The 56,639-nt window shown below is 63.4% G+C and carries 59 protein-coding genes (2 of these 59 cut by a window edge); 27 read left to right on the top strand and 32 right to left on the bottom strand.

The features are described from left to right. The 4 genes in view from VGG89_10810 to VGG89_10795 are tightly spaced (each overlapping or abutting the next) and all read left to right on the top strand, a layout consistent with a single transcriptional unit that may run on beyond the window. Positions 1 to 234: the 3' portion of a hypothetical protein gene (locus VGG89_10810; protein ID HEY1977029.1), read on the top strand. 807 nt of this gene lie to the left of the window's left edge; 234 of the gene's 1,041 nt are visible here — the last part of the coding sequence; its start codon lies beyond the left edge, outside the window; it ends in the stop codon at positions 232 to 234. Next, positions 231 to 695, top strand: coding sequence for a GtrA family protein (locus tag VGG89_10805; GenBank protein HEY1977028.1), 465 nt, complete (start codon positions 231 to 233; stop codon positions 693 to 695). The genes VGG89_10810 and VGG89_10805 overlap by 4 nt, the downstream gene beginning before the upstream one ends. Then, positions 692 to 1,621 (top strand): NAD-dependent epimerase/dehydratase family protein, encoded by a 930-nt coding sequence (locus VGG89_10800; GenBank protein HEY1977027.1) that lies wholly within the window; start codon positions 692 to 694, stop codon positions 1,619 to 1,621. The genes VGG89_10805 and VGG89_10800 overlap by 4 nt, the downstream gene beginning before the upstream one ends. Continuing rightward, on the top strand, positions 1,618 to 2,490 hold the full coding sequence (locus tag VGG89_10795) for a class I SAM-dependent methyltransferase (protein ID HEY1977026.1): 873 nt from the start codon (positions 1,618 to 1,620) through the stop codon (positions 2,488 to 2,490). The genes VGG89_10800 and VGG89_10795 overlap by 4 nt, the downstream gene beginning before the upstream one ends. On the opposite strand, the gene VGG89_10790 is transcribed toward VGG89_10795, so the two are convergent. From VGG89_10790 to VGG89_10780, 3 genes are read right to left on the bottom strand one after another with little or no spacing between them, the layout of a single operon-like run. Further along, the gene (locus VGG89_10790) at positions 2,487 to 3,515 is read right to left on the bottom strand and encodes a Gfo/Idh/MocA family oxidoreductase (protein ID HEY1977025.1); all 1,029 of its coding nucleotides are present in this window, start codon (positions 3,513 to 3,515) and stop codon (positions 2,487 to 2,489) included. The two genes, VGG89_10795 and VGG89_10790, sit on opposite strands and share 4 nt — an antisense overlap. Next, a complete protein-coding gene (locus VGG89_10785; protein ID HEY1977024.1) occupies positions 3,506 to 4,336 on the bottom strand; it encodes an SDR family oxidoreductase in 831 nt (276 codons plus the stop codon). Before VGG89_10785 ends, VGG89_10790 begins: the two co-directional genes overlap by 10 nt. Beyond that, positions 4,333 to 5,046, bottom strand: a complete 714-nt coding sequence (locus tag VGG89_10780; protein HEY1977023.1) for a nucleotidyltransferase family protein — start codon at positions 5,044 to 5,046, stop codon at positions 4,333 to 4,335. The genes VGG89_10785 and VGG89_10780 overlap by 4 nt, the downstream gene beginning before the upstream one ends. 66 nt (positions 5,047 to 5,112) lie before the next feature. Here VGG89_10780 and VGG89_10775 point away from each other — a divergent pair, with 66 nt between their 5' ends. From VGG89_10775 to VGG89_10755, 5 genes are read left to right on the top strand one after another with little or no spacing between them, the layout of a single operon-like run. Next, positions 5,113 to 6,438 carry a hypothetical protein gene (locus tag VGG89_10775; GenBank protein ID HEY1977022.1) on the top strand — a complete coding sequence of 442 codons (1,326 nt, stop codon included), beginning with the start codon at positions 5,113 to 5,115 and terminating at the stop codon, positions 6,436 to 6,438. Continuing rightward, a complete protein-coding gene (locus VGG89_10770) occupies positions 6,435 to 7,769 on the top strand; it encodes a hypothetical protein (GenBank protein HEY1977021.1) in 1,335 nt (444 codons plus the stop codon). Before VGG89_10775 ends, VGG89_10770 begins: the two co-directional genes overlap by 4 nt. A 15-nt stretch (positions 7,770 to 7,784) precedes the next feature. Further along, positions 7,785 to 8,384 carry an SIS domain-containing protein gene (locus VGG89_10765; protein ID HEY1977020.1) on the top strand — a complete coding sequence of 200 codons (600 nt, stop codon included), beginning with the start codon at positions 7,785 to 7,787 and terminating at the stop codon, positions 8,382 to 8,384. Then, positions 8,366 to 8,920, top strand: a complete 555-nt coding sequence (locus tag VGG89_10760; protein HEY1977019.1) for an HAD-IIIA family hydrolase — start codon at positions 8,366 to 8,368, stop codon at positions 8,918 to 8,920. Before VGG89_10765 ends, VGG89_10760 begins: the two co-directional genes overlap by 19 nt. After that, on the top strand, positions 8,917 to 9,630 hold the full coding sequence (locus tag VGG89_10755; GenBank protein HEY1977018.1) for a transaldolase: 714 nt from the start codon (positions 8,917 to 8,919) through the stop codon (positions 9,628 to 9,630). Before VGG89_10760 ends, VGG89_10755 begins: the two co-directional genes overlap by 4 nt. Here VGG89_10755 and VGG89_10750 read toward each other — a convergent pair. The 11 genes from VGG89_10750 to ftsE all read right to left on the bottom strand — a co-directional run bounded on the left by VGG89_10750 (position 9,594) and on the right by ftsE (position 21,564). After that, entirely contained in the window at positions 9,594 to 10,973 is a 1,380-nt protein-coding gene (locus VGG89_10750) for a hypothetical protein (GenBank protein HEY1977017.1), read from the bottom strand. The genes VGG89_10755 and VGG89_10750 overlap by 37 nt on opposite strands. A 5-nt stretch (positions 10,974 to 10,978) precedes the next feature. Further along, complete coding sequence (locus VGG89_10745; GenBank protein HEY1977016.1) at positions 10,979 to 11,728, bottom strand: glycosyltransferase; 750 nt, start codon at positions 11,726 to 11,728, stop codon at positions 10,979 to 10,981. Continuing rightward, entirely contained in the window at positions 11,692 to 12,711 is a 1,020-nt protein-coding gene (locus tag VGG89_10740; protein ID HEY1977015.1) for an NAD(P)-dependent oxidoreductase, read from the bottom strand. Before VGG89_10740 ends, VGG89_10745 begins: the two co-directional genes overlap by 37 nt. Then, the gene (locus VGG89_10735) at positions 12,708 to 13,916 is read right to left on the bottom strand and encodes a nucleotide sugar dehydrogenase (GenBank protein HEY1977014.1); all 1,209 of its coding nucleotides are present in this window, start codon (positions 13,914 to 13,916) and stop codon (positions 12,708 to 12,710) included. Before VGG89_10735 ends, VGG89_10740 begins: the two co-directional genes overlap by 4 nt. A gap of 35 nt (positions 13,917 to 13,951) precedes the next feature. Then, positions 13,952 to 15,313, bottom strand: coding sequence for a S41 family peptidase (locus VGG89_10730; GenBank protein ID HEY1977013.1), 1,362 nt, complete (start codon positions 15,311 to 15,313; stop codon positions 13,952 to 13,954). A gap of 11 nt (positions 15,314 to 15,324) precedes the next feature. Beyond that, positions 15,325 to 16,743: a S41 family peptidase gene (locus tag VGG89_10725; protein ID HEY1977012.1), complete on the bottom strand. Its 1,419-nt coding sequence runs from the start codon at positions 16,741 to 16,743 to the stop codon at positions 15,325 to 15,327. 89 nt (positions 16,744 to 16,832) lie between these two features. Beyond that, on the bottom strand, positions 16,833 to 18,026 hold the full coding sequence (locus VGG89_10720; GenBank protein ID HEY1977011.1) for a peptidoglycan DD-metalloendopeptidase family protein: 1,194 nt from the start codon (positions 18,024 to 18,026) through the stop codon (positions 16,833 to 16,835). Then, entirely contained in the window at positions 18,023 to 18,979 is a 957-nt protein-coding gene (locus VGG89_10715) for a response regulator (protein HEY1977010.1), read from the bottom strand. Before VGG89_10715 ends, VGG89_10720 begins: the two co-directional genes overlap by 4 nt. Next, entirely contained in the window at positions 18,976 to 20,040 is a 1,065-nt protein-coding gene (locus VGG89_10710) for a HAMP domain-containing sensor histidine kinase (protein ID HEY1977009.1), read from the bottom strand. Before VGG89_10710 ends, VGG89_10715 begins: the two co-directional genes overlap by 4 nt. After that, a complete protein-coding gene (ftsX, locus tag VGG89_10705) occupies positions 20,007 to 20,888 on the bottom strand; it encodes a permease-like cell division protein FtsX (GenBank protein HEY1977008.1) in 882 nt (293 codons plus the stop codon). Before ftsX ends, VGG89_10710 begins: the two co-directional genes overlap by 34 nt. Further along, complete coding sequence (gene ftsE, locus VGG89_10700; GenBank protein HEY1977007.1) at positions 20,854 to 21,564, bottom strand: cell division ATP-binding protein FtsE; 711 nt, start codon at positions 21,562 to 21,564, stop codon at positions 20,854 to 20,856. Before ftsE ends, ftsX begins: the two co-directional genes overlap by 35 nt. A 47-nt stretch (positions 21,565 to 21,611) precedes the next feature. Between ftsE and VGG89_10695 the strand changes: the two genes are divergently transcribed. Beyond that, positions 21,612 to 22,760, top strand: a complete 1,149-nt coding sequence (locus VGG89_10695) for an acyl-CoA dehydrogenase family protein (GenBank protein ID HEY1977006.1) — start codon at positions 21,612 to 21,614, stop codon at positions 22,758 to 22,760. Between the two features lie 8 nt (positions 22,761 to 22,768). Then, positions 22,769 to 23,311, top strand: coding sequence for a DUF4760 domain-containing protein (locus VGG89_10690; GenBank protein HEY1977005.1), 543 nt, complete (start codon positions 22,769 to 22,771; stop codon positions 23,309 to 23,311). A gap of 8 nt (positions 23,312 to 23,319) precedes the next feature. Here VGG89_10690 and VGG89_10685 read toward each other — a convergent pair whose 3' ends face one another. Then, positions 23,320 to 24,195 carry a hypothetical protein gene (locus VGG89_10685; protein ID HEY1977004.1) on the bottom strand — a complete coding sequence of 292 codons (876 nt, stop codon included), beginning with the start codon at positions 24,193 to 24,195 and terminating at the stop codon, positions 23,320 to 23,322. A gap of 85 nt (positions 24,196 to 24,280) precedes the next feature. Between VGG89_10685 and VGG89_10680 the strand changes: the two genes are divergently transcribed. Genes VGG89_10680 through VGG89_10660 form a run of 5 tightly spaced genes read left to right on the top strand, consistent with a single transcriptional unit; the run spans position 24,281 to position 27,227 of the window. Beyond that, positions 24,281 to 24,832 (top strand): peroxiredoxin, encoded by a 552-nt coding sequence (locus VGG89_10680; protein ID HEY1977003.1) that lies wholly within the window; start codon positions 24,281 to 24,283, stop codon positions 24,830 to 24,832. Positions 24,833 to 24,868: 36 nt separating this feature from the next. Beyond that, positions 24,869 to 25,198, top strand: a complete 330-nt coding sequence (locus VGG89_10675; protein ID HEY1977002.1) for a cupredoxin family copper-binding protein — start codon at positions 24,869 to 24,871, stop codon at positions 25,196 to 25,198. After that, the gene (locus VGG89_10670; GenBank protein HEY1977001.1) at positions 25,195 to 26,067 is read left to right on the top strand and encodes a metallophosphoesterase; all 873 of its coding nucleotides are present in this window, start codon (positions 25,195 to 25,197) and stop codon (positions 26,065 to 26,067) included. The genes VGG89_10675 and VGG89_10670 overlap by 4 nt, the downstream gene beginning before the upstream one ends. Then, positions 26,051 to 26,596, top strand: a complete 546-nt coding sequence (locus VGG89_10665) for a sigma-70 family RNA polymerase sigma factor (GenBank protein HEY1977000.1) — start codon at positions 26,051 to 26,053, stop codon at positions 26,594 to 26,596. The genes VGG89_10670 and VGG89_10665 overlap by 17 nt, the downstream gene beginning before the upstream one ends. Next, positions 26,589 to 27,227, top strand: coding sequence for a zf-HC2 domain-containing protein (locus VGG89_10660; protein HEY1976999.1), 639 nt, complete (start codon positions 26,589 to 26,591; stop codon positions 27,225 to 27,227). The genes VGG89_10665 and VGG89_10660 overlap by 8 nt, the downstream gene beginning before the upstream one ends. On the opposite strand, the gene VGG89_10655 is transcribed toward VGG89_10660, so the two are convergent. The 3 genes from VGG89_10655 to VGG89_10645 are packed head-to-tail and all read right to left on the bottom strand — an operon-like array spanning position 27,199 to position 30,003. Next, positions 27,199 to 27,894 carry a PilZ domain-containing protein gene (locus VGG89_10655; protein HEY1976998.1) on the bottom strand — a complete coding sequence of 232 codons (696 nt, stop codon included), beginning with the start codon at positions 27,892 to 27,894 and terminating at the stop codon, positions 27,199 to 27,201. The genes VGG89_10660 and VGG89_10655 overlap by 29 nt on opposite strands. Then, positions 27,887 to 29,107 (bottom strand): DNA recombination protein RmuC, encoded by a 1,221-nt coding sequence (locus VGG89_10650; GenBank protein HEY1976997.1) that lies wholly within the window; start codon positions 29,105 to 29,107, stop codon positions 27,887 to 27,889. The genes VGG89_10655 and VGG89_10650 overlap by 8 nt, the downstream gene beginning before the upstream one ends. Continuing rightward, complete coding sequence (locus VGG89_10645) at positions 29,104 to 30,003, bottom strand: dienelactone hydrolase family protein (protein ID HEY1976996.1); 900 nt, start codon at positions 30,001 to 30,003, stop codon at positions 29,104 to 29,106. Before VGG89_10645 ends, VGG89_10650 begins: the two co-directional genes overlap by 4 nt. A 35-nt stretch (positions 30,004 to 30,038) precedes the next feature. On the opposite strand from VGG89_10645, the gene VGG89_10640 reads away from it, so the two are divergent. The 4 genes from VGG89_10640 to VGG89_10625 are packed head-to-tail and all read left to right on the top strand — an operon-like array spanning position 30,039 to position 33,429. Beyond that, a complete protein-coding gene (locus tag VGG89_10640) occupies positions 30,039 to 30,935 on the top strand; it encodes a substrate-binding domain-containing protein (protein HEY1976995.1) in 897 nt (298 codons plus the stop codon). 5 nt (positions 30,936 to 30,940) lie between these two features. Next, positions 30,941 to 31,651: a hypothetical protein gene (locus tag VGG89_10635; GenBank protein ID HEY1976994.1), complete on the top strand. Its 711-nt coding sequence runs from the start codon at positions 30,941 to 30,943 to the stop codon at positions 31,649 to 31,651. Then, positions 31,648 to 32,442, top strand: a complete 795-nt coding sequence (locus tag VGG89_10630) for a c-type cytochrome (protein HEY1976993.1) — start codon at positions 31,648 to 31,650, stop codon at positions 32,440 to 32,442. Before VGG89_10635 ends, VGG89_10630 begins: the two co-directional genes overlap by 4 nt. Positions 32,443 to 32,445: 3 nt before the next feature. Continuing rightward, positions 32,446 to 33,429 (top strand): putative sulfate exporter family transporter, encoded by a 984-nt coding sequence (locus VGG89_10625; protein HEY1976992.1) that lies wholly within the window; start codon positions 32,446 to 32,448, stop codon positions 33,427 to 33,429. On the opposite strand, the gene VGG89_10620 is transcribed toward VGG89_10625, so the two are convergent. After that, on the bottom strand, positions 33,408 to 33,584 hold the full coding sequence (locus VGG89_10620; protein ID HEY1976991.1) for a hypothetical protein: 177 nt from the start codon (positions 33,582 to 33,584) through the stop codon (positions 33,408 to 33,410). The genes VGG89_10625 and VGG89_10620 overlap by 22 nt on opposite strands. Before the next feature lie 82 nt (positions 33,585 to 33,666). Here VGG89_10620 and VGG89_10615 point away from each other — a divergent pair, with 82 nt between their 5' ends. After that, positions 33,667 to 37,920 (top strand): multifunctional oxoglutarate decarboxylase/oxoglutarate dehydrogenase thiamine pyrophosphate-binding subunit/dihydrolipoyllysine-residue succinyltransferase subunit, encoded by a 4,254-nt coding sequence (locus tag VGG89_10615; protein ID HEY1976990.1) that lies wholly within the window; start codon positions 33,667 to 33,669, stop codon positions 37,918 to 37,920. Beyond that, positions 37,917 to 38,297 (top strand): carboxymuconolactone decarboxylase family protein, encoded by a 381-nt coding sequence (locus VGG89_10610; GenBank protein ID HEY1976989.1) that lies wholly within the window; start codon positions 37,917 to 37,919, stop codon positions 38,295 to 38,297. The genes VGG89_10615 and VGG89_10610 overlap by 4 nt, the downstream gene beginning before the upstream one ends. 4 nt (positions 38,298 to 38,301) lie before the next feature. Here the strand turns inward: VGG89_10610 and VGG89_10605 are convergent, their stop codons facing one another. Together VGG89_10605 and VGG89_10600 are read right to left on the bottom strand one after the other, a co-directional pair. Then, the gene (locus tag VGG89_10605) at positions 38,302 to 38,790 is read right to left on the bottom strand and encodes a CGNR zinc finger domain-containing protein (protein ID HEY1976988.1); all 489 of its coding nucleotides are present in this window, start codon (positions 38,788 to 38,790) and stop codon (positions 38,302 to 38,304) included. A 67-nt stretch (positions 38,791 to 38,857) separates the two neighbouring features. Continuing rightward, positions 38,858 to 39,391: a TIGR00730 family Rossman fold protein gene (locus VGG89_10600; protein ID HEY1976987.1), complete on the bottom strand. Its 534-nt coding sequence runs from the start codon at positions 39,389 to 39,391 to the stop codon at positions 38,858 to 38,860. Positions 39,392 to 39,441: 50 nt separating this feature from the next. On the opposite strand from VGG89_10600, the gene VGG89_10595 reads away from it, so the two are divergent. Next, complete coding sequence (locus VGG89_10595; protein ID HEY1976986.1) at positions 39,442 to 39,696, top strand: hypothetical protein; 255 nt, start codon at positions 39,442 to 39,444, stop codon at positions 39,694 to 39,696. On the opposite strand, the gene VGG89_10590 is transcribed toward VGG89_10595, so the two are convergent. After that, positions 39,693 to 40,166, bottom strand: a complete 474-nt coding sequence (locus VGG89_10590) for a GNAT family N-acetyltransferase (protein HEY1976985.1) — start codon at positions 40,164 to 40,166, stop codon at positions 39,693 to 39,695. The two genes, VGG89_10595 and VGG89_10590, sit on opposite strands and share 4 nt — an antisense overlap. Positions 40,167 to 40,183: 17 nt before the next feature. Between VGG89_10590 and VGG89_10585 the strand changes: the two genes are divergently transcribed. Beyond that, complete coding sequence (locus VGG89_10585) at positions 40,184 to 41,503, top strand: cytochrome P450 (protein ID HEY1976984.1); 1,320 nt, start codon at positions 40,184 to 40,186, stop codon at positions 41,501 to 41,503. Here VGG89_10585 and VGG89_10580 read toward each other — a convergent pair. From VGG89_10580 to VGG89_10550, 7 genes are all read right to left on the bottom strand, one after another. Continuing rightward, positions 41,493 to 42,608, bottom strand: coding sequence for a serine hydrolase domain-containing protein (locus VGG89_10580; GenBank protein ID HEY1976983.1), 1,116 nt, complete (start codon positions 42,606 to 42,608; stop codon positions 41,493 to 41,495). The genes VGG89_10585 and VGG89_10580 overlap by 11 nt on opposite strands. A 55-nt stretch (positions 42,609 to 42,663) precedes the next feature. Then, positions 42,664 to 44,529 carry an aspartyl protease family protein gene (locus tag VGG89_10575; protein ID HEY1976982.1) on the bottom strand — a complete coding sequence of 622 codons (1,866 nt, stop codon included), beginning with the start codon at positions 44,527 to 44,529 and terminating at the stop codon, positions 42,664 to 42,666. Positions 44,530 to 44,572: 43 nt separating this feature from the next. Further along, entirely contained in the window at positions 44,573 to 45,232 is a 660-nt protein-coding gene (locus VGG89_10570; GenBank protein HEY1976981.1) for a helix-turn-helix transcriptional regulator, read from the bottom strand. Positions 45,233 to 45,267: 35 nt separating this feature from the next. After that, entirely contained in the window at positions 45,268 to 45,981 is a 714-nt protein-coding gene (locus VGG89_10565) for a hypothetical protein (GenBank protein HEY1976980.1), read from the bottom strand. An 86-nt stretch (positions 45,982 to 46,067) separates the two neighbouring features. Then, positions 46,068 to 47,450, bottom strand: a complete 1,383-nt coding sequence (locus VGG89_10560; GenBank protein HEY1976979.1) for a KamA family radical SAM protein — start codon at positions 47,448 to 47,450, stop codon at positions 46,068 to 46,070. A 10-nt stretch (positions 47,451 to 47,460) separates the two neighbouring features. Then, positions 47,461 to 48,525, bottom strand: a complete 1,065-nt coding sequence (locus VGG89_10555; protein ID HEY1976978.1) for an L-erythro-3,5-diaminohexanoate dehydrogenase — start codon at positions 48,523 to 48,525, stop codon at positions 47,461 to 47,463. Continuing rightward, on the bottom strand, positions 48,522 to 48,992 hold the full coding sequence (locus VGG89_10550; protein ID HEY1976977.1) for an Lrp/AsnC family transcriptional regulator: 471 nt from the start codon (positions 48,990 to 48,992) through the stop codon (positions 48,522 to 48,524). The genes VGG89_10555 and VGG89_10550 overlap by 4 nt, the downstream gene beginning before the upstream one ends. Positions 48,993 to 49,011: 19 nt before the next feature. On the opposite strand from VGG89_10550, the gene VGG89_10545 reads away from it, so the two are divergent. The 3 genes from VGG89_10545 (at position 49,012) to VGG89_10535 (ending at position 54,388) form a co-directional block, all read left to right on the top strand. Further along, positions 49,012 to 50,667: a peptide ABC transporter substrate-binding protein gene (locus tag VGG89_10545; GenBank protein ID HEY1976976.1), complete on the top strand. Its 1,656-nt coding sequence runs from the start codon at positions 49,012 to 49,014 to the stop codon at positions 50,665 to 50,667. A gap of 65 nt (positions 50,668 to 50,732) precedes the next feature. Next, complete coding sequence (locus VGG89_10540) at positions 50,733 to 53,960, top strand: efflux RND transporter permease subunit (GenBank protein HEY1976975.1); 3,228 nt, start codon at positions 50,733 to 50,735, stop codon at positions 53,958 to 53,960. Between the two features lie 80 nt (positions 53,961 to 54,040). Then, positions 54,041 to 54,388: a hypothetical protein gene (locus VGG89_10535; protein ID HEY1976974.1), complete on the top strand. Its 348-nt coding sequence runs from the start codon at positions 54,041 to 54,043 to the stop codon at positions 54,386 to 54,388. Positions 54,389 to 54,405: 17 nt separating this feature from the next. On the opposite strand, the gene VGG89_10530 is transcribed toward VGG89_10535, so the two are convergent. The 3 genes in view from VGG89_10530 to VGG89_10520 are tightly spaced (each overlapping or abutting the next) and all read right to left on the bottom strand, a layout consistent with a single transcriptional unit that may run on beyond the window. Then, positions 54,406 to 55,809 carry an NAD(P)(+) transhydrogenase (Re/Si-specific) subunit beta gene (locus VGG89_10530; GenBank protein ID HEY1976973.1) on the bottom strand — a complete coding sequence of 468 codons (1,404 nt, stop codon included), beginning with the start codon at positions 55,807 to 55,809 and terminating at the stop codon, positions 54,406 to 54,408. Then, on the bottom strand, positions 55,806 to 56,117 hold the full coding sequence (locus VGG89_10525) for an NAD(P) transhydrogenase subunit alpha (GenBank protein HEY1976972.1): 312 nt from the start codon (positions 56,115 to 56,117) through the stop codon (positions 55,806 to 55,808). Before VGG89_10525 ends, VGG89_10530 begins: the two co-directional genes overlap by 4 nt. Further along, a protein-coding gene (locus tag VGG89_10520; GenBank protein ID HEY1976971.1) for a Re/Si-specific NAD(P)(+) transhydrogenase subunit alpha crosses the window boundary here: on the bottom strand, positions 56,117 to 56,639 show its 3' portion. Its footprint extends 599 nt past the window's final position; 523 of the gene's 1,122 nt are visible here — the last part of the coding sequence; the start codon falls outside the window, past its right edge — the gene reads right to left on this strand; its stop codon occupies positions 56,117 to 56,119. The genes VGG89_10525 and VGG89_10520 overlap by 1 nt, the downstream gene beginning before the upstream one ends.

Genomic DNA, 56,639 nt, shown 5'->3' with positions numbered 1-56,639 from the left:
CTCTACGATCGCGTGCGCCGCGACTACGGCGTCACCGGCGGAAAGATCGCCGGCGCGGGCGGCGGCGGCTTCATGATGTTGTACTGCGCCGGCGACGGCAAGGCACTCACCGGTTTCATGGAGCGTGCGGGTTTCGAACGTCTGAGCTGGACGGTCGATTTTAGCGGCAGCCGCGTGGTCAGCAACCTTTTGGTCACGCGCAGTCAGAAGCGCCACGGCACCGTCAAAGCATGACGCGCCTCCACGATTTCGCGCAGAAGTTCTACGCCGACACGTCGTTGCCGTTCCAGCTCGGGCGGTACGCGACGATCGGCGGATTCGTTACGTGCATCGACGTCGGATCGTTCGCGCTCTTTCTGCACGCCGGCTGGCCGCTGCTGGCAGTCATCACGGCATCGTGGGGGCTCGCGCTCGTCACGCATTTCTCGCTCAATAAGTACGTGAACTTTCGGGTGCACGACCGGCCGACGCACCATCAGGCCGCCACCTATGCCGTCGTCGCCGGTACGACGTGGTTTACCACGACCGCGATCGTCAAGGGCGCGGTCGCGCTGGGCGCTCCGCCGCTGCTGGGCAAGATCGTTGCCATCGCGTTCAACGTGCCGATCGGCTTTTTCGGACACCGACACCTGACGTTCGGGCGCGGAATAGCCGCAACGGCGCGGCAGCTGTTTTCGCGGCGCGGCGGCGCGTGAAGACGATCGCGGTTACGGGCATCGCGGGCTTCATTGGAAGCAATCTCGCCGATCGCTTATTGGCGCAAGGTTATCGCGTCGTGGGCATCGACAACTTGGCTTACGGCGTACGCGAACAGGTCCCCGACGGTGCCGAACTGCACGTTGCCGACATCCGCGATGCCGAGCTCGCGAATCTGCTCGACGGCGTCGACGTGCTTTTTCATTTAGCGGCCAAGAACTGCATCGCCGACTGCCAATCGGATCCGGTGGAAACGGCCGACATCAACGTGACCGGTACCGTGAACGTTTTTGAAGCGGCGCGGCGTGCCGGCGTGGGCAAGGTCGTGTACGCCGAGTCGTCGGCGCTGTACGAAGGATCGCAAACGCTCCCGACGCCCGAGAACGACGTGCGTCCGGAAAGCTTTTACGCCGCGAGCAAGCTGGCGGGCATGGCGTTTGCCGACGCTTATCGCCGGTTCCACGGTATGCGCACGACGGCGCTGCGATACTTTTGCGTGTACGGTCCGCGTCAGGATTACCGGCGTTCGATTCCGCCGGTCATGAGCGCGTTTATTATCAAACTCTTGCGCGGCGAGCGTCCGGTTATTTACGGAACGGGCGAGAAACGCCGCGACTTCGTGTACGTCGACGACGTCAACGATTTCCACCTGCGGTGCATCGACGACGCGCGGACCGACGGCCGCACGTTCAACTTGGGCAGCGGCGTCAACTATAGCATCGACGAGCTGTATCGGATCGTTGCCGAGCTGCTCGGTTCGAACGTCGAACCGGAGCGCCGACCCGATCTCCCCGGCGAAGCGCAAGCCAATCTCGCCGACGTTACCGCCGCTCGCGCGCTGGGTTGGGAGCCGCGAACGTCGATCCGCGAAGGGTTGCGCCGGTCCATCGATTTCATCGCCGGGCGGCTTTCGAGCATCGCGTGAACGGCGGCGCGCTGGTCTGTTCGATCTGCGGCGCGCCAACCGAACCGGCCGGAGTCAAGGCGAGCGCCGGCCGCACGTACCATCTGCGTCGATGCGCCGAGTGCGGCTTCGCGTGCGTCGCCGACCCGGACACGCTCGCCGATCCCTACGACGACGCGTACTACCGCGGCAAAGGCGCCGATCCGCTGGTGGATTATCTCTTCGACACCGATCACCCCGAGCGAACGATTCGTCAGCTGGAGTGGCGCGGAACGTTCGGCGTGATCGAGTCGATCAAACGCGTCGGTAACGGCACTCGCTGGCTCGACTACGGCTGCGGCACCGGAGGTTTCGTTCGTTGGCTTTCGCGGCGCGGCGTGGCCGCCTGCGGTTACGACCAGGGCCGCGGCGCCGCGCTGGCCCGCGAACGCGGCATCGCGGTTCTCGACGACGCGCAGCTCGATGCCGCCGCACCGTTCGACGTGATCACCGCAATCGAAGTCCTCGAGCACCTCGTCGATCCGCAGCCGGTCGTCGACCGGATCGCGCGCCTGCTGACGCCGGGCGGAGTGTTTTTCTACACGACCGGGAACGCATCGCGCCACGCCGGTGCGCTCGCGAGCTGGTCCTACGTCGTTCCGGAGATTCACGTGGCGTTCTTCGAGCCGCGAACGATGGCGCGAATGCTGCGCGCGTCGGGTTTGCAAACGGTCGAACCGCGTTGGTCGCGCGGCTTCTCCGACATCGTCGCCTACAAAATACTCAAGAACCTGCGCGTGCACCGCAACACGTCGCCGCTGGCGGCATTGCCGTGGCAATGGGTGACGCGTGCGGTCGATCGCGGCGCCGGCGTATCGGCGTTTCCCGTCGGCGTGCGGCCCGAAGCTTAAAGCGAAACCGGGACGCCGTCGCGCGACGATTCGTACAGTGCGTTGACGATGCGCATCGCCGCCAGACCGTCGTCGGCGGTTCCCCAATAGGGCGTTCCGTCTTCGATGGCGGCGACGAACTGATGCCACTCGATCGCCCAGGACCGATCGGGTCCTTCGAAGACTTCCTCGCGCAACGCCGGTGCGCCGCCCGCCGGGTTGCGGCGCGCGATCGTGATTCGTTCAGTGCCGTAACTTCCACCCAAGCCTTCGGCCGTTATCGATCCGTCGCGGCCGAAGATTTCCATCGAGAAGAGATTCTTCCACTGCGTCCACGACGTGTGAAGGCTCGCCACCGCCCCGTTGTCGTAACGCAGCAATCCAAACGCGTTATCTTCGACCGGCGCGATCGGCCATACCGCGGTTTGCACGTACGCAAACGCTTGCGACGGCAGACCGGCAAACCACGCGATCAGATCGGCTACGTGAACGCCTTGATCGATCAGCTCGCCGCCGCCGGAGAGGTTCGGATCGCAACGCCACTCCTTTTCGTATCCCGGGCGCCCGCCGTGTCCGTAGCGCACGCGCATCGAGATGATCTCGCCGATCTCACCGAGTTCGAGCAGTTCGTGCGCGCGCGACACCGCAGGATGATAACGATGATTGAATCCCACTTTAAAGCGCCCCGCGGAGCGGTGTGCGACGGCGGCCAACGCTTGCGCTTGTGCCAGGCTGCAGCCCATCGGTTTTTCGACCAATACGTGCTTGCCGCGTTCGAGCGCCGCGAGCGCGATGTCGTACGCGAACGCATTGGGCGTGCAGACGACGATGACGTCCATTCGCTCGTCGTCGACGGCGATTTCCCAGTCGGTCGACCAGGCGGCGCCGTAACGCTCGGCCGTATTGCGGGCGGGGCCGTGCGCCGTATCGATGCAGAGCAGCAGACGCGTGCGGCTGTGCAGCGACGTTTCGGCTGCCCGGCGCGTGCCGATCAAGCCGCAGCCGACGACAGCGGTGCGCAGACGCTCCTGATCGATCACTGCCATTCCATTCCCCGTTCGCGCGGAAGAATGCGTCGCAAGGTAAACAGATCGCTATCGCGCAGCTCGTCGAGGCGTTCGGGCCATCGTTCGTAACCGTCGTGCACCGCGGAGACGAACTTTCCGGTGATCCCCCGCGCCGCGTCCGAAAGGAAGAAAACGCACGCGCGCGCGGCGCGATCCGGCGAAACCGGCGGTGCGGCCGATGCGCCGGCAGCGCCCGAACGGCGCGTGATCTCCACCATTCGCGTAGCGACCAGTCCGGGCGCGAGCGCGTTGATCCGGATGCCGAACGGCTCCATCTCGCGCGCGGCCGTTTCGGCGAATCGTACGACGCCGGTCTTACTGCACGCGTACGCGGTAAAGTTCGGATACGCTGCGGAAGCGCCGCCGCCCGAAAAGAGCACGATGCTGCCGCCGCGCTCGCGCATTGCCGCGCATGCGGCGCGCGTGACGAGGAACGTACCGAACAAATCGATTTCGACGGTACGCAGCCACGCTGCGGGATCGACGTCGAGAATCGTGCCGATGGGTTCCAGCACCGCGGCGGCGTTCACGACGCCGTCGATGCCCGAAAAGCGCGCCGACGCGCGCTCGAAAAGACGCTCGACGTCGGCGGCCACGGAAACGTCGCCGGCAATCCAATTCACGCGGTCCTCATATCCTTCAGAGGAAAGATCGTGCGCGGCTTTTTCGAGCTCGCGCGCGCCGCGCGCGAAGATCGTGACGTTCGCACCGCCTTGCAGCGCTTCGCGCGCGGTTGCGTAGCCGATGCCCATGCTGCCGCCGGTGACGACGACGGACTTTCCGGCGAGCGCGGAGCTCACGTTGCTTGCTCCGCGAACGCGGCTTGCGTGCGCCGGTAATCCTCGAGGGAATCGATCCACCACAGCGGCTCGGTCATGCGGTAACCGAAGACGCGCGCGCCGTCGCCGATCAGGCGCGGCAAAAGATCGCGGCCGAAATCGTACGGCCGGTCGGCCGGAATGAGGTCGAGAACCGAGCTCTTCGCGACGAGATACCCGGCATTGACCCAGCGGCTGAACACGTCGCCGGCGCGGGGTTTTTCCACGAACCGCGTGACCCGGGAGTCGGCGTCGACGGCCACGATGCCGCTGGGACCGGGATCGTCGCGGTGGAACAGCGCGATCGTGAGATCCGCGTCCTTCTCGCGATGAAACGCGGTGAGCGCGGCGATGTCGATCGTGGACAAGTTATCGCCGTACACGACGATAAAGTCGCCGTTGCGCAGACGAGCGGCCGCGTTGCGAGCGGCGCCGGCCGTGCCCAGAAGCTCCGGCTCGTATTCGTAGGCGATCGTCACGCCGAAGCGGCGCCCGTCGCCGAAGTGGCTGCGGATCGCGTCGGGCTGGTAATGCAGGTTCACGACGGCTTCGCGGACCCCGGCGCGAGCGAGCAGCTCGATGTTGTATTGCAACACGGGCTTGCCGCCGATTTCGATCATCGGCTTCGGACGATCGGCGGTGAGCGGACGGAGCCGTTCGCCGCAACCTGCGGCCAAGACGAGCGCGCGCAACGGGTCTGGAATTTCGCGAGGTCCGGGAGCGAACCTGGCCGAGGCCGAAACCGGCGAGGGCGCCGGATGATCATTTTTCTGCCGTACTACGTCGCCGCGCTCGTGCTGCTCTTTCTGGAGCTGCGCGGCCGCCGCGTGGTTCCGCGCCCGGTCGTGCCGGCGTGGCGCGCGCCGGTTTGGATCGTGCTGCTCGTCGCGAGCTACGCGGCGCAGCTCGCAATCGTTTGGTACGCGGCCGTCACCGTCGCATCCACGCAAGCGTGGCGAGCGGCGCTGCCCATCGGCGTCGCCGAGCACGGGATGGCGCATCCGGATGCGATCGAAGCGGCGCTGCTGCTCGTTGCCGCCGTCCAAGTGTGGGCGCTCGCCGGGCTGTTCCGGTCGCGTGCGTCGTCGACCGAAACGACAATCGGCTTCGCGGCGCTCATCGCGCTATCGATTGCGGCGCCGGCGATCGTCAGCCCGGACGCGTACGCCTACGTCGGCGACGCCCTCCTCGGCCGTAACGCCTACCATCCGCCGTCTGCGATGTTTGCGGGGGAGTTCGCGGCGATCGACCGGCTCTTCCATCCCCCGCTGCTGCCGGCGCCGTACGGGCCGCTCTGGATCGCCTTGGATCGGGTCGTGACGGCGCCGTTTCCCACCCTCGGTGAAAAGATCGTCGCGCTGCGCGCGCTCGGCGCGCTATGCTATCTCGGCTTGATCGCCGCGTTGCGCGGCTGCTCCGTTTCACAGCGTGCGATCGCCGTGGCGGCGGTCAATCCGGCGATCGCGCAGCAGTACGTTGCCGACGCTCACAACGATCTCATGGGCATCGCGCTGGTCGTCGCTGCGGCGGCTCTGATGGCATCGCGGCGTCCGATTGCGGGCGCCGGCGCCGTGGTCGTTGCCGCGCTCGTGAAGCTTCCGTTCGTACTGCTCGCGCTGCCGGTCTTCGTGCGAATACGGCCGAAAGCGCTGCGATTTGCGTTGTGCGCGACGGCGATCTTCGCGGCGATCGCGCTCTCCTGGATCGGCGGCGGAAGCGATTACCTGCGCGGGTTGACGGTGCACTTGCCGATGTCGGGAGCCGTGTTCTTTGCCAACGCCGCGGTGACGGTAGCCGCGCTGACGCTTTTGGGACTTTCCGCCGCAATCGGGCGACGCTACGCGAGCGCGGTCTGGATCTTTCCGATGATGAGCGCGTACGTTGCGACGTGGTACCTGACATACGGCCTGCCGTACGCGCTCGAGCGACGCCGAATCCTCGCGTATCTGCTGGTCGCGCTGCCGCTGGCAACGATGCTGGTCGACGCAAAGTTCATGCGGCCGTGGACGTTTGCGGTCGTGCTTCCGCTGGCCGTAGTTCTCGACGTCGCGCTTGCGAACCGTCGCATTCGGTACGCGAAATGAGCGAACTGCTGTGGATCTTCGCGGTATTCGATATCGGCGCGCTGGCGATGCTCGCCGCCGAGCTCGGCGCGAAGCGTGGATTGACGCCCGAGCGCCCGCGAGCGGGCGGCGCGCCGCTGCTCGCCGGCGCTATAGTCGCGTCGTATGCCGCCGAGTTAGCGCTCGTCGCTTTTGCCGTTTCGCACCAAGCGCAAACGCCGCCGAAGGCCGTTCTTCCGCTTCCGCTCAACAGCGCCATCACCGTCGGCAAGGATTTCGTCGTAGCCGGGCTTGTCGGGCTTGCCGCTGTGCAGACCTATCTGTTGCTTGCGCTCTACCGCTCGCGCACGTTCGGACGATGGATATGGATCGGCGCCGCCGCGCTCGTCGCGATGTCGCTCGCGTCGCCCGTCATGCTCACCGCCGACGCGTACGCCTACGTCGCGGACGCGCTGCTCGGCCGCGCGGCGTACGCGCCGCCGAACGTGCCGTTTACCGGTCAGTACGCACCCATCGACGTGTGGTGGAGCATTCCGCTGCCGCCGTCGCCGTACGGACCGTTGTGGCAAATCGTCGCGTGGATCGCGACCGCGCCGTTCGGGTCGCTGCTCGGTAAGGTCATCGCGGTGCGTGCGTTGGGAGCTGCGGCGTTCGCCGGACTCTTAGCCGTAATGCGCGCGCTTCGCGTTCCCGATCGTATCGTCGCGGTGACGGCGCTCAATCCCGGAATCCTCTTTCAATACGTCGCGAGCGGACACAACGATCTGTTCGGAATCGTCTTGTTGTGCGCGGCGGCGCTGGCGATTAAGCGGCCCGCGATCGCGGCGCTGCTCGTTCTCGCGGGCGGTCTCATTAAAGTCCCGTTCGCGCTCTTCGGCTTGCCCGTGATGGTACGCGTTCGTTCGGTCGCCGCGCGCGTCGCGTCGCTGTTCGGCATACCGCTCGCGGCGGCGGCGCTGACGTTTGCGGCCGGCGGCGCGGGGTACTATCGCGCGCTGCTGCCGCATACCACGACGTCGCCGATGATGGCGATTCTCTCCGGCGCCGTCGCGCTGGCCGTTATCGTTTCGATGGTCGTCGCGATGTTTCGCGCGCGCCGGCTGCGCTCCGTCGTCTGGCTCACGCCGTTGGCGGCATCCTACACGCTATCGTCGTACGCGGTATGGGGTTTGCCCTACGCGCTCTCGCGACGCAGTATCCTGGGTTACGCGCTGGTGGCGTTTCCGCTCGCGACCGTGCTGCTCGAGGTCAAGTTCTTTACGATATGGTCGCTCTTTATCGTCGTGCCGCTCGTGTTCGCGTGGCAGATCCTGGCAGCGCGCAACAGGCAGTTGGGAGCCAAAACAGAATGATCTCATCCTAAGTCGATGAAGCCGTTTTTTGCAAAATATTTCGAGGAAGCGCGTTCCGTTATCGATGCGATCGACGCAGAGGCGGCCGAGCGGATTGCGCTCGAGCTGGCTGCGGTGCGCGAGCGAAACGGACGGTTGTTCGTGTTGGGCGTCGGGGGAAGTGCCGGAAACGCGTCGCACGCCGTCAACGATTTTCGCAAGATTTGCGGCATCGAAGCGTACGCACCGACCGACAACGTATCCGAACTGACCGCGCGCGCCAACGACGACGGCTGGCCGACGGTATTCGCCGAGTGGCTCAAAGTCAGTCGATTGTCGGAGAAGGACGCACTGCTCGTTTTTTCGGTCGGCGGCGGCGACGCGGCGCGCAACGTCAGCCCGAACATCGGCCCGGCGCTCGAGCTGGCAAAGCGCGTCGGCGCGCGCATCTTGGGAATCGTCGGACGCGACGGCGGCGATACCGCCCGGTCGGCCGACGCGTGTCTGATTCTGCCGACCGTGAACGCGGAACGCGTGACCCCGCACGCCGAAGCCTTTCAAGCGGTCGTGTGGCACGGTTTGGTATCGCATCCGGCACTCAAACGGGATCGAACGAAGTGGGAGTCGATCCAGTAAAGCGGGCGGTTTTTTTCGACCGCGACGGCGTGCTCAACGAAGCCCGATTGCGCAACGGCAATCCGCATCCGCCGTCGTCGGTGCGGGAGCTCGTCATCGCGGCGCCCGCGCGGGAGGCGGTCGATCGCGTTCGCGGCGCTGGATTCTACGCAATCGCGGTGACCAACCAACCCGACGTCGCGCGCGGAACGGCGACGACCGAGTGCGTCGAGGAAATCAACGCTGCCGTCGCTTCGACCCTGGCGCTCGACGGCGTGTACACCTGCTTCCACGACGATGCGGATCGCTGCGAGTGCCGCAAGCCTAAGCCGGGTCTCTTGCAGATCGCGGCGCGCGAGCGCGGTATCTCGTTACCGGAAAGCTACGTCGTGGGCGACCGCGTCAAAGACGTCGAATGCGGCCGCGCCGCCGGGTGTACCACCGTGTTCATCGATTTCGGCTATGCCGAAACTCCGTCGCACGTGGAAGCCGACGTGATCGTCCGCTCGTTGTCCGAAGCGGTCGACGCGATTCTGACGCGCGAGTATCGCCCGTGAAGGCCGAGGATCTGCGCGTCAAGATTTTCGCCGACGGCGCCGACAAGGCCGGCATGCTCGAGATGTATCGCAATCCGCTCGTCAAGGGCTTTACGACGAATCCGACGCTCATGCGCAAAGCGGGCGTGAAAGATTTCGAAGCGTTCGCGCGGGACGTTCTCGACGCGATCCCGGATAGGCCGATCTCCTTCGAAGTCTTTTCTGACGACTTCGATGAGATGGAACGGCAGGCGCGGACGATCGCGCGCTGGGGCTCCAACGTCTACGTGAAGATTCCCGTGACCGATACGCGCGCCGGCAGCAGCGTTCCGCTCGTGCGCAAGCTAGCCGCGGCGGGTATCAAATTGAACGTCACCGCGCTCATGACGGTGGCGCAAGTCGAGGGCATCAGCGCGGCGCTAGCCGACGGGCCGAGCTCGTTCGTCTCGCTCTTCGCCGGCAGAATCGCCGATAGCGGACGCGATCCGCTACCGATCGTGCGCGAAGCGTTGACGGTGCTTGCGGCTCACCCGCTGCAGGAGTTGATCTGGGCTAGTCCGCGCGAGCTCCTCAACGTCGTCCAGGCCGATGCCTTGGGCGTCCATATTATTACCGCAACCAACGACATTCTTTCGAAGCTGTCGCTGCTCGGGAAAGATCTCGACGCGTTTTCGCTCGACACGGTGCGAATGTTTTACGAAGATGCGCGCTCGTGCGGCTTCGAGTTATAAGCGAGGTCGCGAAGGACGAAAACCCCAATCGCGACGACGGCGACGGCATAGATCGCTAACTGTGCGCCGCGCGAAACCGAATCGTCCATGAGAAACGCCGCAACCGGCAAGAGGACGATCCACAGCGCAAAATGCCGGCGTTCGCGCAGCGCGTACGGCAGCCCCCACAATGCGTACCACGGTTGGATCTCGGCGACGGCAAGCCCGGGAAACGAAAAGCTCGCGACGCCGGCGTACCAACGACGGACGAGCGCCGCGCCGATGGCTGCGAGGGCCACGACGGTAAGCGCGACGTCAAACGGATTGCCGGTCGCGTCCAAAAGCCGGTGATAGTACGCCAGTCCTTCGAAATAGCGGGGACCGGCCCAGGCGTACGAGATAATGAGAGCCAGCAGAACTCCGGCGCAGGCTGCGCCCGCGCGCTGCCATGCCGGCGGCCGCGCCGCGAACGCCAGCGCGCCGATCGCCGCGAACGGCAGCTTGAAGAGGCCGGCCAAGGTGACGAGCGCGATCCCGGCGATCAGGCTCGTATCGGCGCACGCGAACGCGGCTAACACGAGGACGAGTGCGATGAGATCGTTGTGCGCGTTAGCGACGTACTGGAACAGCACCGGCGGATCGAGCAGCAGCAGAACGACCAAGATCCACGGTACGTTCGCGCGGCGTAACAAGGGAATGCAGGCGAGCAGCCACAGCACGTTGGTCGCCCGGAGCGTCTGCACCGCAACCGCCGGATCGTGTATCCGGCCGAGAAGAACGCCGGCGTAGGCGATAAATGCCGGGCCGTACGCTGACGGCAAAAGCGCCTTTTCACACGATATCGCGGAGAAGTTCGGCAGACGCACGACGTGGGTTGAAGCGGCAAACGAGCCGAAGCCGATCTTCGCAAACGAGAAGTACATCAACGGATCGGGGCTCGTCATCGCCGGCGCCCAAACGGCCGCGCTCAATCCCAACGCGACGGCCGCCCCGGTCATCATCCATTCCCAACGTTTGGGCGTGCGCGATTGGTGGGCGACGTACGCGCTCGCGAGCAAAAGCGTCTGTACGACGGCGAACGCGGCCAGCAGCGCGCTGGTCAGGGGCATCGCCGGTCCGCCGCCGCTGCTGAAGTCGGCGACCACCGGCACGGCTAAGTGCAGGAAGCACGGCGACGCAATCTGGTGCCGTGCGACGTAGCCGATGACGAGCAGCTGCGCGATGAAGACCAGCACGACCGCACCGGCGCACGCCGGCATCAGGCCCGCAGCCGTGAATGCGGGTAGGCGCGGCCAAGGAGCGCCGCGGTAGAACGTACGCACCGCAACCCACGCCAGAACCAGGAGAACGATTCCGACGTACACTCAAACTATCGTTTCGTTCGGGACAGCCGTCCGCGCAAAGCGTAGAAGTACCAGTGCAGATACTTCGGGAGCCATTTCATCAGCCGAAACTTCGACTTTCCGGCAACGCGGTCGGTCCACGTTGCAGGCATCTCGCAGATGTTCGCGCCGGCCAGCCACGCCTTGATCGTCATCTCCATGCTGATCTCGAAGCCGCCCCCGCCTTGGATCGGGATCGCGCGCAGCAGGCTCGCGCGATACATTTTGAACGCATTCGTCGCGTCGTGCGTAGGCAGCCCCCACAAGAAGAGCGATGCGCCCGCCAGCCGCGAAAGCGTTCGTTTGAGTACCGGGCCGCCGATCTGTTTTCCGCCGCGCATGTAGCGCGAACCAACGACGAGGTCGCAGCCGGCGCGAAGGCGTTCGAGCATTGCGTCGACGATCGTGAGCTCGTCGGAGAGATCGGCCATGACGACGACGACCGCATCTCCGCGAGCGGCGTTGAAACCGGCGCGAAGAGCGTTTGCGGGCCCACGACCGAGGTCGTTCTTGATCAGCCGGAGCGGACCCGGAAGCTCGCCCGCTCGAAGGCGCGCCTGCGCGACCGTCGGGTCGTCGTCGGTATCGAAGACGAGAAGAAACTCGGCGTTACTGCGAACGTCGCGAGCGAGCGCTTCGAAGAGCGGCTGCACGTTCTGGGCTTCGTCGCGCACGGGAACGACGACGCTCAGAAGGCCGGCTACATCGCGCCCAGGCGAATCTGCTCTCGAATCCACGGAATGACCTCGTCTAGAACCGACGCTATGGGCGTCGTCGCCTCAAAACCTAAAACGTCGCGCGCTTTTCGAACGTCGGGAACGCGTTTTTGCACGTCGTACTTAAACGGCGCATCGCTCTCGTAGCGAAACGGAACGCCTGGTCGAATCGCGTTCCAAACCAGCTCGGCGAGCTGTAAGACCGTGTGTCCTACCGCCGTCGATAGATTGAAGTCCTCGTTTACCGACTTATCGCTTTCCATGCAGACGCGAATCCCGCGCGCCAAATCGCCGCCGTACGTGTAGTGCCGGATTTGGCCGCCGTCTCCAAACAGGCGCAATGGATCTTGACCCTTCACTACCTTGAGGACCAGGTCGGGCAGAACGTGACTCATCGCCAAGGAGACGTTGCCCGACGTCACCGCAACGTCGCCGATCGCTCGCCCCTCGCCGATACCGACGCAGTTGAACGGACGGCAAATCGTATACGGGAGCTGGTATTGTTCCCAGGCGCCTTTGGCAAAGTACTCGCACGCGAGCTTCTGAAATCCATACGTCGAAAGCGGGGGCGGTGACGTGAACTGCGCTCCCTCGGGCGTCGGAAAATCGGTGGCCGACTCGAAGACCATCGACGAAGAGATCACGACGATCCGCGACAGGCGATGCTCGCGGTGCGCCCAAATCGCGGCGTCGAACTCGGCGGCGACGATACGCTCGTTTTCGGCGATCAAATCGTAAGCGAGCTCGTGAAAGTAGCTGATGCCGCCGATCTTTGCGGCCGACGCGATCATGACGTCGCAATCCCGGCAGAGATCCTTGAGAAGCTCCACGTCTTTCGCGTCGCCGCGCACGAAACGGTAGCGGGGATGAGCGTCGTAGGTGCGGCTGACTTCACCGTACTTGGAGAAGTTATCCAGCCCGACGACTTCGTGACCGGCTTCGAGCAGCTCGTTGACCAAATATCCGGCGATGAATCCGGCCGAGCCGGTGAGGAGGACTTTCAAATGCTGCGGCCTTGGCCCAAGACGTTCCAAAGATCGACGAACGGTTTCCCGTTGGGCTCGATCTTCGAATAGGCCTTATGAGGAATCGCCAGGATCACGAGATCGGAGCGGTCGATCGCCTCTTGCGTCGAGACCATTCCCGGAATCTTCACGAACGGGTCCGAGCAGATCACGCCCTTACATTCGGTTTCGAGGATGTCGCGCAGCTTGAGGGATAGCGAATCTCGAACGTCGTCGATCTCCGCTTTGAACGACATGCCGAGAATGCCGATCGTCATCTCGTTCAAATCCCATTTTTCCCGAATTCGCCGCACCAGGTAGTTCGGCAGGCCCTCGTTGACCAGCATCGCGGCATGGCCGAGAAAGAACTGGTTGTTAGCAAACGCGGACAGCTGCATCGTGTCCTTGAACAAACACGGACCCGACGAAAAGCCCGGCCGCGGAAGATCGGCGCCGCGCGGATAGCGGTGCGTCACGCCGTTATACACCCGATCGAAATCCACACCGAACTCGTTAGCGATCATGTAGAACTGATTCGCCGCGGCAAACTTGATGTAACGCCAAGCGTTGTTATAGAGCTTTGCGAGCTCGGCTTCGATCGGCTCGAGAACGACGATATCGTCGGTCAAGGTCGAGAAGAGTTCCTTGGCCGCGGCCAAGCCTTCGGGGGAAGACGATGCGACGATCTGCGGCAGCTCGCACAGCTCGCGTAACGCATATCCTTGAGCGATGCGTTCGGGGCAGGTAGCGACGTGGAGCTTCAGACCGGCGGATTGCGCCCAACGCAGCACGCGTTGCGACGTACCGGGAAATAACGTGCTTCGCAGTACGATCAGTTGTCCGTCGCGGAAGAACGAGCGATACTGCTCGAGCACCTCGTCGATGGCGTGAAACGAGGGCGACAGATGACCGTCGATGGGCGTGCCCACGACGAGAACGATGGCGGCACTCGCGGTGATTGCCAGCGGCCCGGCGGCAACGGAGAGGTTTCCGGAGTCGAGCGCCTTGCGAAGGGAAGCGGGACCGTCCTCCTCGACGAACGGCATCTCGCCGCTTTGGATCTTCGCTATGGCTCGCTGGTCGGTGTCGACGATCGCGACGCGCTTGCCGCGGAGCGCAAAAGCAATAGATAGCGGCAAACCAACGTGGCCGCAACCACCGATGACGCAGACGTCGTATTGAACGTCCGTTGGGTTCAGGGACAAGAAGGGCACCTCTTTATGAGATGCCCTCTATTTCGCTACTGGGTCGGCGTATCCTGATCGCCGAGCTTTGCCAACTTCTGGTCGAGCAGCTGCACCGCTTGCGTGAGCTGATCGTCCTTCGCGGGCGTTCCGAACTGCGGATGCTTGTTTTCGGCGACGACGACGTCGGGCGTAATGCCGAGGTGATTGATGTCCCGGTTACGCGGCGTGAGGTAACGCGCCGTCGTGATCTTGATCGCCGATCCGTCGGGCATCGGATAGATCGTCTGAACGACGCCCTTGCCGAAGGTCTTCGTGCCGACGATCGTGCCGACGCCGCTGTCCTGAATCGCTCCCGACGTGATCTCGGACGCCGACGCGGTGTAGCCGTTGACCAGCACCGCCAGCGGCACCGGCGGAATCGCCGTGTCGTCGGCTTCGAGCGTCGTGATGTTCGAGGCGCGGGACTCGACCGATACTATCGGACCGCTCGGAATGAACTTCGAGCTCACGGCCACCGCGGCTTCGAGATAGCCGCCCCCGTTGTCGCGCAGGTCGAGCACGAGCGCGCGCGCGCCCTCTTGCTGCAGACGGTCGAGCGCGGTTTCGAGTTCGGTTCCGGTGTCGCGTCCGAAGACCGTTACGTCGACGTAGCCGATCTTGCCCGGCAGCATCTTTTCATAGACGCTGAGCTGGTGAATCTTCGCGCGCGTAATCGTTATCGGCGTTACCGACGCGCCTTCGCGCGTGACGCCGAGCGTAACGTTCGTGCCTTCTTTGCCGCGCAGCTTCGTGCTGGCTTGCTGCACGGTCATGCCTTTGGTCGGGCTGCCGTCGATCGTGGTGATGAGATCGTCTTGCTGGATGCCGGCTTTATCGGCCGGCCCGTTGGGAACCACGTTCTCGACGAGAATCTGTTTGGTTTGATCGTCGACCTGGATAACGATGCCCGTGCCGCCGAAATCGCCGCCGTCGAGATCTTGGTTGAGCCCGGCGAACTCCTTAGGCGTCAAGAAGACGGTGTACCGGTCCTTGACCGCACGCATCATGCCGTCGAGTGCGACGTAACTGAGCTGCGCGACCGTGAACTTTCCGTGCGACTCTTGAGTCGCATCCTCGACCTCGTGCTCGATCGTGCGGACGTTTGCGTCGCCGACTTCGGTCGAATGCGCCTGCGGCAGCGAGGCGCGTTTTACGCCCGCGGTACGCATAGCGAGCAGCAGCTGATTGCGCACGGAGTCGAGCACGACCTGAGCGTCGACCTTTTGATAGAACTCGGTCGTCAGGTGCGTGTAGCTGGTCGAAATTTCGCCGGCCTCAACCGACGACAAATGAGCGGATGCCGCGGCCGAAGCGGGCAGCTGAACGAGCATTCCGGCGAACGCGCCGGCAATGACAAGCGAATACAGGCGTTTCATCGTTTCCAAATCTAGTGCATGAGTGGCGAGAGTGTATGGAGGCGAGCCTTGGCAGCGGCGAGCTGTTTATCGGCCGGGGTGTCGATGAGCGACGGATCGGGATCCTGAGCGACCACGATATCGGGAACGATTCCGCGGTGCTGAATGTCGCGGCCCAACGGCGTTACGTACCGGGCAGTCGTGATCTTGAGCGCTCCGCGATCGGGCAGGGGATAAATGCTTTGGACGACGCCCTTACCGAACGTCTTGGTTCCGATCAGCGTCGCTATATGGTAATCCTGTAGAGCGCCCGACGTAATCTCCGACGCGCTGGCGGTGTATTTATTGACCAGAATGACGAGCGGCTGAAGGCCCGGAATGGCGTCGCCGAGCGCCTCCTCGCTGGTGCTCTGCCCGTCGCGGCGAATCGTCGAAACGATCGTTCCTTGCGGAACGAAGAGACTGGAAATCTGCACTGCGGCATCCAGTAGTCCGCCGCCGTTGTCGCGCAGATCCAGAATGTATCCCTTCGCGCCCTTGGATTGACCGTCGAGCAGCGCCTTGCGAACTTCTTCGCCCGACGTCGTTCCGAAATCGGAAAGGCGAACGTAATCGAAGCCGTCTTCAATCTTGGCGCGAACCGTCGGAACGTGAATGATCTGGCGCACGATGTCGTACCCGCGCTCGGAGCCTTTGCCGGTGTACGGGTGCGTGCTCAAGTGAACGGTCGTGCCGGCTTCGCCGCGAATCATTTCCTCGACGCGGTCGAGCGGCAGTCCGCGCACGCTCTTGTTGTCGACGCTGTCGACGACTTCGCCGGGCTTCATGCCGGCGCGCGCCGCGGGCATCTGCTCGATCGGCTGAACCACGATGCGGCCGTCTTTGAGCTGATAAATGTACACGCCGATGCCGCCGAAGTTGCCCCCGGAGAGCGACTCATTGAGACCCTGAATTTCACGCGGCGAAAGGTAGACCGTGTACGGATCTTTGACCGAGCTCATGATTCCGCGCAGCGCGGCGTCCGTGAGATCGGCGTTTCCGTGGGGACCGAGCTTATCGGCGTAATGCTGCTGCGCGTACGCGAGCAGATCGGCCACGTGCTGGTCGTCGTTCTGCGTGTTGGTCGAGCCGGCCAGCTTCGGAAGGCTCGCGTCGTCGACTTTCTTCTGGTGCAGGTAGCCGCGCAGCGCTTGCGCTTCGCCCGAGACGGGCGTCTGCGGATCGATCGGTTTGTAGTAGGAACTCTCGAGCTTGCGCAGCGCGAGATCGACGAGACGCGTTCCGCTGACGGACGCGTCGCCGAAGAGCTCGTTGATATCGCCCGTGGTTGCCACGTCGATGCCCGATTGGGCCGCGAGCATGCCGGTGCGGTAGCCGACGAAAAGGGCGCTCGCCGCGGCGACGCCGATAACGATGAGCGCCGCAATTAAGGCGCGGATTCCTACGGTCATTCAGTTCCTCTCGCGTTGAGGGCTAGTCTAATCACCTACCGCGAATTACCCGCCGAAGGTTGCTTCTCAACGACGATACTCGCTAAGTCTTAATGAAGCCGGGGGGCCGGGTCAACAGGCTTCCCGTTGATCCGCACCTCGAAGTGCAGATGCGGGCCGGTCGATTGACCGGTTGAGCCCACGGCTCCGATGGCTTGGCCGCGCTGCACCGTCTGTCCCTGCGAAATGTAGATCGCCGAGAGGTGGCCGTACCCGGTCGAGTAACCGCCCCCATGGTCGATCAGAATGTAGTTGCCGTAGCCGCCGTACCACTGTGCCATGATAACGGTTCCACCGGCAGCCGCCGTGACGGTCGTTCCGCTCGGCGCCGCGATATCGAGGCCCTGGTGGAACTCGGGCGAGCCGCCGAACGGGTTGGAGCGCCAGCCGAAAGGCGAGGTGATCGTGCCGGTCACCGGCCACGAGAACGATCCGGTGCCGCCCTCGGTCGCCCCGCCCGCGATGCCGGCCGCCTTGCGCTGCGCCGCAAGTTGGGCCTCTCGCTCGCGAATCAGCGCTTCGAGCTGCGCCTCCTCGGCGGCGGAGAGATCTTCCATCTCGGCGACTTGGGCAGCGACGTGGCTTCGCTGCTCGGCCGCCAACTGCACTAAGTTCTGCCGCTCGGACGCCAAGCTGCCGAGCTGGCTGCGCGCCTCCTGCTGCTCCTGCTGTTGCGAAGCCAGCTCCAAGCGCGTGCGCTCCAAATCCGCCTCGACCGCCGCCACTTTTTGTTCGGCGGCCTTGCGCGCGCGAACGGCGCGCTCGTTGGCGGCGATGAGCAGCCGCAAATCTTCCCAACGTTCGACGAACTCGCTGAACGATCGCACCGACGTCAACACGTTTAGATAGCTCAGATCGCCGTTTTCGTAAATGTTGACCAGACGCCGGTGCAACAAGTCGTCGTGCAGTGCGAGCGATTTTTTGGCGGCATCGAGCTGGACCGAGTTCCAATCGATGCGGCGCTGCGTCGAATTCGTTTGATCTTCCAGCGAGCCGATGCGTCCGTTGACTTGGGCGATCGCCGTGTTGGTCTCACCCAACTGCCGCTGCAAATCGTTATACCGCAGCGTCACCCCGTGCAGCTCCGCCCGCTTTTGATGCAAGCGCGCCTGTATCGTCGCCTGCTTCTCTTTCTCCGCCCGAATCTTAGCGTCGATGGACTGTGCCGGCGCCGCGTGCGGAAGAACGAGGGAGACAAACGAAAGGAGTGCGAGCGCGTATTTCGCGCGAGCGATTACGTTCACTGACGCCTCTTGTCCTTTATGTAGACGGAGCCGACGACCGACTTCGCATAACGCTTGAGTTCTGCAGCCTTCTCTCCGATTTGCGCGTAGTTGGTCACTTGCTGTCCGTCGTTGATCACCATGGCGATGGAAAGCGACATGATCGGATAGCGATTGAGCACGCCGCGCCGATCGCGCGTCTCGATGTACCCTTGACGCAAGTCTTTGGGCGAATAGAGCGCACGAATCGTACGGTCGAACTCCTCGACGACGCCTTGCGCGATCTCCTCGGCGCGCTCGGGAATCGTTGCGACGATGAAGTCGTCGCCGCCGATGTGACCGACGAAGTCGTTGGGAGTACCGCGGCGCCGCACGGTCTCGACCGACGTGCGGGCGACGAGCTGAATCGCTTCGTCCCCGTGCGTGAAGCCGTAGACGTCGTTGAAAGCTTTGAAGTTGTCCAGATCGAGATAGAGCACGGCGAACGCCTCGCGATCGTCGATGCGCCTGCGCAGCTCGCCTTCGATGGCGAGATTTCCGGGCAGCCGCGTGAGCGGCGAAAGCGACGAGTCGACTTCGACGCGCCGGATCTTTGCGCGAACGCGTGCGAGCAGCTCGCGCGGTCCAAATGGTTTGGTTATGTAATCGTCGGCCCCGGCTTCAAAGCCGCGAAGCTTGTCCTCGGTTTCGCCCTTGGCGGTGAGAATGATGATCGGTACGTTGGCGATGGTGGGATTGGGATGCGAGCGTACGCGGCGGGCAACTTCGTATCCGTCCATGTGCGGCATCATCAGGTCGAGCAGGAGCAGATCGGGAACCTCTTGCTCGATTTTGGTGAGCGCCTCACGCCCGTCCGACGCGGTCGCGACCTTGTATCCGGCCAACTCCAAGTTGGTCGAGATGATCTTGCGCAAATTGCGGTCGTCGTCGACGACGAGCACGTGATGCCCCAGCTCGTACGGAACGCTTTTCACGGCGTGCTCCGTACTGGAAAGTGCAACGTGAACGTCGAACCCCGGCCGGGTTCGCTGCTGACCGCGATCGCGCCGCCGTGAGCGCGAACGAGCGCGGAGACGATCGACAATCCCAGACCGCTTCCGCTGGTCTGCGCCGTCAGCTCCGGCTCCGCGCGATAGAACCGTTCGAAGATGTACGGCAGGTGTTCGTCGGAAATGCCGATGCCGCGATCGATCACGCGAACGATCGTTTCGTCGACGGTGGTTTCGCCTTCGATCCTGATGGTCGAACCGGCGGTCGAAAACTTCGCCGCGTTATCGATGAGATGGAGCAGCACGTCGCGCAGCTTTTCGGGGTCGCCCGAAAGGGCCGCGCCGCGCGTTTCCAGCTCGATCGGGTGCGTCGCGTCGTCGAAGGCCAGCGCCATCAGAGCGGCGTCGACGACCTCCTCGAGCGGAATGGTAATCCGCCGTTTGAGAAGCTGCTCGGCGTCGACGCGCGAGGCGAGCAGCAGTTCGTCGACGACGCGCGTGAGGCGGTCGGTTTGCTCGTCGATGACGCGCAGAAAATCGTCGCGCTGCCCTTCGACGGCGCGCGGGTTTTCGCGCAAGGTCGTCGCGTACGCTTTGATCGTTGCGATCGGCGTCTTGAGCTCGTGCGATACGGCGGCAACGATCTCGCTCTTGAGCTGTTCGATTTCCTGGTAGCGGCGCTCGGGTCCGAACGAACAGAGCCAGCCGTGCGTGTGCGCGTCGACGTCGACGCCGATGGCGGCTAGACGCAGCCATCGAACGCCGGCCTTGTTCTCGACCCCGATGCGTACTTCGTGCACCGTTGCGTCGAACGGAACCGAGATAATTTTCTCGCCGTAAACGAACAAGCGGCGAACGTCGGCATTCAAGGCCGCGCGCTCGGGAACGCCGCACAATGACGACGCTCCTTCGCTCCACAAGGCCACGTGCGCGTCGGAGCGCACGAAGAGAAACCCGTCGTTGGAGAGCGCGAGGAGAGCGTCGAGCGGTACGGCGTTCGGCCGCCGCTCCGCTACGTTCGCAGGTGGCGTCCGACCGAAATCCACGACGCGACGATCCCAATGGCGGCACCGACGAGGAAGAGCTCGGCCACGATCGCTCCAAGATCGATCGGCGTCGAGCTAAAGCCGATCCACGGCAGCGCCTCGAGCATCTTCGGCCAGAGCGCGGCGCGCGCGAGCGACAGGACGGCGACGGCGACGATCGCGCCGATCATCCCGTCGAGCAACCCTTCGCAGATGAACGGCATGCGAATGTAGGTGTTCGTCGCGCCGACGAGCTGCATGATCGCGATTTCGCGGCGGCGGGCGTACACCGTCAGGCGGATGGTGTTCGAGATGATGATGCCGGCGACGAAGAGGAAGATAACGATCACCGCAATGCCGACGCGCCGCATCACGTCGCCCAGCTGGAGCAGCCGTTGGACGATCGTTTGACCGTAGACGACGTTGTCGATCGCGGTAAGCCGGCCGATGCTTGTCGCTACCGCGGGCACCTGATCGGGAACGCGCACGCGAACGCGAAGCTTGTCGGGCAACGGATTCTCGGTGAGGGTGCTGGTGTCGATGGCGCCTTTGGTCCGGTCTCGCAGCTCGGCGAGTCCGTCTTTCTTCGGAACGAACTCGACCGACTCGACCCGCGGATCGGCTGCGACGAGGTGACGAACCGACGCTATCTGCGCCGGCGTTGCGTTCGTCGAAAAGTACGCCGAGATCTCGATTTGATCGAGCAGCTTCGCGCCCACTCCCGCAAGCTCGCCGCGCACGAAGAGGAACACGCCAAGGATCACGATCGTGATCGCGACGGTTCCGATTGCGGTGGCTTGCATGCTCGCGTTGCGCGTGAAGTTGCGCAACACTTCACCCAGAAAGAACTTGACCTTGCCCCAGTCCAAGATAGTAATAGCCCCGTTCTTCGTCGGTCACGATGCGCCCGTCTTCCAGGCGGACGACGCGGCGGCGCATGCGGTCGACGACGGCTTGATTGTGCGTGGCGACCACGACGGTCGTGCCTTTGAGATTGATCCGGAGCAGCAGCTCCATGATTTCGGTGGTGTTCGACGGATCGAGATTGCCGCTCGGCTCGTCGCAGAGGAGAATCTTTGGATTGTTCACGAGTGCGCGTGCGATCGCGGTGCGCTGCTGCTCGCCGCCGGAGAGTTCGTTGGGATACATCCGCGACTTGTGCGAGAGGCCGACGAGATCGAGCACGCGCGGCACCTGGCGCATCACGTCGCGTGTGTGCGCGCCGGTGACTTGCATGGCGAACGCCACGTTCTCCCACACCGTCTTGTCGGAGAGAAGCTTGAAGTCTTGGAAGACGACGCCCAAGTGACGGCGCAGCGCGGGAACTCGCGAGTTCTTGAGCCGGTCGACGCGGATTCCGTCGACGATGATCTCGCCCGAGCTCGGACGCGCCTCACGGTAGAGAAGCTTCATCAAGCTGGACTTGCCGGTTCCGGAATGACCTACGAGAAAGACGAAATCGCCTTTGGCGATTTCGAGAGTGACGTTGTCGAGGGCGTGTACGCCGTTGGGGTAGACCAGAGAGACGTTGCGCAAGGAAATCATTGCTGCCAGAGGGTTTTTCCTGAGGCCGCGGCCTATACCTTCGGACGATGAATTTCGACCTGACCGACGAGCAAAAAGCGATCCAAAGCCTCGCGCGCGATTTCGCGCAGAACGAGGTCAAACCGCGTGCCGAGCACATGGACCGCGAAGAGGCCTTTCCGTACGAGTTGGTCGCGAAGATGGCCGAGCTCGGCTTCATGGGCCTGCCGTTCCCCGAAGAGTACGGCGGTGCGGGAGGCGATACCGTCAGTTACGCGCTGGCCGTCATGGAGATCGCTCGCGCCGACGCGTCCACGGCAATCACGATGGCGGCGCACGTCTCGCTTGGCGCTACACCGTTCTACCTGTTCGGTACGGAAGAACAAAAGCAGAAGTACCTCGTGCCGCTGGCGCAGGGAAAGAAGCTGTGGGGTTTCGGCCTGACCGAGCCCAGCGCGGGCAGCGACGCCGGCAACGTGCAGACGAAGGCGACGCTCAAGGACGGCAAGTGGATCGTCAACGGGACGAAGGCGTTCATCACCAACTCCGGCACCGACATCAGCGGCGGTACCACGATCACGGTCGTGACCGGAAGCCGGCCCGACGGCAAGCCGGAGATCTCGAACCTCATCGTGGAGCAAGAGACGCCCGGCTTCGCCCGCAGCAAGAAGTATAAGAAGATGGGCTGGCGCGCTTCCGACACGCGCGAGCTTTCATTTATGGATGCGGCGGTCCCCGAGGAGAACTTGCTCGGGCCCCGGGGCGAGGGCTACCGGCAGTTCCTCACGATCCTCGACGGCGGCCGCATCTCGGTGGCCGCGCTCTCGATCGGCCTGGCGATGGGCGCCTACGACGAGGCACTGGCGTACGCCAAGGAGCGCCACGCGTTCGGCCGCCCGATCAGCAAGTTTCAGGCGATCTCGTTCAAGCTGGTCGACATGCTGACGGAGATCGAGCACGCCAAGCTGATGATGCTGCGCGCCGCCTGGGAGAAGGACCAAGGCCGCGACTACGTGCAGGCGGCGAGCTTTGCGAAGCTGTTCGCGGGCGAGCTGTCGCACCGCGTCGTCAACGAAGCGCTGCAGATTCACGGCGGCTACGGGTTCATGGACGAGTATCCGATCTCGCGCATGTACCGCGATCAGAAGATCAACGAGATCGGCGAAGGTACCAACGAAGTACAGCGGGTCGTGCTGGCTCGCTTGATGGGTTTGTAAGCGCCCGGGTGAACTTAGAGCTGCTCGTCTCGGCAGCTTCGGTCATCGTGGCGGCCGCTGCGATGTGCGTCACTTCGTTTTTGCTCGTTCGGCAAAACCGGCATCTGGAACACGAGCGCAATGCGCTCGCCATACTCGAGGCGATCAACCGGTTGACCGACGCCAATGCGATGGCGGCGTTCGAAGGCCTCGAAGGCGTCGCGCAGCGGTATCCGACCGACGAGGACATCCTCGCGCGCTACGACGACTCCGACGACGATCGCGCGCTGCTGCTCGTCGCGCAATATTTCGAAACGGTCGCGACGCTCGCTCGGCGCCGGGTGCTCGACGCATCGTTGCTGGTCGACGCGATCGGCTACATGATTCGCGTTCGCTGGAACACGATTCGCGAGTTCGTCTATCACCTGCGCAAGGTGCGCGGCAACTATTACATCTTCGAAAACTTCGAGTGGCTCGCGATGTACAGCGCGTGGTGGCGTGAGGTCGACCGCCCGTCAACCGACCCGAACTACGACGAAAAGCAGTTCGCCGGCACGACGTTCAAGGTGTAGCGCCGCGTTCAATCGACGCGCAGTCGCGCGTTCGGGTAATCGATCGTCACGATGCGACCCGCGTACGCGTTCGCACCGAGCTTTCCTGCGAGCTCGCTGCCCGCAAAGACGTCGTCGCCGGGGCGCGTCGTAAACGCGACTCGGCTAAAGACCGCCGTACCGGCGCGCACTTCGGGCACGACGATGGAGTCGACGCCCGGCAGCGTCGAAACGCTGCGCTCGACCGGCCATTCCGGATGCTCGGAATGCCAGCGCTCGAACGTCGAACGCGGCACGAAGCTCGTGGCGGATACGGTCGTGCCGCTGCCGCTTGCGAGCACTACGGAAGCCGCGATATCCAGCGACATCGCCAGCGTTTCGCCGGCAATCGTTACCGTTGTGCGCGGGTAGACGCCGTCGAATGCGAGGGGAAGATTCGCCAATGCGGGCGGCAGCGCCGACAGTCGCAACGACATCGCACCGCGCTGGAAATCGAACCGCCAGACGCGATCGGCGAACCAGCTGCCGCCGAGCTGCGCGTCAAAGCCTTGAAGGACCGGATCGGCCGCGTCGCTGTCTTTCGGATCGAAAATTGGAAGCTCTCCGCCGTCGCGAACCAGCGGCGGAACGCCGTGCGTCGGATCGAATCGCGGCAGCTGCGCCAATCGGCTGATGCCGTCCAAACGCGTCTGAAGCGACAGGCGCTGCACTGCGTGCGCGAAGACGAAACCGCCGCCGTCGGTGTCCAGCCAGCACGCGAACGTGCCGCCGGTCGCGAGCCGCGGCAGCGCAAAGAAGCGGCCGCCGCGCAGCTCAACGGGAAGTGCGAGTTCCTCGCTGATCGGCGTGGTAATGCCCAGCAGCGGAACGATGGCGGCGAGGCTCAAGAATGACCGGCGTTGCATCTGCCGATTCTACCGCAATCGCGGGAAAATTCATGAATTCCCCACCGCTGCGTGTTATGGTGTGCCCTGGAAAGGTTGGTCGCCCATGCTACGTCGCTCGTCTTCTCTAGCCGTTTTTATCCTCGCGCTCTGCACCGCGCCCGTATTAGCCTCGCTTGCCGTCGGTGCAAAGGCGCCCGCGTTTACGCTGCAGGCGAGCCAAGGCGGCAACGTCTTTACGTTCAACCTTGCCGCCGCGCTGGCAAAAGGACCCGTCGTTCTCTACTTTTATCCGGCAGCGTTCACTAAAGGCTGCACGATCGAAGCTCACGAGTTCGCCGATGCGATCGATCAGTATAAATCGCTGGGCGCAACCGTCATCGGCGTCTCGCACGATCCCATCGACAAACTTCAGAAGTTCTCCGTGAGCGATTGCCGCAGCAAGTTCGCCGTCGCGGCCGATACGGATCAAGCCGTCATGAAAGAGTACGACTCCGTGCTCGACAAGGCGCCGCAATACGCCGATCGCACGTCGTACGTGATCGCGCCCGACGGCAGCATCATCTATACGTATACGAACTTAGACCCCACGCTTCACGTCGAGAATACCCTCGCCGCCCTCAAACAGTGGGAAGCGAGCCACCCGAAACAACCCTAGAACGAACCAAACGCCGCCCCTGCGCATAGTAGGGGTATGAGTACAACGGTTCTAGCCTTGGTTCTCGCGCTCGCGTCGGGGGAAGCTTCTACCGCCGACGCGACCGCGACGGTCCACATCAAAAATTTTGCCTTCGCCCCCGCTAAGCTCACCGTGCCGGCCGGTGCCGTGGTGCGCTTCGTCAACGACGACGGCGAAGCGCACACCGTCACCGCCGAGAATAAGTCGTTCGATTCAACGGGCATCGACGGCGGAGACGCTTGGGCCTATCGCTTCGCTAAGCCCGGAACGTTCGCATATTTCTGCGCGCTGCACCCGTACATGAAGGGCGCGATCGTGGTCGTTCCCGCGGGGACCAAGAAATGAAGCGCGGCGATTTTCTCGGCCACGTCGGCTGGACCGGTGCCGGCATCGCCTACGCATTAACCGCCGGCGGCATCGTGCGCGCCGCTGAGGGCGCGCCCGACGGTCCGTTTTTCGTGCAGATCAGCGACAGCCACATCGGATTTCATCAACCGGCGAATCCCGACGTTGCGGCCACCTTGGAAGCAACCATCGCGCGCATCAACGCATTGCCGCGCGTGCCGGATTTTGTGATCCATACCGGCGACGTGACGCACTTGTCGAAGCCCGAGCAGTTCGACACGGCCAAGCAGATCCTCGGGGGACTCAAAGCGCCCACGATCGTTATTCCCGGCGAACACGACGTACTTGGGAGCGCCCAAGCGTTCAATACCGCGTTTCCACCGAAATCGGGAACGAGCGGATGGTTTTCGTGGGACGCAGGCGGCGTACACTACGTCGCGCTCGTCAACGTGTTCGATTTCGAAAAGATGGGCGAGCTCGGGAGCGCGCAGATTGCGTGGCTGGAAAGCGACTTGCGGCCGTTGCCGTCGTCGCGCCCGGTCGTCGTCTTCGCTCACGTTCCGCTCTATGCGCTCTATGCGAAATGGGGTTGGACGACGCAAGACGGGACCAAAGCGCTCGCGCTCCTGTCGCGCTTCGACGCCGTGACCGTGCTCAACGGACACATCCACCAAGTCATCGAACACCAGGAAGGGAACATTCGCTTCGCGACCGCCAACGCGACGGCGTATCCGCAGCCGGCGCCGGGAACGGCCGCCGCACCGGGTCCGGTTACCCTCGCGCACGACGCGCTGCTGCACGTCGTCGGCTACCGAACCGTGGAGCTTTACGGAGGGGCTGCTACCGTCAATAATGTCACCCTCGGCTGACGAGCTCGCACGCGCGTTTGCACGCGGTGAAGCCTGGGCCTACGAGGCCGCGTACCGTATCCACGGCGACGCGTTATACGCGGCAGCCATGAGCGTGCTGCGCGACGCGCCCGACGCCCAAGATTGCGTTCACGACGTCATGGCTCGATTGTGGCAGCGCCGTCACACGTTTACGCCGGAACGGGGTTCGCTGCGGGCGTTTCTTGCCGTGTGCGCGCGCAACGAAGCTCTGACGCGGTCGCGCAACGCCGGTACGCGCGAACGCATTCTCACGCGCGTCGTCGCTCCCGCCGCGCCGTCGCCGGATCACAGCGACGTCGTGGCCGAGCGCGAATCGATCGAGCGGGCGCTGAGCGCGCTTACGGAAAGGCAGCGCGAAACGATACAGATGGCCTACTATCAGTGTTTGACGCATTTCGAGATCGCCGAACGAACCGGCGAGCCGGTGGGAACCGTGAAAAGCAGGTTGTCGGGCGCGTTGCGGCGTCTGCGCGAGTTCTTTGCCGCCCAGGAATCGACTCATGTTTGAACGCAACGCTCACGTCGGCGAAGACGCCGAGCTTTACGCGTTGGGGCAGCTGGATGCAAGCCGGCGCGAGCGCCTCGAGCGGCACGTTCGTGTCTGCGGCGAATGTGCGCATCGCGTCGGGGAGGCCGAGGCTACCGTGCTGCGCCTGATCGAAGGCGGGGCATCAGGCGCGTCCGCCGGCGCGCTGCGACCGTTCCGCGCGCGCGCTTCTTCACCAACGTGGAAATGGGCCGCTGCGATTGCGGCGGCATTCGTTCTCGGATTGCTCCCGTGGCTGGGTTCGATGCGCTCGGCGCGAACGCCGGAGCCGCAGCAACTCGCCATGACCGCGCTGTTGAACGGTCATTTCCAACACGCCCCGTTCGTCGCGGACGCACCTGACGCACCGGCGGCCAAGGTTATTTACGCGCGCACCGGCGAGTGGATCTACGTCTTGGCCGCGCCCGGCACCGGCGCGCTCTCCATAGTGACGTCGGCAGACGGTAAACGCGCGACGGTTGCGACGCTGCCGCCGGCCATGCAGACGCGCGCGGCGTTCGTGCCGCTGTCCGCGAGGATCGACGAAGTCGTGTTATCGAGCGGTACGCGTCAACTCGCGCACGCTAGGGTGGCGTTTGCGAAGCCCCGTTGACGTAGCCGTCGAGCAGCCCGCGCTCTTTGTCGTTGACGGAGGTCAGCGCCAAGCCGTACAAAAACGAGCCTCGGTGGGGTTCCTGGCGCGTTACGACGCGCGCTCCGAGCGTGACTTCCCTCGCCCGGCGCCCCGGAATGGTAAACCGAACTTCGATGGGCGAACCCGGTGCGAGCACCTCGGCGCAGCTCATGAGCAGGCCGGTTCGCGAAATGTCGACGGCCTTCGCCGCCTTGAAGTCCGACGCCGGCGTGCGAAAGGTGACGTCGAAGTCCACCGGAATGCGCGCGCAGCTTCGCATCAAATCGTCTATCGCTGCCGGCGTTTCCAGATCGGCTCCATCGGCAAGTTTGTCGAGTGCGTCCAGCGCGTCGACGACCTTTCTCAGCGCGGCGATCTCGTTTGCGCTCATCCGGTCCAATCGCATGGCGTAGACGAAGCGATGGCCTTTGATTTCGTACGCCGCAACCGTGCCTCGAACGATCACTTCGCCCCTGCCGCTCGAACGCAACGAAAACTCGATCGTCTCCCCCACGTCGAACAAGACGACCGTCCGCAGCCGGCATTGCGAGCCGTCGATCTGCTCGACCACTGCGTTGGCCGGAGCGATGCCGCGCGCGCTGACCGTCGTCTCGTACTCTAGCGAGACGACCGGTTCGTCATTCATCGTTGGCCGCGAAGAGTTGTTGAGCGCGCGGCAGACGCTTTGCCGTCGTCGCGGTGTCGAGCGCGCTGACGCTGCGCGGAACGACGTCGATCGGCGGAATGTCGGGAAGGTCGTCACCGGCGAGCGCGGCTTCGTCTTTGAGCTTGCGCCCTTGCGACAGCAGTCGCGTTTCGTAGGAGCCGATGGCGTCGTTGAACGAGTTTACGGATTTCTCGAGATGTTTGCGCACGTCGGCGAGATGCTCGGCGAACTTCAAAGCGCGTTCGTAGAGCACTTTACCGATGGTCGCGATTCGTTTGGCGTTCTCTTCTTGGCGCAGCGCTTGCCAGCCCATCGCGAACGTGCGCAGAAGGCTGATGAGCGAAAGCGGCCCCGAGACGAGCACGCCCTTGTCGAGCGCGTACTCGATGAGGGCCGGATCTTCATTGCACGCAGCGCTGAGGAACGCTTCGCCGGGAACGAACATCACGACGTAGTCGGCGGATCCCTTCGCCGTTTGATACTGCCGCCGCGCCAGCGAATCGACGTGGTCGCGGAGCGCGCGCGCGTGCCGCTTGATCAGCGCACGGCGCGCGTCGTCGTCGATCGCTTCGAGCGCCGCCTGCATGGCGTCGATGGGTGCTTTGGCGTCGATGAAAACGCAGCGCTCGCCGGGAAGATTGACGGTCATGTCGGGGCGCAGGCGCGCTTCTTCGATTGCAACGGTCTGCTGCTCGGTAAAGTCGCAGTAGGGCAGCATGCCCGCCTTCTCGACGACGTTGCGAAGCTGCATCTCGCCCCATTTTCCGCGCGACGTCGGATTGCGCAGCGCGGTAACGAGCGTCGACGTTTGCGTCGTCAGATTCGTCGTCGCGCTCTCGAGCTTCTCGGCACGTCCCAGCAGATGCTCGATCTGCTCGCGCAGGCTGCCCGAGTCGTGCTGCCGGCGCGCTTCGAGCTCTTGAATCAGCCGGTCGAACTCGCCCAAACGTTCCGCGACGGGAGCGACGAGCTCGCCGACGCGCTCGCTCGCGCGCTGCGCGGTCGCGTCGCGCAGCTCGTTTTTCGCGCGCTCGAGCAGCGCCTCGACGGTGCGTTCGGCCGTGACCCTCGTCTCCGCGAGCGTTGCGCGCAGGGCGGCGTTTTCGGCGCGAGCCGCCAGCCACGCCACGACGGCTCCCAAAAACGCGCCGAAGAGAAACGCCATGCCGGTCCAAAACATCGCGGCGCTCATCGGTTCTTGCTCCCGAGCTGCTCGAGGAGAAAATCGACGGTCCGCTTCCAGGCATCGGTCGCCGCGGCCGCCACGTACGACGCGCGCTGGTCGTCGAAGAACGCGTGACCGGCCGTATTGTAGACGCGAATGTCGTTGGGAACGTGCAGCAAGCTTCGGAACGTTCGCACGTCGTCGGCCGAGATGCTGGTATCGCGCGCGCCGTAACTGCCGCAGACCGGCATGTGAATCTTATCGGGATCGATGTCTTTGAGCGATCCGTAAAACGGACATACGGTGCTAAAGACGTCGGCATTGTCGAGCGCTTGAATCAACGCGATGTGACCCCCCATGCAAAATCCCAGCACGCCGGTCTTGGTCGAAGAAAACTTCGTCGAGAGCCACAACGCGGCCGCGCGAATGTCCCCGTCGTACTGCTTGCGGTCGAGCTGCGACGCGTAAGGCCGGAAGGTAGCGATGTCGGTACTTCCGTCACCGCTGGGCGCGCCGAAGCGCGCGTAGAGATCGGGAGCGATGGCGGCGATCCCGGCCTTTCCCAAGCGCCGAACGACGTCGCGGATCGACGTGTCGACGCCCCAGATATGCATGATGACGACGACGGACGGAACGTTCACCGGCGCCTTCACGGGCCACGCGGCGTAGGCCGGAACGACTGCATCGGGACGGCGCAGCTCCACGCGATCGGTCGAAATCGCGGGATCGTCTTCGGCGACGAGCGGCGGATGCGGCTGTCCGAGCGTGGTTTGCGCGCGAGCAACGGCCGTCGCAGCGATTCCGGAACCGGCGGCGGCGGCGATGCCGACGAAAGCGCCTCGGTTCAGCGAGAGCGACGTGGCGTTGCCCGGATCGGTCTCGTGCGTGTCTTCAAACGACATGTTCGGAATCAAACGTATCATTTGACTTATTCGTTCCGGCATCCTACGCTTGGGGCGTGCTGCGCTTCCTTATTGCCGGGCTGGCTCTGGCCGTGTGTTGTGCGGCCGAGCCCTCGACCGTGCCGTCATTTAGCGCGTCGGGCGTCGACGACGTCATGGACTTGCACGGCGATCTGCATAATGCAAAGCTCGTTTTGTTCGTCGGTGGCAACGAATGGATGGCGATGCCCGCGATCGTCGACGCTTTTGTGCGCAGCCATCCCGACGCCGCGCCGGTCTTCTACGAAACGTTGCCGCCGGGAATATTGGCTGCGCAGCTTGCGTCGGGGACGTTGCGAGTCGGTGCTTTGAGCGTCTCCGCGCCGGCCGACGTCTTTATGGCCGGACGGCGGCGCATGGCCGAGGTCCGCAGCGCCGGGCTCGTGCGAGATCCAACGACGTACGCCAGCAACACGCTTGCGATTCTCGTGCGTCGCGGCAATCCCAAGCACGTATCCGGCATGGCGGACTTGGGACGATCCGACGTACGCGTCGCCATGCCGAATCCGGCATACGAAGGCATCGCGCGGCAAATCGAGCTGTCGATGCACGAGACCGGCGGCGCGCGTCTCGTCGATGCGGTGATGGTGACGAAGGTTCGCAACGGCACGACGATGCTGACGCAAATCCACCATCGCCAGACGCCGTTGTGGCTCGTGCAGGGACGCGTCGACGCCGGTCCGCTTTGGTTGACCGAAGGGCTTCACCAAGAGCGCATCGGCGCTCCCGTCGCAGTGATAGCCATCCCGTCGAGGCTCAACGCTACCGCAACGTACCAAGCAGCCGTTACGACGCGCGCGCCGCACGTGCGGCTGGCTGAGGAGTTCGTGCGCTTTCTCGACAGTCCGCAGGCGCGTGACATCTTCCGCTCGTATGGATTCGGCTCGCCGTTTGGCGCAGCAAAGGAGGAGTAACCCTGATGAATCGCAGCGCCTTTCTCGCCGCCTCGGCCGTCGCGGCGGCCTCGGGTCAGGCCCTCGCCCAGGAATCGCACGGCATTCCCGGCGGTACCCATTTCGTCGAGCGTAAGGCCGATTTCGATATGGACGCGTTCGCGAAGATCGTGGGCCGTGACGCGCAAATCCGGCAGCTGTACGAAGCGGTTACGTTCAAGCCGGCGCTTCTCAATAACGTCAAAAACAGTTTCAACGGCCTGCAGTTCGGCTTCGGATATCCGGCCGGCGCCATCGCGGTAGCGTTGGCCGGGCACGGCGCGTCGGCGTCGTACGCGTACACCGACTACGTTTGGGACAAGTACAAAATCGGGCAGCTGTTCGACCTCAAGGATGCTGCCGGAGCGCCGATCGGCTCGAACGTCTACGTAAAGCGCCACTCGCCGGCCGATCGCAATGCCGATCCCGACGACGACAAGGGCATGTATCAGGACACGTCCATCGAGGCGCTGCAGGAGCGCGGACTCATCGTGCTCACCTGTCACACGGCCGTCGAAGAACAGGCGCGCAATATCGTCAAGAAAGGTTTAGCGCCGGCGGGAATGACGCCGTCGCAAGTCGCCGGCGACATTTTGACGCACCTGATTTCCGGCGCGGTCGTCGTTCCGTCGATGGTCGCGACCATCGCCGTTTTGCAGGCGACGTACCACTACACGTACATCACGCCGATCCTGTGAAACGGTTCGCGCTCGTACTCGCGCTGGCGCTCGCCGCGTGCTCCGTAGGCTCGAACAATACGTTTGAAGTCTCGCGTCCGACGTACGATCCCAAGGCGCTGCCGCCGGGACCGGTGGGCGAGTCGATTCGCTACGGGCACGACATCCTGACGCGCACGCAAGTGCTGATGAAAGATTACGTCCGCACGGACATGTCGTGCGCCGCGTGTCACATCGATGCCGGCTTAAAGTCGAAGGGCGGCAGCCTCGTCGGTGCGTACGCGCGCTTTCCCCAATGGAACAAGCGATCGAAGCGAGTCATCACGCTGCAGGACCGGTTGGCGGAGTGTTTCCTTTATAGTATGAACGGCCGCCCCCCGGCCTATTCCAGCCGCGAGATGATCGCGCTGGTCTCCTACATTTCGTGGCTATCGCGCGGAATACCGAATTTGGCTAAGGAGCGCGAGGGCGATCGCTTCATCGTGCCGTTGCCTCCCGGCGCACCCAACGTCGCGCACGGCGCGCACGTCTATGGACAAAAATGCGTCGCGTGCCATCAGGCCAACGGCGCCGGTGTGAGCGGTGCGTTTCCACCATTGTGGGGAGACACGTCGTTCAATAACGGGGCCGGCATGGCGCATCTCGACCGAATGACCGGATTCGTCCACTACAATATGCCGCAGAACGCGCCCGGATCGCTGTCGATCGGAGATGCCTACGACGTGTCGGCGTTCGTGCTCAGTCACAAGCGGCCGCGTTTCCAGGGCGACCGTATAGTCGCGCCCGAGCCGACACCCGCGCGATACTTTTAGCGCGTGCGTTTGCTTCCGGGACTCTTGGCGTGCGTCGCACTTGCGGCCGTCGCCGAGATACTGGGATCGTACGTTCCGCTCGTCGGCGCGCCGGTGTTTGCCATCGTTTTGGGCGTAGCAATCGCCGCCGTCCGGCCGCTCTCGCCGTTGTGGAGCACGGGCACCGGATTTGCCGCCAAGGTGGTGCTCCAGTGGTCGATCGTGCTGCTCGGCGCGCAGCTGAGTCTCGGGGAAATTGCCTTGGGCGGCCGTGCCGCACTTCCCGTGATGCTCGGAACGTTCGTTCTGGTACTGCTGATTGCGTACTTTGCGGGTCGCGCGCTCGCGCTCGACGACGATTTGCGCCGTTTGCTCGCGATCGGCACGGCCATCTGCGGCGGGTCCGCTATCGCGGCGCTATCGAGCGTGATCGACGTCGACCGCTCCGACGTCGCGTACGCGCTGGCGACGATTTTCTTCTTTAACGTCGTCGCGGTCCTGACGTTTCCCGCGCTCGGTCACGCGCTGCAGCTTACGCAAGGGGCGTTCGGCCTGTGGGCCGGTACGGCGATCAACGACACGTCGTCCGTCGTCGCGGCCGCGTTCGCGTACGGTCACACTGCCGGAAACGCCGCGGTGGTCGTGAAGCTCACGCGTACGCTGCTCATCGTACCCGTCGTTCTCTATTACGCGTGGAGGCGAATGCTCGCGCATCGCGCCGGAGACAAGCCCGTTCCCTGGCGCGCCGTGATTCCGTGGTTCATTCTGTGGTTTCTCGTCGCTGCAACGCTCGACAGCGTCGGCGCGATTCCGGCCGGATGGCACGCGCCGATACAACGGATCGCGCTCTTCACCATCGTCGTCGCCCTGGCCGGCGTCGGTCTTTCGTCGGATCTCTCACGCATAAAAGCGGCCGGTTTTCGGCCGCTCGTGCTGGGCGCGGTGCTATGGGTCGCGATCGTGCTCGGAAGTCTAGCGATCGCGCACTATACCAACGTCTCGATGTAGATGCCCAGGCCCAAGGCGGCCGCGACGATCGACGCGTTTGCGAGCTCGATCGCCTCTTGGTCGAGTTCGGGTTCGGCCGCGGGCTGGGCCAAGGGGGCGAGCCCCCGGTCCGGATCGGTCGTGCCCCGGACCACGCGGGCTAGGCTGGTACGCATGCAAGAGGAATTCCCTTCCCGGTGGCCGGCGAAACGGTTTCGTCATAGGGCGCCGGCCCGACTGAAGATAAAATGAGGTGTCTTGGAAGAACTGGCAGGGACCGTGACCGTGACGCTGCCCGAAATGGGTGAGTCGGTCACTGAAGGCTCCATCGTCGAATGGCGTAAGAAAGTCGGCGATTTCGTCGCCGAGGGCGACGCATTGGTCGACGTCACCACCGATAAGGTCGACGTGGAAGTTCCCGCGACTGCGTCGGGAGTCATCACGCAGATTCTCGTCAACGAAGGCGATACGGTTGCGGTGGGATCGGCACTCGCGCACATCGACACCGCGCGAAACGGCAACGGGAAAGCGGCTGCCGTCGCACCTCCGGCCGCGGCGCCCGCGCCCGCCGGGCCGCCGCGCATCGTCGAAGTAACGCTCCCCGAAATGGGTGAGTCGGTGACCGAAGGTTCGGTCGTCGAGTTGCGCAAACGCGCCGGCGACTACGTGCAGGAAGGCGAAACGCTGCTAGACGTGACGACCGACAAAGTCGACGTCGAAATTCCGGCTCCCGCGAGCGGCGCGATCGTCAACGTGCTCGTCGCTCCCGGCGACACGGTTACCGTCGGCGCAAAGCTGGCGGAAATCGATGCGAACGCAATTTCAACTTCCTTACCGCCAAGCTCGCGAAGCGAGCGCAGTCCTGAGCGTAGCGCCGCAGGCGCGGAGTCGAAGGGCGCAACCCAACGCTCCGAAAATTTCGTGGCGGATCAACCCGCGCGTCGCATGGCAAAACGGCTCGACGTCGATCTCGCGCTCGTGCGCGGATCGGGACCCAACGGATTGATTCTGCGCGGCGACGTGCTCGATCAAGCCCAGCAGGCGAAGCGCCGCGCGCCGGCCGTTTCCGCGAGCGCCGCGTTGCCGCTGCCGCCGGTACCGGCCGGTGCGAAGCTGACGCCGCTCAAAGGTCCGGTCGCGACCTTGGCCAGCTACATGGAGCAGAGCCTCACGATTCCAACCGCGACGAGCTTCCGCACCCTCCTCGTCGACGTGCTCGACGCGCGCCGCAAGGAGCTCAACGGCGCGATCAAGGCTGCGGGACGCAACGAAAAAGTTTCGTTCACGCACATCATCGCCTACGCGCTGGTGCGCGCGGCGCACGATATTCCGGCGATCACGAACTCGTTCCGGCGCGACGAAGGCGGTTCGCCGCAGCGCGTCGAGCCGGGCGTGCATTTAGGATTGGCGGTCGACGCCGAGCGTAAAGACGGATCGCGCTTCCTGGTGGTTCCCGTCATCAAGAACGCCGACGATCTGGACTTCGCATCGTTCCGCCTGAAGTACGAAGAGCTGGTCGTCAAGGCGCGCGACAACAAACTCACCGCCGACGATCTGCAAGGCGCGTCGTTTACGCTCACCAACCCCGGCGGCATCGGTACCGTCGCGTCGGTGCCGCGCTTGATGGCCGGACAAGGCGCGATCATCGCCGCGGGAGCGATCGGCTATCCCCCCGGCTTTGCCAGCGCGAACGAGCAATCGCTCAAGCTGCTCGGCGTGTCGCGCGTGATGCAGATGACGAGCACCTACGATCACCGCGTCGTTCAAGGCGCTCAATCCGGCGAGTATCTGCGGCGCGTCGACGAGCTTCTGCAGGGCAAAGACGGTTTCTACGAATCGGTGTTTGCGTCGTTGGGTTTACAAGCCGCTGCCGTCGTGCAAGTCACCGTTGCCGCCGGCGCCGCCGCGGCGTCGGGCGCGCCTGCCGCTGCGCCTTCGGACGAAATGCTGCGCGCGGTCGCGGCCGGCATGGCGATCGTTTCGGCGTACCGGCGCTTCGGCCACTTAGCCGCTAATCTCGATCCGCTCGGCACCGAACCGGTCGGCGATTCTTCGCTCGAACCGCAGACGTACGGCTTGACGCCGGCGCTGCAGAGTGCGATTCCGGCCAGCGTCTTACGCGTGAAGCTTCCGGGCAACACGCTCGCCGAGGTGCTGCCGCACCTCAAAGAAACGTACAGCTCGACGATCGCCTACGAGATCGAGCACATTTCGAACGCCACGCAGCGCGTGTGGCTGCGCGATTACATCGAGACGGGCAAGAATCGGATCAAGTTTTCGCCGGAACGGCAAATCGAGTTTCTGCAGCGGCTCACGCGCGTCGAAGCCTTCGACCGTTACGTGCGCAAGGCGTTCATGGGCCAGAAGACGTTCTCGGGCGAGGGTCTCGACGTCATGGTTCCGATGCTGCAAGAGATGCTCGACATGCTTGCCGACGACGGCGTCGACAACGCCGTGATCGGCATGGCGCATCGCGGACGGCTCAACGTGATCGCACACGTCGTCGACATGCCGTACGAAGAAGTTATGACCGAGTTCGAAGCCGGACAGTATAAAGGCCAGCTCGGCGACGACGACGTGATGGGCGACGTTAAATACCATCACGGCGCGAAGGGCGACTTCGTTACCGCCAAAGGCAAGCGCATCGCGGTCACCTTGGCACACAATCCCAGCCATCTCGAAGCCGTCGATCCGGTCGTCGAGGGGAGCGCGCGCGCGCTGCAAACCGACCACAGCCACGGCGTGCCGTCGTTCGAACGCAAACGTGCGGTGCCGATTCTCATCCATGGCGACGCCGCATTCATCGGCCAGGGCATCGTTTCCGAAGTGTTCAATTTACAATCGCTGCCGGGCTACGAAACCGGCGGCACCGTTCACCTGATCGCCAACAATCAGATCGGGTTTACGACCGACGCCTTCGACGCGCGGTCGACGCGCTATGCGTCCGACTTGGCAAAAGGCTTCGACGTGCCGATCGTGCACGTCAACGCCGACGACGTCGACGGGTGTATTGCGGCCGTGCACTTGGCCATCGATTACCGCCGCGCGTTCAGCCGGGACGTGCTCATCGATCTCATCGGCTACCGCCGTTTCGGTCATAACGAACAAGACGAACCGGCGTACACGCAGCCGCATATGGCCGAGAAGATCAAGAGCCATCCGACCGTGCGCGAGCTCTTTGCCAACAAACTCATCAATCAGGGAGTGCTCACGCAAGAACAGTCGCAGGCGATGATCGACGCCGCGATGGAGCGTTTGCAGGAGGCACGCAAGGCGGTCAAGGGCGTGTTGGCGGCGCACCTGCACGGCCGCAAAATGTCGGGCAGCAATACCTTCGACGGTACCGCACTCGCGCCGGTCGATCGCGCGCAGCTGGTTACCTGGAGCGAAGCGATCGCGGCCGTTCCCGAAAGCTTCGGACCGAGTAAAAAACTGCTCACGCAGTTCGAACGCCGCAAGGGTACGATTGGCGAGAAGGGGATCGTCGATTGGGGAACCGCGGAAGCGCTATCCTTCGCGTCGCTGCTCACCGCCGGCACGCCGATTCGTCTCACCGGACAGGACACCGAGCGCGGCACGTTCAGCCACCGCCACGCCGTGTTGCACGATCCGTCCAGCGGAAACACGTGGATTCCGCTGCAGCATCTTTCCAGCGGACAGGCGTCGTTCGAGATCCACAACAGTCCGCTATCGGAATACGCGTGCATGGGCTTCGAGTACGGCTACTCGACCGAAGAGACCAACGCGCTGGTTCTCTGGGAGGCACAGTACGGCGACTTCTTCAACGGCGCGCAGATCATCGTCGATCAGTTCATCGCCGCGGGCCAAGCGAAGTGGGGACAGACGTCACGTCTGACCTTGCTGCTTCCGCACGGCTATGAAGGCGGCGGCCCCGAGCACTCCAGCGCGCGTCTCGAGCGTTTTCTGCAGCTCGTGGCCGAAGGCAACTTGCGCGTTGCCTATCCCTCGACGGCGGCCAACTACTACCACCTGCTGCGCATGCAGGCGCGATCGCCGATTGCCGTTCCGCTGGTCGTGATGACGCCCAAGTCGCTGCTGCGAGCCGAGACCGCGTCCGGATCGCTCGACGAAATGGCCCGCGGCACGTTCATGCCGGTTATCGACGATCCTCGGCAGCTCGATCGCAACAGCATCGAACGGCTCATTCTCTGCAGCGGCAAGATCTATCACGACCTCGTCGCGCACGAGGGTGCCGGTAAGTTGAAGAAATCGGCCATCGCGCGTATCGAACTGCTCGCGCCGCTCCCGGCGACCGATATCAACCGCGTGATCGGAAACTATCCGAATCTCAAGAAGATCGTCTGGGTTCAGGAAGAGCCCAAGAACATGGGGGCGCGCGCGTTCGTGCGGCGCCGGCTGCTGGAAAGCAAACGCGACGGCTTCGACATCGAATACATCGGCCGCGGTTACCGCGCGAGCCCGTCGGAAGGCTATGCCGGCCAACACGCCGTGGAACAGGAACGCATCCTCGGGCTGGCGCTGTCGGAGTGAGCGAAAGCGCGCGCGAGCGCGGCGAACGGCTCTTACGAAAAGTCGACGGCGATAGAGTCGCCGACAATTTACTGCGCGAGTACGAATCCGTCGCGCCCGACTTTACGCGGTACCTCGTCGAGTTTGCATTCGGCGAGATCTACGCGCGTGAGGGGGACCTCCGTCACAAGGAGCTGATTGCCATCGCTTCGTTAGCGACGATGGGCGGATGCGATCGTCAACTCGAAACGCACGTTCACGGTGCGTTCAACGTCGGGTTGACCGAGTCCGAGATCGTCGAAGCGGTGATGACGTTGATACCCTATGTGGGATTTCCCCGGGCACTCAACGCAATGGCCGTCGTTAAGCGGGTGATTGAAAAACGCCGTAACGCGTAGGGCGCTATCGCCGACGCGCGCGATAGCCGGCAACCTTCGCACGATTCCCGCATCGCTCCATCGAGCACCAGCGCCGGCGCCGTCCCCGAGAGTCGTCGAGAAAATATGCGTCGCACCCGTCGCAGCGCCGTAAATCGCGCGCGCGGCGCGCGATGACGCCGATCCCGTCGCGCGCGATCGCCGCGAGCGCGCAACGCACGGGTTCGGTCGCGATTCGCAGCAACTCGCCATGCGGGGAGAGCGCCACGATGGGCGGCTCGTCGGCCGCGTAACTGTTGAGCGTCTCGAGATCGCGAGGCGCGAGCCGGTCGCCGGATGCCGCGGCCGCCAGCGAACGCGCAAGCGCGTCGCGCAAGGTCGTCGCCGATACGAGCTCTTCGGGCCGCACGGCCGGGAGCACCGACAGTACGTCCAAGTCGACGAGGGCGCCCGCGAGCTGCGCTCCGGTCTCGATCGGAAGCGCCGCAAAGCCGATGCTAAACCAGTCCGCCACGTAACTATCTTAGGCGGTTACATCGCTCTGCGTCAATGTCCCACGTGGGTAACCGCTTTAAGTGGTGTCATGGGAACATCCTCGCCAGAAGCCCGTCGATCGACGGTGCGTCGGCGAAGAGCGTCCGATGCGCCGGGGTGAGGAACCCTCGATCCACCATGTCGTCGAACATGCCGAGGAGCCGGTCGTAATAGCCGGCGTGGTTGAGCAGGCCGATGGGCTTGTCGTGAATCGCCAGTTGGCGCCAGCTCAGGATCTCGCAGAACTCGTCCATCGTGCCGAACCCGCCGGGCAGCGCGATGAATCCAACGCTCGAGCTCGCCATCAACGCCTTGCGTTCGTGCATGCTGCCGACGACGTGGAGCGCCGACAGGCCGGGATGTTCGACCTCAACGTTCGACAGCGCTTGAGGAATCACGCCGACGACATCGCCCCCGGCGGCCAGCGCAGCGTCGGCGACCGCGCCCATGAGGCCGATGCGGCCGCCGCCGTAAACGACGCCGAAACCCGCGCGCACGATCGCCGTCGCCGCGGCCATCGAAAGGTACGAACCATCGTGCCCTGGGCTACTCCCGCAGAAGATGCAGATGCGCGGTTTCATCGCGTGGCGGTTGGGCAGTTGATTCGCGCGCGCCTCCCGAAGCGCGTGGCGTGGCCACCACGCGACGCGTTCCCGACGACGGCATCATCCGCATCATGCGCGAGCGGCGACGTGCCGGAACCATGAGCGTGGTAACGGGACTCGATCCGCGCGAGATCGACGAGATCGCAAAGCAGCTCAAACGCCACTGCGGTACTGGTGGAACGTCGAAGAACGGCGTCGTGGAAATTCAGGGCGACCACCGCGAGCGCATCGTAGCATGGTTCGCGGCGCAGGGGAAAAAGGTCAAGCTCGCCGGTGGTTAGAGCAGCTCCATCTCGTTGGTCGGCACGAACCCGAGGCGCTCGTACGCCCGGCGGCCGAACCGCGACGCGTGCAGGCGAACGCGCTCGCAGCCGAGATCGCGCAGGAAAGCGACGGCCTCTTGCGTGAGCCGGGTGGCGATTCCGCGGCCGCGCTGCTCGGGGTCGACGCGCACGCCGAAGATGTATCCGCGTTTGATTCCGTGAACCACGTAAGGATAGCCGTCGGCGATCAGCGCGCCGGCAGTGCCGACGATCTCGCCGTCGTCGACCGCGACGAAGAAGCGCGCCTCACCGGCTTCGATACGGCATGCGAGGTATTGCCGGAATCGCGCGCGCCAGTCGCGCGCGAAATCGGATTCGGTGTAGTTGCCGACTTCCTCGAACATCGCCATCCAAAAGTCGGCGTAGCGATCGAGTTCCTCCAACGTGCCCGCCCGGATCGCCGGCGCTTCGACAGCAGCGTGGTTCACGAGTACAGTTGTAGCAAATGAGGTCAATAGGCACGCCCATCCCGGGACCCGGCCGGCTCGAGACGCTGCGCAAGCTCGCACCCAACCCGTTCCCGCGCTTCGTCCCATTTTTAGACGAAATGACGCGGCGCTACGGCGACACGGTCGCGTTTGCCCTGCCGTGGCGAAGCTACGTCTTCATCAACGACCCCGTAGCGATCAAAGACGTGCTGGTGACGCAGCAGCACGCTTTCGTGAAGTCGATGGGCACGCGAGCCCTCAAGTATTTGCTGGGCGAAGGGCTGCTGACGAGCGAGGAGCCGCAGCACCGCAAGATGCGGCGCATCGTGCAGCCTGCGTTTCATCACGAGCGGATCGCCGGATACGCGCGAGAGATGGAGCGTCTGGCCGCGGACTTCGCCGCGAAGATTTGCCCGGACGACCGCTTCGATATGCACGCCGCGATGACCGAGCTGACCTTGCGCATCGCGAGCACGACCCTCTTTGGAAGCGACGAAGGCGCGTCCACCCGCGAGGTGAGTGAGGCCTTGCGGCTCATGATGGAGGCATTTCCTTATAGCTTGCTGCCGTTCGGGCAGATTCGTCAGCGTCTGCCGCTGCCCTCAACGCGCCGTTTCAACCACGCCCGCGCGACGCTCGATCGCGTGATCTACGATTTAATCGCGCGCAAGCGCCGCGAAAGTGAGGGCGCCGACGCGCTGTCGATGCTGCTGGCGGCCGGCGATGCCGAGACGGGCTATCGCTTCACCGACGAGCAGGTTCGCGACGAGGTGATGACGCTGTTCATGGCCGGACACGAAACGACGGCGAACTTGCTGACGTGGACGTTTTATTTGCTCGCGCGCAATCCGGACGTGGAGAAACGCCTGCGCGTCGCGGCCGAGGACGGCGACCGCGGCTTCGTTACGCGCGTCGTGCACGAAACGCTTCGGCTGTATCCGCCGGCATGGTTGCTCGGACGCGAGTCGATCGGCGACATGACGCTGGCCGGCGGAAGCTTCGTGCCGGCGAACACGACCGTCTTCATCTCACCGAAACTACTGCACGTTCGCGCCGACCTGTTTCCCGATCCGCTGCGCTTCGATCCCGATCGCTGGCTCGGCGCGCCGCCGGCGCCGTTTGCGTTCGTTCCGTTCGGCGCCGGCGCGCGTCGCTGCATCGGCGAGGAGTTCGCATGGATGGAAGCGTCGATCGTCCTGCTCGCGCTTGCGCGGCGCTTCCGGTTCGAAATGGACACGGCTGTTGAAGTACCGACGCTGCCGTCGGTCACGCTGCGCCCTGCGGCACCGGTCGCGGTCCGAGCGGTCCCGGTCTCGTTGGACGCGGTTATTTCGTAACGAGAGCCGCGAGAACGGGGTTTGTGAGCTTGCTATTGTCGAGATCGGCGCCGTGATTGGTGAGGATCGTTAGCGCGATGTGCTGGGCCGGAATCGTCGCGGTAAATGCCAAGAACCCCGGCGTGCCGCCGTTGGCGCCGTAAGCCTCATAGCCGGCGCCGGTGAACTTCGCCACGCCGCCGTAGCAGTATTCGGCCGGACGACGGGCGGGGTTTTCGGGACCGGTGTAGGCCGGCTTTCCATTGCCGAGCCGTCCGGCCGTGTAGAAGAGCTTCTCTGCGGCGCCGGTGAAAACCCGATGCCCGAGCAAAGCGTCATCCCACTTCTGCAAATCGGCCGCGTCACCGACGAGAAAGCCCGCGCCGTCGGCCTGCTCGAGATTCCACGCAATGGCGGGAAATAGTTCGCTCTTGGATTTTAGGCCGATCGTTTGGAGTTCAGGAATTGCCGCGAACATATACCCGTTTGCCGTGTCGGGTTCGATGCGAAAGAACGTTTGCGGTGCGACGCTCGTCATGCCCAGCGGCGAAAAAAAACGATCCTTGAGGTAGTCGAAGAATGTTTTGCCGCTTGCCTTTTCAACGATACGCGCGAGAATGACGTAACCGGCGTTGTCGTACTGCGCCTTGCTGCCCGGCGCAAATTCCAGCGGCTGTGAGGCCGACCACTTCAGCAGCGGCTCGTAGTTGACGAACGGGTTCGTGAAATATTCCTTTAGATACCACGGATGCTCGGTGAAATCGGCAACGGCGCCGGTGTGAATCAACAGCTGCCGAATCGTAACGGGAAACTTCGCAAATGCCGGCAGCCACTTACCGATACGATCGTCGATCGAAAGTTTACCATCGTCTTGCAGCGCGAGAACCGCGGCGGCAGTGAACTGCTTGGTAATCGATCCGTACTGATAGCGGGTCCGATCGTCGGCTGCAGCGCGATTGGCGACGTCGCGATACCCGAACGCCTTAGAGTAAACGTTCGTTCCGTCGACGTCGACGCGTACGACCACTGAGGGGATTTGGCGGGCGGCCATGCTCTGCCGAACGGAAGTTTCGATCGTGTGAATCTGCGCCGCGCTCAACGCCGCGGCAGCCAGTAGCGCAATCATAGGAGTGCGCGTTTTGCGTACCGGCGGTTTTTCCTACCGTGCTAAAGCTTCCCGATTAGATTCGAAATGGAGCAGTCGCGCACGTCGAGCGAAACGCGATGGGCGTTCGTGCTTCCGTACGCCCGACGGTCGGTGCCGGATGAAGGATCCTTAACGTTACGCTGGTTTTCCACGTAACGTTCTTTCGGCGAACGGTTAGCCGCAGCACCGTCCCGGCGCCACCCCGCACGATCGCATAGATATCGCCGACGCCCAAATCCGATGCCGCAACGCCGTCGATCGCGAGGATTTCGTCCCCCGGCCGCATACCGGCTTGCGCCGCCGGACCATTGGGCGTAACGCCGTCCACGGCGATGACGTCGTGCGCGCTCTTTTCGAGAGTCAAACCGGCTCGATTATAGACCGGGAGCGGGACGTGAGAGGCGCGCTGCAGGTAGAGCACTCCTCGCCCGTAGTCGAACGTCGGAACGAAGTGGGAGAGAACGAAGTATCCAATGTTCCCGGCCTCCGTCGTGGAAGAGAACGAGCCGCCTCGCTGTCCGACGACGAACGTTACGGGCAGTTTGGAGAAGGTAAGACTGTCGAAGCTCATTTTGCGCAGCGTTTGGGACAGCATGCTCACCGCACCACCGGTCCCATGACCAACGGTAGCCTTTCCGGCTCCATAGAATCGTAAGAGCCCGGTCCGCTGCAAAAACGGTCCAAACAGAATCGGCGTTCCCGAGTTGCCGGTATCGATGCCGAACAAACCCTCGACCCCGTCGACGGCCGCATTGCCGAGCGGCATGTCTTCTTGAAACGAGATCGGCAGGCACGCCGCGCCCGCCGGCGGCGCAAACGCGGAGAAATCCGTCAGCGTGAGCGACCGCGAACCGTAATCCAGCGTCGTGGCAAATCGCTCGAATACCTCGAGTCCCAGGATGCCGGCAAGGGGAACGCGCTTTCCGCGATCGGAGAAGTCGTTGTCGTAGTCGATGACGACGACCGGTTGACGCCTCAGGTACGCCGTTCCAATCTGCAAATCGTCGACCAATGCGTACGACGTCTGCGCGCGACCGGAACCGCCGCCGCCCGACGCGCCCGCTCCCGAAAGGGTTAATCCCAGCTTCCGCGCGGTTTGGAGAGTGAGAATGAAGTGACCGCCCGTGTCGAGCAGAAACGGCAGCGGACCTCGTCCGTTGACGAACGCTTCGATTACGGCATCGCCGCGTTCGACGCGGAGCGGAATCGTCGTTTGACGAGCCTCACCGGCGAATCCGGCGTTGGGCAACGCCGCCGGACGCGCGAACTTCGCGTCGAGCGTGGGCGATAGCGCGTATCGCCGGATTCGTTGCGTCTCCGCGTCGCCGGAAGCCGATCGTTCGGCGATCGAAAATGGTAGCGCGACCCCGGAGACCGTGCGAAAATCGGACCAATCTGTGTAGAGCGTATCGGTCGGAGTCTGCCGTATCGTCCGTACGATGAGGTGTGACACCGAGTCGACGTCCTGCTGGAACTCCAGGCCGCCCTTAGGCGTCACGGCGATAACGTCGGCGCTAGCGCCGCCAACGATGGTGCGGCCAAGACAGCGCATCGTCGCGCCGGGGGCAGGATCGAAATATGCCTGACGCGCGATGTAGGCGGCGGTGACGGCTGCCATTTCTGCGTTGCGCGAGTCGAGCGGGTGAACGCCGCCCGAAAAATCGCGGTACCACACGACCTTCCCGTCGTTGACGTAAACGGTCGTGCGGCCGCCAACGTCGTCCATGCGCACGCTTCGTCCGGTTTTCGTATCGACGACGACGTGAATGCTGCCGGTCTGGGCGTCTTGGGAGACCGAACCGTCTGCCGCGATTTGCCGGATGGCATGCCAGCGGGCTCCGCCGGCGGCCACGAACGCTTGCTGATAAATGGCCACGGGATCGCACGGTTGCGTCAGCACGATTCAATCATCCCGAGACGTCCCTATCTCGTCTTGTGAAATTTTAGCGGGCGAAGGCGGCGGCGAAGCTTCGCGGCGGCATCCCGGCTTCACGCACGAACGCATGCGTGAAGTGGCTCTGATCGCTAAAGCCGCATTCTTGAGCGACCTGCGCGAGCTTGGTAGGCGACGTCATCATTAGCTCGACGGCACGCCGAATGCGAGCGCCACGCTGGAACTCACCCGGGGTCAGACCGACGTACTTGCGAAACGCCCGGCTGAAATCGGCGGGGTGCTTTCCGGCAAGTGCCGCCGCTCGCCCCGGCGTCGCTCGGCTTTCGCCGGTTAGAAACGCGCACGTCTCTCGAAGCCAGACGGGCAAATCGTCGAGACCGTTGCGATCCTTGCTCGCGACGATCGAAAAGACCGGCGCGAATTGCAGTAAGCCGGCTGCTATGACGTCGCCGGCTACGTCGCCACGTCGCGATTCCGCGTTGAGCACGATGCAGGGGTCGTGGAAATGATCGGCGTGGACTTCTCCCGCTTCGTGTACGATCGCGGTTCCCGGCGTGCACCACCGCGGCGAGAGATCGTGCAGTTCGGTATAAGATCCGTGCACGACCACGGACGCATACGGACGATCGTGAGCGTGCGGCGAAAGGGTTCCAGCGGATTCGAAACGCGTCCAGGTAAAAAGAAAATCGTCGGTTTCGACCGTCCTCAACCAAGTACCGTGGAACGTGCCCATTTGGCGGCCGCTTACGTCTTTCCGAAATACGACGTGATGTCGAAGTAGAAGTCGCGCTCGGCTTTGGTCGTCGGGCAGACGACGTGAAGCCGGTCGTAGCTGCGCCCGTTCGCGTGGAGTAGCGCTTGCTGCTGCGGCTTCCACGACGTATGCTCGTCGCACGGATGAAAAGCGACGTACATGTACTCCCAGCGGACGCCGGTAAACTCGTTGCCTTGTACGTCGAGAATCGCCGTCGTCGCCGAATCGCCTGACGGCTCGGCCGGAACTGCTGCCGCGCCGGTCGCGGTCACCGGTATCGTCCATTGAAAACTGCGCACCTTGCCGCCGGCAAACTCATAGGTAACGACGACGCCCGGAGCCTGCGAAGCTCGCCCCGATAGCCGGACCGCGCCGTCGTCTGCGGTGTCGCTCGTAAAGTCGGAATGTTTGGTTTTGACGTCGTCGAGGGTGTCGCCCAGACGAACGCCCGACGGATCCGGAGCGGCCCCGGCCAGGGCTTGTACCGGCGGCGCCGTCGTAAAGACGTGTACGGCCTCGATATACCCCCGGCGGGAAATCACGAGAACGAACGTGCTGTCGGCGCCGGCGATCCAATAGCGGCGCACTTGGAACTCGGGATGGTCGTCGGCGGTCAACACGCGCGACGGGTCTCCGAGCCGCTCGCGCAACGCCGCGACCGGCGCGCCGAGTTCGATGCCTTGCCATGCGATCGGTGCAATCATACAAAGAAAAACGGGGCTACGCCCTTCGGCGTGACCCCGCCCTTCGACTCGCTTCCGCTCACGCGGAAGCTACGCTCAGGATGACACTATGCGAGCACGAGTTGCTCGTCGCCGACGCCGGCCTTTTTCACCGCTTCGTGGATCATCTGATCCTGAATCTCGCGCACGGCCCAGCGCGCTTGCGCGTCGGCCGACAGCTTGTCGATCGGATCGAAGTACAGGAAGGCTTTGCCGGGCTTGACGCTGGGCGCAGCGTACACCGCGATACCGTTTTCGCGATCGTAGTACTCGTAGGAGTGCACGTCGCGTTTGCCGCCGCCGCCGGGCGCGTCGCACACGAACGTCGGCGTGTTGAAGCCGGCGGTGCTGCCGCGTACGAACTTCTCGGTGTCGGTCGCGGTCCAGATCGTCGTGCGCAGCTCTTCGACGCCTTTGACCATGTCGTGCATGTACACGTAGTACGGGTGCACGTTGAGATGACCGAGGCGCTTCACGAGTAGCTGCATGCGATGGCGCGTGTCGTTGACGCCGCGAATCAGCACGGACTGGTTGCGCGTGAAGATGCCGCGCTCGAAGAGCACGCGCATCGCCTTTTCGGTGATCCACGTGATCTCTTCGGGAGCGTTGAAGTGCGTGTGGAGCACGACTTCCTTGCCGATCTTGCGGCCACGCTCGACCACGTCGGTGATCGCGTCGAGCCACTCGGGATGCGTGAGAATCTTCATCGGCATGATCGCCGGGCCTTTGGTCGCAAAACGCATGCGGCGAACGTGCGGGATGTCGAGCAGACGGTTGCCGATGACTTCGAGATTCTTGGGCGACATTTGATACATGTCGCCGCCGGAGATCACGATGTCTTCGAGCTCGGGACGCTCCGCGATGTATTGGAACGCTTCCTCCCATTGCTTGGGCGTCTTCGCCAGCGCGACCTTATCGACGTTGTCGGTGTCGGGGCCGATCGCGTAGCTGCGCGTGCAGAACCGGCAGTACACCGGGCACGTGTTGAGCGGCAAGAACAGCGCCTTGTCGACGTAGCGGTGCACGAGACCGGGAACCGGCGAATCGCCTTGTTCGTGCAGCGAGTCCAAAGTAAGCCGCGGATGATCGGGTAGCAGGGTCGAGGCCAGCGGAACGAACTGCCGCCGAATCGGATCGTTGACCGGATCGTTCCAGTCGATGAGCGAGATCGCGTACGGGGAAACGCGCACGGCCATCGGCGCGGCCTTGAAACCCGCTTCCGCATCGGCGTAAAACTCCGGCGAGCACACGTCCTTGATTGCCGCCAGCAGCTCGTCTGCCGTTTTCACGGCGTTCTTCTGCTGCCAGAGATGATCGAGGAAGGTCGCTTCGTCGACGTCCTTATACGCGGGAATGTGGCGCCAAAACTCGCCCTGCTTGAGGTTCTTGTACTCGAACTGCTCGGGCGGCGCGGGCGGCTTGACGTGATTGATGGTGATGGTCTCGCTCATGGCTCTTCCTCTAGTGTTTCTTTGCGTATTTGGCGTTGAAATAATCGTGAAGGTGCGGGTGGTCGCGCAGCGTCTGCAGCGCCGTTTGGGCGTGATCCTTGGCGTAGCCGTTGCCGATGATCATCGTGACGTCGCGTCCGACGCCTTCGGCACCGAGCGCGGCGGCCGTAAACGACGTCGACATCGAAAAGAAGTAGACGATACCGTCGTCCTTCGTGCAGAGAATCGACGCCATCTCGGTCGCCGGCACGTTCACGCAGTTGATCGTGACGTCGGCGAGCTCCGGCACGACCTCGGCGACCTTCTCGCTCAGCTCGAGCGTGTCGCGCGCATCGGCCTTGACCAGCGTGTCGACGAGGTGGTCGCTCAAAATGAGCTGCGCCGATTCCGATTCCGGATGCGGTACGACGCCGATCACGTGGCCGTCCGGGCCGACTTGACGACGGGCTTCGGCGCACGAGAGCATGCCGCTCTTTCCGCCCGCGCCGATGACGACGACGGTTTGCCCCGGTTTGCACAGGCGCCTGACTTGCGCGGGCGCGCCGGCGACGTCGAGCACGGCGAGCGCGACGTTCTCGTCGATATCGGAAGGCAGCTTCGCCCAAATGCCGCTCTGGAACAGAATCGCCTTACCGCGGATCCAGACGCGGCCGGTCGCTACGTCGACGCGCACGATCTCTTCGATGTGCAGCGGCGTCAGCGAGAGCGATACCAGCGACGCGATGCGATCGCCCGGTTCGAGTGCGATCGCTTCGCGCAGCGCATCGCCGATCCGGGCGACGGAACCGATAAACATGCCGCCGCTGCCGGTGACGGGGTTGTGCTGTTTGCCGCGCTGGTTCACGATCCCCACGATGTGCTCGGCGATGCGCGCCGCGTCGCCGCCGCACGCATCGGCGATCTGCTTGAATGACGCGGAGTCGATGTTGAGCGTCTCGACGTCGCACAGAATCTCGTTTTCGTGCGGCTCCGGCGTGTTGTCGATCTTCCACGCGCTCTGCGGCATGGCGCCCGCCGGTTCGAGCACGCGGTGCGTGCCCAGCGGATGGGCCTTACGTTGCGAAACGGCGCTCATGATTGAATGGTGACTCCTCCGCGATCGAAAGGCGTGGTGAGAACGATCGTGGTCCGCGTGCGCGCCATGCCCGGCATCGCTTTGAGCCGCGCGAGCAGATCGTCGAGGTGTTGCGTGGACCGCGTGACGACCTTACAGAGGAACGTCTCTTCGCCCGCGACCGAGTGCACCTCGCACACTTCCGGCATCTCGCCCAACGCTCGCGTGAACTCGTCGTACTTGCAGTCCGGCGCGGTATAGCAGCTCACGAACGCGGTGAGGTTGAGCCCCAAACGCTTCGCGTCGAGCTGTACCGAGTAGCGCTGGATGTAGCCGCGCTGCTCGAGCCGTTTGACGCGGTCGTGGACGGCCGGGGCCTTGAGCCCGACGACCGAACCGAGCTCGGCAAAGGTGGACCGGGCGTTGCGCTGCAACGCGTCAAGGAGCCGGATATCAAGCTCGTCGAGTTCTTCGGTTGCTAATACCATATTCGCTAGGGAGGCGGATTTGCCGAACAATCTTCGGTCAGGCAATAATAGCACCAACGATTTATTCGGCGCAAGGGGGCTTGTTGGGAGATTTGCAATCCTGGCAGCCCTCCTCGCGGCCGGCTGCAGCCACGGGCAGGGTAGCGGCCCCCCGGTCGGAGGCGTACGATTCGCCCTCGCGGCCGACCCGCAGACCCTCAATCCGCTGTTCGTCCACCCCGACGCCGCCTCGGTCGAGCAGCAGGTTGCCCGTCTGTCGTTCGAGCCATTCATCGACCTCGACGCTGCCGGGCATCCCGTTCCGGCGCTGCTCTCCGAAATTCCGACGACGGCTAACGGCGGCCTGACGGCCGACGGGCGAACGATCGTCTACCGGTTACGGCGGGGCGTGCGATGGGGCGACGGACGCCCCGTTACCAGCGAAGACGTGCTGTTCACTTTGCGCGCGATTTTGGATCCGCAAAACCCGGTTCGCTCGCACGAGGGATACGATTTGATCGACCGCGCTTACGCGCCGGACGCGTATACCGTAGTCTTTCATTTGCGCAAAGCCTGGGCGCCCGCGGTGATGACGTATTTTTCGTACGGCTTCTCGCCGCAGTTCGTTTTGCCCAAGCACGTGCTCGCCGCACAAGGACCGCTCGCGCGCAGCGAATTTAACGAAAAGCCGAGCGTCGGCGACGGGCCGTTCCGGTTCGTCCGCTGGGTGCGCGGCGAAGGGCTCGCGTACGCGTCCAACCCGCTGTACTGGCGCGGCCGGCCCGCCGTTGACCGACTCGACGTCCGCATCGTGCCGGAGCCGTCGACGAATCTGCTGCTTTTACGATCCGGCGAGCTCGATTGGAACTTGATTGCGCCGGTGCAGCTGGCGGTGTTGCGCGGAAAAGCGGGGTTGAACTTCGTCAGCGTGCCGACGTCGGTGGTCGCCGGATTGGCGCTCAATACGGCGCACCCTCCGCTCGACGACGTGCGCGTTCGGCGCGCGATCGCGATGTCGATCGATCGCGAGGCGATCTCCAAGAAAATCACGCTGGGCGTCTATCCGGTAACCGATCAAATCACGCCGCAGTTTTCATGGGCGTACGACCCGGCCGTCAAAGAACCCGCGTACGATCCGCGCGCCGCCGACGCGCTGTTCGATCTCGCCGGCTGGCGTCGCGGTGCCGACGGGATGCGGCACAAAGACGGCGCCGCGCTTGCGTTGGTCTACGTGCAGTTTCCCGAATCCATGACGGGCGTGCGCGTCGCGACGGCGGTGCAAGCAGAGCTGCACGATCGCGGCGTCGGCGTGAACGTCAAATCCGTGAGCAACGCACAACTCTTCCTGCCTCGTACCGGAGTGCTGGCAAGCGGCGGCTTCGACATGGCCTATGTCCCCTGGACCATGGGCGCGGATCCCGACGATTCGGCGGTGCTGGCTTGCAACGGGCCGTCAAACTACATGCGTTGGTGCAACGCGCGGGTCGACGCGCTCGAGCAGCAGGCGCTGGCGGCGACCGACCGAGCGGAACGTAAGCGTCTCTACGGGCAGATCGCGCGAATCGCGGCGAGCGACGTGCCGATCGTGTACCTTTTCAATGCCAGGTACCTCTATGCGTACCGGTCGCAGCTGCGCGGTTTTGCGCCCAACGCGTTCTTGCCGACGTGGAACGCCTTCGCCTGGACTTTACGCTGACGAGCAGAGGGGGCGGACACGGGAACAAGGTATCCTCACGAAATGGCTACCGAGGTGATGGCTCGGTGATCGAATTCTTTTTAAAGCGGCCGCTTTTTGCAGCCGTGATGAGTTTCATCGTGCTGCTTGCCGGCGCGATCACGCTGCCCACGCTGCCCATCTCGCAGTATCCCCAGATTGCGCCGCCGACGGTAACCGTGACGGCGCAGTATCCGGGCGCGGACGCACAGTCGGTCGTGCGTTCGGTCACGTCGCCGCTCGAGATCAACATCAACGGCGCCGACGGCATGCAGTACATGCAGTCGTACTCGAGCGCCAACGGAACGGCGACGATCGTCTGCACCTTTGCGCTGGGAACCGATCCGACGATCGATCAAGTCAACGTTCAGCACGGCGTCGATCTGACGCTCGCGCAGCTGCCGCAAGCGGTGCAAAGCTACGGCGTCACGGTGCAGAAGAGCTCCGGCAATATCACGATCGCCGTCGCGATGACGTCGACGAGCTCTGCAGTGTCCGATATCGACGTCAGCAACTACGCCGACGTTAACGTCATCGAGGAGCTCAAGCGTATCCCCGGAGTCGGTGCCGTCTCGGTGCTCGGCGATCGCACGTACGGCATGCGCATTTGGGTCGATCCCCACAAGCTGCAAGCCAACGGAGTCTCCCTCTCCACCATCGTCAACGCGATTCAAGCAAATAATGCCGACGTCGCACCCGGCGCGATCGGCCAGCCGCCGACGACCGGCTCGCAACCGTTCCAAATTCCCATCAAAGTCGACGGCCGGCTGACCTCGCCCGAAGAGTTTAAGAAGATCGTCGTCGCCGTGCAGCCAAACGGCGGGTACGTGCGGCTCGGCGACGTTGCCGAGGTCGAGCTCGGCGCGCAGAACTATATCACGTCGGCGCGCTTCGACGGCCGGACCGCAGTCGTTTTGGCGATCCAAGGACAGCCGACGGCCAACTCGCTGCAGATTTCCAAGAACGTGCGCGCGACCATGGCGAGCTTGGCCAAACAGTTTCCGGCCGGCTACGGCTACGAGATCGCCTTCGACACGTCGGAGTTCGTGAAGTCGTCGATCGAAGAGGTCGTCGTCACGCTCTTCATCGCGATCCTGTTGGTCGTGCTCGTCATCTTCCTGTTCTTGCAGAACTGGCACAGCGTCCTCATTCCGTCGATCACGATCCCGGTTTCGCTGATCGGAACGTTTACGATCTTCCAAATACTCGGCTTCAGCATCAACACGCTGACGCTCTTCGGCTTGACCTTGGCTACGGGTCTCGTCGTGGACGACGCAATCGTGGTGCTGGAAAATATCGTCCGGCACATCGTCGACGACAAGAGCAGTCCGTTCGAGGCAACCGCGCGGGCAATGAGGGAGATCGGCGGTGCCGTGATCGCGACGTCGCTGGTTTTGATGGCGGTCTTCATTCCGGTTTCGTTCCTGCCGGGAACGACCGGCCAACTGTATCGCCAGTTCGCGCTCACGATTGCCGCGTCAATCGGAATTTCGCTCTTTACGGCAATGACGCTCGCCCCGGTGCTCACCTACCAATGGGTGCACGGCGAAGAACCGACCAAGAACGTCTTTCTCGAATGGTTCAACAAGAAGCTCGCCGCGTTGACCGCGTCGTACGAAGGCCTCGTGCCGAGATTCATCGCGCACGCCCGAACGATGGTCATGATCTTCCTTGGCGGACTGGTGCTCGTCGGAGCTCTCTTCGTCGTTACGCCGCAGGGCTTCATACCCGAGGAAGATCAGAGCTTGCTCTTCGTCATCGTGTCGCTGCCGATTCAGTCGTCGATGGATCAGACGACCGCCGTCGTCAAGAAGATGGAAAGCTATATGCTCCATCTTCCGCAAGTGGAGGCGGTAACGTCGGGCATCGGCTTTGGGTTAGCTAACAACGGTTCGAATCAAGCAACGCTCTTCGTCACGCTCAAGCCCATGAAAGAACGTGCGGGCATCGAAAGCAGCGCGGTCTATCTGCAATACCAACTGTATATGGAATTCATGAAAATGCCCGGCGTGACGGCGCTTCCGGCCAATCCGCCGCCGATTCCGGGTTTAGGCTCGACGGGCGGATTCGCGTTTGAGATCGAGGACGTCAACAATCTCGGCTTGGATAAACTCAGTAAGGTTGCCGGAACGATTCTTGCGAAAGCCGCCGCGGATCCCAAGCTCGAAGCGATGCGTTACCCGACGATCTTCAGCGGTCCGTACCTGCAGGCGAACTTCGATCGTGCGAAGGCGCAGCAGTTCGGCATCTCGCCGTCGAGCTTTTTCCAAACGCTCAACGCGAGCACCGGCTCGACGTTCGTGAACTTCTTCGACTACGGAAGCCGGTCGTACAACGTGGTCGTTCAGGCACGCGCTAAGGATCGCGCGACGATGCAGTCGCTCTCGCGCGTCTACGTCGCCAACTCGGCCGGCGCCATGATGCCGGCGTCGCAGTTCTTGAAGCTGCAGAACGTCAACGCTTACGTGACGATCATGCGTTTCAACGAATACAATGCGATCGAAATAGACGGTCAGCCGTCGGCCGATTCCAGTTCGGGTAACGCGCTCGGTACGATGATGCGATTGGCGAAGGAGAACTTGCCCTTCGGCATGTCGTACGCGTGGAGCGGCATCGCGCGCGAGCAAGTGTCGAGCGGGCCACAGACGATCGCCATCTTCGCTATGGGCCTGCTCTTCGTGTTCTTGATTCTAGTCGCGCAATACGAGAGCTTGACGACGCCGTTCGTCATCATGCTCGCGGTGCCGCTGGCGCTGTTGGGCGCGGTCGGCGCGATCTTCCTGCGCTTTTGGGCCGGCGTCGTAACGTTCCTGATTCACAGTAAACTCGCGGGACATCCGGTTCCGATCTACATCACCACGAGCGACGTCTACGCGCAGATCGGGTATATCATGCTCGTCGGTCTGGCCGCGAAGAACGCGATTCTTATCGTCGAGTTCGCGAATCAACTTCGCGAGGAAGGACGCGATACGATCGATGCGGTCACGCACGCCGCGGCGACGCGCCTGCGGCCGATTCTCATGACGTCGATCGCCTTCATCCTAGGCATTTTGCCGCTCGCCTTCGCACACGGGGACGGAGCGCAGTCGCGCATTTCGCTCGGCACCGCCGTTCTGGGCGGCATGCTCGTCTCGACCGTCATGAACTTGGCGATCGTACCCGTGCTTTATGTCCTAGTCGTCAACTGGACCGAACGCAAAAAGAAGAAACCGCCCCAAACGTCCGAACTCCCTCCGCCACCGCTCACCGAACCACCACCCCTAGTGTCATCCTGATACTGTCATCCTGAGCCCTTCGACTTCGCACACTTCGTGTGCTACGCTCAGGATAAACGAAGTCGAAGGGCAGGCGTATATTGAAGAAAGCTGTCGCAATTCTCGCGTTGTGTATCGGCACGACGGGGTTAGCCGTTGCCAAAATCCCATCCGAGGCGACGCACGCGACGATCGTTTCGGTGATGCAGGCACGCATGCACGTTCCGGTGATTATCGTCGGCCCGATGTCGCAAGAAGGCGTGTGGATTCTCACGCGCTGGGATACCGGCGATCCCGGCGGCAAAGGCGAAGCGATCGTCAAACAAAAGGGTTCGTGGGTCGTCGTACGATCCGGGGGCGGATCGATGGAGAACGTGCGCTATCTCGAATCGATCGGCGTTCCAGCCGCGACCGCTTCTGCGCTCGTCAAAGACATGAAGAAGCTCTAGACGGCGCTTTTGAGTTTCTAAGTAGCTTTTACCGCCGCAGTGAGTTCCTCGACCGACGCTTTCGCGTCGCCGAAGAGCATCGAGCAGTTGGGCATCTCGTACAATGGATTTTCGATGCCCGCAAACCCCGAGCGCATCGAGCGCTTGAGCACGACGACGTTGTTGGCTTTGTCGACGTCGAGGATCGGCATGCCGTAAATCGGCGAACTCGCGACGTTGCGCGCGGCCGGATTGGTGACGTCGTTAGCGCCGATGACCAGCGCGACGTCGGTCGTCGAAAACTCCGGATTGACGTCTTCCATGTCGAGCAGCTGATTGTAGGGCACGTTGGCTTCCGCGAGCAGAACGTTCATGTGCCCCGGCATACGTCCGGCGACCGGATGGATCGCGTAAAGCACTTTGACGCCGCGCTTTTCGAGCTGATCGGCTAGCGCTTTGACGCTATGCTGCGCTTGCGCGACCGCCATGCCGTATCCCGGAACGAAGACGACCTTGTTGGCATAGGCCAGCATGATTGCGACGTCGTCGGCACTGGCTTGACGAATCTGCTGCGGCCCACCCGAGCCGGTCACCGCTTCGGTCCCGCCGGCCGAACCGAACGCGCCGAAAAGCACGTTGGTCAGCGGACGATTCATCGCTTTGCCCATCGCAACCGTGAGAATCGTACCGCTCGCGCCGACGAGCGCACCGCACACGATGAGCAGGAACGAGTTGATCTCGAACCCCGCGATCGCGACGGCCACGCCGGTACACGAGTTGAGCAGCGAGATCACGACCGGCATGTCGGCCCCGCCGATCGGGAGCACGAAGAGCACGCCGAGCAGCAGCGCGGCGACGACGAGGCCAAGGAACGCGCCCGGCGGCAAAATCCCCAGCGTGACGACGAACCACACGCCCAGCCCGACAATCGCGAGAAGAATGATTGCGTTGACGACCTGCTGTCCCGGATACGTCACCGGGCGCCCGGTCATCAACTCCTGAAGCTTGAGAAACGCGATGATCGAGCCGGCGAAGCTGACCGCCCCAATGATGAGCGAGAGAACGAGCGAGACTGCGATCACGTTGTCGAGCGACGCCGTTCCGTTGAGCGACACGTAGTACTCGACGATCGAAATGAGCGCCGCCGCGCCGCCGCCCGCGCCGTTGTACAGCGCGACCATCTGCGGCATCGCGGTCATTTTGACTTTGAAGGCTGCGACGATGCCGACGGCACCGCCCACGACGACACCGATGAGAATCGCCCACCAGCCGACGGCGCCGGTTTGTATGAGGATGGCGACGATCGCGATAACCATGCCGATCATCGCAATGCGGTTGCCCCGCCGCGCCGTCGCCGGCGAGTTCAGTTCGTGCAGGCCGTACATAAAGAGCGCGATGGCGACGAGATCGCCGAGATAGAGGCCGACCGCGGTGGCGCTCACTTGGTCCGCTCCTTACCCTTGAACATCTGCAGCATGCGTTCGGTAACGGCGAATCCGCCGAAGACGTTGATCGCGCCCAACGTTACGGCCGCAGTCGCGAGCCCGATCATGACTACCCCGGGGGCCGAGCCGCCGAAGAGCTGCGCGACGATGACGATCGCGCCGACGATGACGATGCCGTGAATCGCATTGGTCGCCGACATCAGCGGCGTGTGCAAGGTCGTCGGAACTTTCGAGATGACTTCGAAACCGACGAAGATCGCCAGAACGAGTACCAGCAACAGGTTGAGATAGTGTGCGGCATCCATTACGATGCGGGTCCTCCTACCAGAGCGTTGCCTGCGTGAACGACGCACGCGCCTTTGGCGACGTCGTCGTTCATGTCGATCGTCAGTACGCCGTCTTTGATCCACGGCGACAATAGCGCGTTGATATTGCGCGAGTAGAGCTGGCTTGCGTGGTACGGCATCGTCGACGGAAGGTTCGTCGTACCGACGATGGCCACGCCGTTGCCGGAGGTCACGATTTCGTCGGCCTTGGTCAGCGCGCAGTTGCCGCCGGCTTCGGCCGCGATATCGACGATCACGCTTCCGGGTTTCATCGCGGCAACCGCCGCTTCGCTGACGAGTATGGGAGCCTTGCGGCCCGGAACGAGCGCGGTCGTGATCACAACGTCGTTCGCTCCGATCTGTTCGACCATCCACGCGCGCTGGCGCTCCTGCTGTTCGGGCGTGAGCTCCTTAGCGTAGCCTCCCGCGCCCTCGGCATCGCCGCCGAGATCGAACTCCAGGAACGTCGCGCCGAGTGACTGCACCTGTTCTTTGACGACG

Source organism: Candidatus Baltobacteraceae bacterium (genome assembly GCA_036488875.1).
GTDB lineage: Bacteria > Vulcanimicrobiota > Vulcanimicrobiia > Vulcanimicrobiales > Vulcanimicrobiaceae > JAFAHZ01.
This window is presented reverse-complemented; position numbering and strand designations above follow the sequence as displayed.

Excerpts from the sequence above, each read along its gene's own strand:
- VGG89_10620 (HEY1976991.1), bottom strand. The coding sequence starts at position 33,584 with ATGCGTACCAGCCTAGCCCGCGTGGTCCGGGGCACGACCGATCCGGAC.
- VGG89_10560 (HEY1976979.1), bottom strand. The coding sequence starts at position 47,450 with ATGAGCGAGACCATCACCATCAATCACGTCAAGCCGCCCGCGCCGCCC.
- VGG89_10685 (HEY1977004.1), bottom strand. The coding sequence starts at position 24,195 with ATGCAACGCCGGTCATTCTTGAGCCTCGCCGCCATCGTTCCGCTGCTG.
- VGG89_10770 (HEY1977021.1), top strand. The coding sequence starts at position 6,435 with ATGAGCGAACTGCTGTGGATCTTCGCGGTATTCGATATCGGCGCGCTG.
- VGG89_10725 (HEY1977012.1), bottom strand. The coding sequence starts at position 16,743 with ATGACCGTAGGAATCCGCGCCTTAATTGCGGCGCTCATCGTTATCGGC.
- VGG89_10665 (HEY1977000.1), top strand. The coding sequence starts at position 26,051 with ATGTCACCCTCGGCTGACGAGCTCGCACGCGCGTTTGCACGCGGTGAA.
- VGG89_10580 (HEY1976983.1), bottom strand. The coding sequence starts at position 42,608 with ATGATTGCGCTACTGGCTGCCGCGGCGTTGAGCGCGGCGCAGATTCAC.
- VGG89_10655 (HEY1976998.1), bottom strand. The coding sequence starts at position 27,894 with ATGAATGACGAACCGGTCGTCTCGCTAGAGTACGAGACGACGGTCAGC.
- VGG89_10790 (HEY1977025.1), bottom strand. The coding sequence starts at position 3,515 with ATGGCAGTGATCGATCAGGAGCGTCTGCGCACCGCTGTCGTCGGCTGC.
- VGG89_10670 (HEY1977001.1), top strand. The coding sequence starts at position 25,195 with ATGAAGCGCGGCGATTTTCTCGGCCACGTCGGCTGGACCGGTGCCGGC.
- VGG89_10675 (HEY1977002.1), top strand. The coding sequence starts at position 24,869 with ATGAGTACAACGGTTCTAGCCTTGGTTCTCGCGCTCGCGTCGGGGGAA.
- VGG89_10550 (HEY1976977.1), bottom strand. The coding sequence starts at position 48,992 with ATGGTATTAGCAACCGAAGAACTCGACGAGCTTGATATCCGGCTCCTT.
- VGG89_10730 (HEY1977013.1), bottom strand. The coding sequence starts at position 15,313 with ATGAAACGCCTGTATTCGCTTGTCATTGCCGGCGCGTTCGCCGGAATG.
- VGG89_10680 (HEY1977003.1), top strand. The coding sequence starts at position 24,281 with ATGCTACGTCGCTCGTCTTCTCTAGCCGTTTTTATCCTCGCGCTCTGC.
- VGG89_10775 (HEY1977022.1), top strand. The coding sequence starts at position 5,113 with ATGATCATTTTTCTGCCGTACTACGTCGCCGCGCTCGTGCTGCTCTTT.
- VGG89_10645 (HEY1976996.1), bottom strand. The coding sequence starts at position 30,003 with ATGATACGTTTGATTCCGAACATGTCGTTTGAAGACACGCACGAGACC.
- VGG89_10525 (HEY1976972.1), bottom strand. The coding sequence starts at position 56,117 with ATGGATGCCGCACACTATCTCAACCTGTTGCTGGTACTCGTTCTGGCG.
- VGG89_10695 (HEY1977006.1), top strand. The coding sequence starts at position 21,612 with ATGAATTTCGACCTGACCGACGAGCAAAAAGCGATCCAAAGCCTCGCG.
- VGG89_10805 (HEY1977028.1), top strand. The coding sequence starts at position 231 with ATGACGCGCCTCCACGATTTCGCGCAGAAGTTCTACGCCGACACGTCG.
- VGG89_10635 (HEY1976994.1), top strand. The coding sequence starts at position 30,941 with ATGAATCGCAGCGCCTTTCTCGCCGCCTCGGCCGTCGCGGCGGCCTCG.
- VGG89_10555 (HEY1976978.1), bottom strand. The coding sequence starts at position 48,525 with ATGAGCGCCGTTTCGCAACGTAAGGCCCATCCGCTGGGCACGCACCGC.
- VGG89_10585 (HEY1976984.1), top strand. The coding sequence starts at position 40,184 with ATGAGGTCAATAGGCACGCCCATCCCGGGACCCGGCCGGCTCGAGACG.
- VGG89_10660 (HEY1976999.1), top strand. The coding sequence starts at position 26,589 with ATGTTTGAACGCAACGCTCACGTCGGCGAAGACGCCGAGCTTTACGCG.
- VGG89_10565 (HEY1976980.1), bottom strand. The coding sequence starts at position 45,981 with ATGATTGCACCGATCGCATGGCAAGGCATCGAACTCGGCGCGCCGGTC.
- ftsE (HEY1977007.1), bottom strand. The coding sequence starts at position 21,564 with ATGATTTCCTTGCGCAACGTCTCTCTGGTCTACCCCAACGGCGTACAC.
- VGG89_10600 (HEY1976987.1), bottom strand. The coding sequence starts at position 39,391 with ATGAAACCGCGCATCTGCATCTTCTGCGGGAGTAGCCCAGGGCACGAT.
- VGG89_10765 (HEY1977020.1), top strand. The coding sequence starts at position 7,785 with ATGAAGCCGTTTTTTGCAAAATATTTCGAGGAAGCGCGTTCCGTTATC.
- VGG89_10650 (HEY1976997.1), bottom strand. The coding sequence starts at position 29,107 with ATGAGCGCCGCGATGTTTTGGACCGGCATGGCGTTTCTCTTCGGCGCG.